This window comes from Kitasatospora mediocidica KCTC 9733 (genome assembly GCF_000744225.1).
In the GTDB taxonomy this organism is placed as follows: Bacteria; Actinomycetota; Actinomycetes; order Streptomycetales; family Streptomycetaceae; genus Kitasatospora; species Kitasatospora mediocidica.
In genome coordinates this window covers 230687-288357 of record NZ_JQLN01000005.1, presented here as the reverse complement: position 1 = coordinate 288357, position 57671 = coordinate 230687, and the positions used below count along the sequence as shown (strand labels likewise).

Sequence of the window (57671 nt, the reverse complement as noted above, 5' to 3'; positions counted from 1 at the left end):
ACACCGGGGGCTCCTAGGGCTTGGCACTCAGGGACAGCACACACGGGCGGGACCTGTGTGCGGACATGCGGGGGCGCGTTCTCCCCATCTGTCGTCAAACCTGAGAGCTTCACCACACACCTGTCCTGGGACCAGGATGACGTGGCTTGCACCGTGGGTGGGCGCACGGCGCGGCCGTGTCCACTTTCCAGATGTGCCTCGCCCACGCGGTAGGGGTGCCTGAGAGATTCCGGGGAGGACTTGCTCCTTCGGCGCCGGTCGTGCCGTGACGGCATTCCGGGCTCTCCCGCGCGGGTTCGAGCGGCCAGTATGAAGTTCGGATGTCCTGCGTGCGGACGCGCTCATCATGGCATGCCCGTCGGCCGTATGGGAGAGGGGGCAGCGGACGAGGGGGCTCCTTGGGCGTTCCTCGGTAGGCTGTGGCCCGCGCGATCGATCGTGAGCCGCGCGGGAGACGGGCGGGCGGAGCGATGGGATTCCCCACAGAGGGTGCACCGGGGGCGCAGGCGTGGGCGCAGCCCGGGCAGGCGCCGGACGGCGGCGGTTGGCCCGCCAACGAGCTGGAGCAGGTGCTCACCGCCGCGATCGGTGACCCGGGCGCGACGCCGCGGGTGGTCGAGGTGCTGGCCCGCAGCCATGTCTGGATCCCGCTGCCCGCCGGCGGCGACCCGCGCGGGCAGGCGCTCGACCTGCCGACCATCGACCTGGCGGGCGCGCCCTACGTACCGGTCTTCTCCTCCCAGGAGCAGTTCCTGCAGCACGGCGGCGGGCTGGCCTGCGCGGTCGCGCCGGCCTGGGAGTTCGCCCGCGGACTGCCGCTGGGCATCGGCATCGCGGTCAACCCCGGGGCGCCGGTCGGCATCCCGGTGCCGCCGGAGGGCGTCGGCGAGGTGCGCCGCGGCCCGCAGCAGGACCGCTGGGCGGGCGCGCAGGGGAGCCACGAGGGGGGCGCGGGTACCGCGGGCGGCGCCCGGGTTGCGCTTCGGCTGCTGGAGCCGCACGAGGAGCCGATGGCCTTCCTCACCGCGGTCTGCGCGGAACTCGCCGCACTGCCGGGGGTACTGACCGCACGGCGCGCGCTCGCCTCGGTGGAGGGCGAGCCGCCGGTGCTGTTCGTGGGCGTCCAGCTCGATCCGCAGCAGCCGGCCGAACCGGCCGACGCCAACGCCGCGCTCGGCCGCGCGCTGGGCGTCGCGCCGCTGCCGTGGGGCGTGCACATCGTGCTGCTGGACCTGGCGGCCGACCCGGTGGTGGACTGGATGCTGAGCCGGGTCCAGCCGTTCTACGCACGGATCTGAGACCTGAAGGCACGCCCGGGGGATGTCGGCATGACGGTTGTCGTAGAAGCCCCGTAGGGTGCTGCCGACATCCTGGCCGCGAGCCGGGCCGGCAGCGGCAGCACTGGCAGGACGACGACGGAGGCACGACGTGAACGCAGGCGGTGCCCCGGGGCCGTGGGGCCCGGCAGCCGGCCAGCGCCCCGGCGCTGATCCGGGCGTGCTGGAGCGTGCCCTGCGTGAGGTCGCTCCCGAACGCTACGACGCGTACGAGGCGCTGCTCGGCGCGCTGGCCGAGGGGCAGGTCTGGATGCTGCTCTGGCATGGCCAGCCCGGCAGCCCGGACGCCCAGTACGGCAACATGGACATCGGCGGGCTCGGCTACGCCCCCGCCGTGACCTCCCCGGAGCAGCTGGCCGCCAGCGGCTGGTCGCGCGCCCACGAGCTGATCACCGGGCGGGAGATCGCCGCCGCGCTCTACCGCACCCGCTGGGGTCTGTGGCTGAACCCGCACGCCCCAGGCGGCGGCGTCGGCATCCCGTGGGCCGACCTGCGCCGGGTCGCGTCCGGGCTGGACCGGCTGCCGGCCGGGCCGCTGCAGCTGAGCGAACCCCAGGTGCAGGCCGCGCAGTTCTACTCCGTACTCGAACAGCAGGCACCCTCGGTACGGCCGGTGAAGTCGCTGCGGCGCGCCTGGGTGCGGCCGGTGGTCGACGAACCGTACCTGGCCATCGGCCTGGAGCTCTACGACACCTCGCCGCCGTCCGTGGAGGCGGTGCGCGCCCTGATGCAGCGGGCGATCGCCCAGGCGCCGCCCGGGCTCGCCGTCTCCACCGTGGCGATGAGTGACGAGTACGACCCGGTGGCGCTCTGGATGCGGGCGCACGCCCGGCCGTTCTACCACCGCGAGGCGACCCCCGCACCGTACCCCGCGGCGACGCCGTACCCGGTCGCCTACCCGCCGCAGCAGCCGTCCTACGGCTACCCGATGCCGACCCAGGGCACTCCGCCGGCGACCGGCCAGGGCTGGCCGCAACAGCCGTGGCCTGGATATTCCGGCCGCTGAGGCTCGACGTTCGGTCAACTCCCTTCCCCTGTCAGGCTCTGGTGTCCAGAAGCCCAGGTGGACGGTGGCATTCAGGTTTACCGATCATGAATACGAATAGATCACAGTTGGGCATCCTTCGACCGGCAGGGCTGGCGCAACGCTGCGCGCTACGTGAAGAGTTCTGCGCACCGCACCAGCCGAGCAACCCGAACGGCGCGCAGCACAGGCCCTGACCAGGACCTGTATCCGTGTGCCCCCGGGACGCCATGGGCCGACGACCGTCGGCGAGGGGATCCGGACTGCCCATGACCACACCCATCGAGACCACCGCTGCCGCAGCGGACGAGCCCGGCGCGCAGGCGCCCGGGGTTCCCGCCCCGCGGATCGAGGGCCGTTCCCTCGGCCGGATCGCCTGGACGCGCTTCAAGCGTGACAAGGCCGCCGTCGCCGGCGGCATCGTGGTGATCCTGCTGATCCTGCTGGCCGTGCTGGCCAAGCCGATCGAGTCCTGGTTCGGACTCAGCCCCGACGCGCTGCACCAGGACCTGCTGGACGCCGACCTCGGCGGCCTGCCGACGGGTTCGTTCGGTGGCATGAGCGGCAGCCACCTGCTGGGCGTCGACCCGCTGCAGGGCCGCGACCTGCTCTCCCGGATCATCGAGGGCTCCTGGGTCTCGCTGCTGGTGGCCTTCGGGGCGACGGTGCTGTCCAACACCATCGGCACCGTGCTCGGCGTCGTCGCCGGCTACTACGGCGGCTGGGTGGACGCGGTGATCAGCCGGGTGATGGACACCTTCCTGGCCTTCCCGCTGCTGCTCTTCGCGATCTCGATCTCGGCCTCGCTGCAGGGCGGCGCCTTCGGTCTGCACGGCCTGCCGCTGCACCTGACCGTGCTGATCTTCGTGATCGGCTTCTTCAACTGGCCCTACATGGGCCGCATCGTGCGCGGCCAGACGCTCTCACTGCGTGAGCGGGAGTTCGTCGACGCGGCCCGCAGCCTCGGTGCCCGCGGCCCGTTCATCCTCTTCAAGGAACTGCTGCCGAACCTGGTCGGACCGATCCTCGTCTACTCGACGCTGCTGATCCCGACCAACATCCTCTTCGAGGCCGGTCTCAGCTTCCTCGGTGTCGGCATCCAGCCGCCGCAGGCCTCCTGGGGCGGGATGCTCAACGACGCGATCAAGTACTACCAGGTGGACCCCGAGTACATGGTGGTCCCCGGTCTGGCGATCTTCGTCACCGTGCTGGCCTTCAACCTGCTCGGCGACGGACTGCGCGACGCGCTCGATCCGCGCAGCAACTGACCCGAGTTCAGAACGGTTCCGGTCAGGACCAGTTCAGCCCTCCACGACCCACCACACCCTCAAGGGGTTGATCCAAGCAATGCGCAGATCTCGTACCCTCGCCCTGGCGGCGGTGGCTGCCACCACCGTTCTGGTGGTGAGCGGCTGCAACAGCAGCACCAAGAGCGCGGGCGGCAACGGCTCCGGCGGCAGCAGTGCCTCGGGCGTCGACGCGGCCACCAAGGGGATCGTCAACGCCTCGGACAAGAAGGGCGGGACGGTCACCTATGAGATGAAGGGCACGCCGGACTCCTTCGACCCGGGCAACACGTACTACGTCTACATGTACAACTTCTCCCGGTTGTACGGACGTCCGCTGATGACCTTCGCGCCCGGCTCCGGCCAGGCCGGCAACAAGCTGGTCCCGGACCTCGCGTCCGCGCCCGGCCAGGTCAGCGCCGACGGCCTCACCTGGACGTACCACCTGCGGGCCGGCCTGAAGTACGAGGACGGCACCCCGGTCACCTCCAAGGACGTCAAGTACGCGGTGGAGCGCAGCAACTTCGCGCCCGACGTGAACTCCAACGGTCCGACGTACTTCAACGAGCTGCTGGTCGACAACGCCACGCCGTACCAGGGCCCGTACAAGGACAAGACCGGTGGCCTGGACTCGATCCAGACCCCGGACGACCTCACGGTCTCGTTCCACCTCAAGCACCCGTTCGCGGACTTCGACTACATGGTCAGCTCCCCGCAGACGGTCCCGGTGCCGCAGGCCAAGGACACCGGCGCCACGTACGTCAACCACGTGATGTCCACCGGGTCCTACATGTTCCAGTCGTACCAGGACGGCAAGGGCGCGACCCTCGTCCCGAACCCGAACTGGGACCCGTCGACCGACCCGATCCGCAAGCAGCTCGCGGACAAGATCGTGGTCAAGCTGAACATCGACCAGGCCACCGTCGACAACGACCTGCTGGCCGGCAATGCCCAGGTCGACCTCGGCGGCGGCGGCGTCGACCCGCAGACCCAGGCCAAGCTGCTGCTGGACCCGAAGCTGAAGGCCCAGACCGACAACCAGTACGGCGGCCGGCTGGTCTACCTCGCGCTGAACACCAAGGTCGCCCCGCTGGACAACGTCGACTGCCGCAAGGCCGTCGAGTACGCGGTCGACAAGGTCTCGGTGCAGACCGCCGAGGGCGGCCCGATCCGCGGTGAGATCGCCAACACCGTGCTGCCCCCGGACATCCCCGGCCAGCAGGCGTTCAACCTCTACCCGTCGACCAACAACGGCGGCGACGTGGCGCAGGCCAAGGCCGAGCTCGCCAAGTGCAACCAGCCGAACGGCTTCAAGACCACCATCCTGGCGCGCAGCGAGCGCGACACCGAGGTGGCCGCGGCGACCTCGATCCAGGCGGCGCTGAAGAAGGTCGGCATCGAGCTCGACATCCAGCAGTACCCGCAGGGCAAGTACTTCTCGGACTACGCGGGTGTGCCGAAGTTCGACAACAGCAACAACGTGGGCCTGATCATGATGCAGTGGGGCGCCGACTGGCCGACCGGCTACGGCTTCCTCCAGCAGATCGTCGACGGCCGGGCCATCAAGGACTCCGGCAACAGCAACCTGGCCCAGCTCAACGACCCGGCCATCAACAGCCTGATCGACGACGCGGCGACCAACACCGACCCCGCCGCCCGTGAGAAGGACTACCAGCAGATCGACAAGCAGACCATGGCGGACGCGGCCTACGTGCCGCTCACCGACTACAAGGTCTTCCTGTACCGCTCCAGCAGCGCCACGAACCTGCAGTCCTCGGCGGCCTGGTCGGGCGAGTACGACTACCTCAACATCGGTACCAACAAGTAAGAGCCTGGCTCCACACCACTGAAGGCAGGTGAAGGCAGCGGCGTCGGCCCGGTCCGGGGTGTCCAGCACGGACACCCCGGACCGGGCGGGGCACCAGAGCCGTACAACTGTGTTGGCCTACATCATCCGCAGGACGCTTGCCGCCCTGGTGCTGCTACTGGTCGTCAGTGCGGTCACCTTCGGCATCTTCTTCCTGTTGCCCCGACTGGCCGGCGAGACGACCGACCAGCTCGCGGCCCAGTACATCGGGAAGAACCCGACTCCCGACGCGATCATCGCGGTCAAGCGCAACCTCGGCTTCGACCAGCCGCTCTACATCCAGTACGGACGGTTCCTGAAGACCCTGGTCGCCGGCGCGAACTACAAGTTCGGGCCCGACCCCGTCACCTGTCACGTGCCGTGCTTCGGCTACTCGTTCAAGAACCACCTGGAGGTCTGGCCCGAGATCCGCTCGCGGATCCCGGTGACCTTCTCGCTGGCGATCGGCGCGGCCGTGCTCTGGCTGCTGTCCGGCGTCGCCACCGGCGTGATCTCCGCCCTGCGCCCCAAGTCGTTCTTCGACCGCGGTGCGATGGGCGTCGCGCTGGCCGGCGTCTCGCTGCCGATCTTCTTCACCGGCGCGCTGCTGCTGGAACTCTTCAGCTACCAGTGGCCGATCCTGAACAACGTGCAGTACGTCAACTTCACCGACGACCCGCTGATGTGGGCCCGCAACCTGATCCTGCCGTGGATCTCGCTGGCCTTCCTCTACTCCGCCCTCTACGCCCGGCTCACCCGCGCCGGGATGATGGAGACGATGAGCGAGGACTACATCCGCACCGCCCGCGCCAAGGGCATGACCGAACGCGCGGTGGTCGTCAAGCACGGACTGCGCTCCGCGCTCACCCCGATCCTCACCATCTTCGGCATGGACCTCGGGCTGCTGCTCGGCGGCGCGGTCATCACCGAGCAGGTCTTCTCCTTCCAGGGCATCGGCTTCTTCGCGGTCTCCGCGATCTCCGACAACGACCTGCCGAAGATCCTCGGGGTGACGCTGGTCGCCGCCTTCTTCATCGTCATCTGCAACCTCCTGGTTGACCTCCTGTACGCCGCCGTCGACCCCCGCGTGAGGCTGTCGTGACCGACCAGAAACTGATCCCGGAGCAGAGCGGGCCGGCCGCCGAGGCCTTCCTGTCGGTGCGCGACCTGCGCATCCACTTCGACACCGACGACGGCCTGGTGCGTTCGGTGGACGGGGTCAGCTTCGACCTGGCGCCGGGCAAGACCCTGGGCATCGTGGGGGAGTCCGGCTCCGGCAAGTCCGTCACCTCGCTGGGCATCATGGGCCTGCACCGCAGTAAGCGGGCCAGGATCAGCGGCGAGATCTGGCTGGAGGGCGAGGAGTTGGTCGGCGCGTCGGCCGACCGGGTGCGCCAGCTGCGCGGCCGCAAGATGGCGATGATCTTCCAGGACCCGCTGACCGCCATGCACCCGTACTACACGGTCGGCCAGCAGATCGTCGAGGCGTACCGGGTGCACCACCCGGCCGCCTCGAAGAAGGAGGCGAAGGTCCGGGCCGTCGAGATGCTCGACCGGGTCGGCATCCCGCAGCCGGACCGCCGGGTGGACGACTACCCGCACCAGTTCAGCGGCGGCATGCGCCAGCGCGCGATGATCGCGATGGCGCTGGTCAACGACCCCTCGCTGCTGATCGCCGACGAGCCGACCACTGCGCTCGACGTCACCGTGCAGGCCCAGATCCTGGACCTGATCCGGGACCTCCAGCAGGAGTTCGGCTCGGCGGTCATCATCATCACCCACGACCTGGGCGTGGTGGCCGAGTTGGCCGACGACATCCTGGTGATGTACGGCGGCAAGTGCATCGAGCGAGGCCCGGCCACCACGCTCTTCGACGCCCCCGAACACCCGTACACCTGGGGCCTGCTGGGCTCGATGCCGCGCCTGGACCGGGATCTCCAGGAGCGCCTGGTCCCGGTCCGCGGGACGCCGCCCAGCCTGATCAACGTGCCCAGCGGCTGCGCCTTCCACCCGCGCTGCCCGTACGCCGAGCTGACCGGTGGTCGGTCCGTCTCCGAGCTGCCGGTGCTGACCGAGGCCGGACCCGGGCACCACGCCGCGTGCCACCTGCCGACGGCCGACCGACACCGGATCTTCGCCGACGAGATCGCGCCCCGGCTGTGAACACCGTGGCCACGAACTTCCCTAAGGGCAAGGCATCATGACGGACACTCAGGCCACGGCCGTTCCCGCACCCGCACCCTCCCAGGACCGCGAGCCGCTGCTGCGGGTCACCGATCTGCAGCGGCACTTCCCGATCACCAAGGGCGTCCTGCGCCGCCAGTCCGGCGCGGTGCGCGCGGTGGACGGGATCTCCTTCTCGGTGATGCCCGGCGAGACCCTGGGTGTGGTCGGCGAGTCCGGCTGCGGCAAGTCCACGATGGGCCGCCTCGTCACCCGGCTGGACGAACCCACGGGCGGGAAGGTCGAGTTCGAGGGAACCGACATCACCCACCTGAGCACCGGCCGGATGCGGCCGCTGCGCAAGGACATCCAGATCATCTTCCAGGACCCGTACTCCTCGCTGAACCCCCGGCACACCGTGGGCACCATCGTCGGAGCGCCGTTCCGGTTGCAGAAGGTGGCCACCGAGGGCGGCGTCAAGAAGGCCGTCCAGGAGCTGCTGGAGCTGTGCGGGCTCAGCCCCGAGCACTACAACCGCTACCCGCACGAGTTCTCCGGCGGCCAGCGCCAGCGCATCGGCATCGCCCGGGCCCTGGCGCTGCGCCCGAAGATGATCGTGGCGGACGAGCCGGTCTCCGCGCTGGACGTCTCGATCCAGGCGCAGGTCGTGAACCTCCTCGACGACCTGCAGAAGGAGCTCGGCCTCACCTACCTGATCATCGCGCACGACCTCTCGGTGGTGCGGCACGTCTCGGACCGGGTCGCCGTGATGTACCTCGGCAAGATCGTCGAGATCGCCGACCGGGACTCGCTCTACGCGGCGCCCACCCACCCGTACACGGTCGCGCTGATGTCCGCCGTCCCGGTGCCCGACCCGCGCCGCAAGGAGCGCCGCGAGCGCATCCTGCTCACCGGCGACGTGCCCTCGCCGATCAACCCGCCGAGCGGCTGCCGGTTCCGCACCCGCTGCTGGAAGGCCCAGGACATCTGCGCCTCCCAGGAGCCGCCGCTCCTGGAGCTGCGCCCGGGCCACCAGTCGGCCTGCCACTTCCCGGAGAACACCGAGGCCTGAACGCCTCCCGCGTGCGGCGGCCGACGGCCGCCGCACGCCGGATTCGGTTCCAGCGGTCCCCGGCGTGGAGACTTGCCCGGTGACATCGCAGATCTTCTCCCCCGACGTTCAGCAGACCCTGGACCTGATCGGCATCTTCGTCTTCGCCCTCTCCGGCGGCCTGCTGGCGGTCCGCAAGAACATGGACATCTTCGGGATCTGCGTGCTGGCCGAGGTCACCGCGCTCGGCGGCGGGGTGCTGCGCGACCTGCTGATCGGGGCGGTCCCGCCGGTCGCCTTCACGAACCTCGGGTACTTCCTGACCCCGCTGGTGGCCGGCCTGGTGGTCTTCTTCCTGCACCCGGAGGTCGAGCGGATCAACCGCGCGGTGCAGACCCTGGACGCGCTGGGCCTGGGCCTGTTCTGCGTCACCGGGACCACCAAGGCGCACGACTACGGGCTCGGCTCGGTCGCCGCCGTCGCGCTCGGGATGCTGACGGCGGTCGGCGGCGGCGTGATCCGCGACGTGCTGGCGGACGAGACGCCGTCGCTGCTGCGCTGGGACCGGGAGATCTACGCCGTCCCGGCGCTGGTCGGCGCCACCATGGTGGCCCTGCTGATCGCCGCCGACCATCTCACCACGCTCACCGCGACCTCGGCCGCGATGGTCGCCTTCGGCTTGCGGATGTGCGCGCTCAGGTATGGCTGGCGCGCACCGCGTGCTTGGCACCGCAACGGTTCTCGCACCAGCGAGGAGTAGGCGACCCGCCGTACGCCAGCGAGACCGCCTCGACCGTGCAGAGCAGCTCGGGCAGCAGCCGGCTCAGCTCGCTCACCGAGGCGAGCCGGACCGGCGCCGAGATCGCGCAGGCCGCGATGGCGGTGCCGTCGATGCCCTGGATCGGGGCGGCCACGCAGTTCACCGCCTCCTCGTACTCGCCCTGGTCCAGCGACCAGCCCTGCCGGCGGACGGCGGTGAGCTCGGCGCGCAGCTCGTCGGCCGAGCGCAGGCTGCGCGGGGTGCGGGCGGGGAACTCCTGGTCCTCCAGCGTGAGCGCCAGCTGATCCTCCGACAGGTCGGCCAGCAGCACCTTGCCGAGCGCGGTGGCCGCCGCCGGGGCCCGCTTGCCGATCCGCGAGGCCGGGCCGAGCCAGCTGTCGGAGCCGGACGGGTAGCGGGCGTCCACCTTGTCCAGGAAGAGCACCTCGGCGCCCTCCAGGACCGCCAGGTGCACGGTGTGGCCGTAGCGCTCGTTCAGCGAGGCCAGGTAGGGCGCGGAGACCTGGCGGACGTCGATGCCCTCCAGCGCCTGCTGGGCGAGCGAGAAGAGCCGGCCGCCCAGCCGGTAGCGGTGGTCGGACTGGCGGTGCACGAAGCCGTGCTCCTCCAGCGTGCGCAACAGCCGCAGGGCGGTCGACTTGTGGACGCCGATCCGGCCGGCGGCCTGTTCCAGGGAGGCCGGGCCCTCGCCCAGCGAGGCGAGGATCGTCAGCGCCCGGTCGACGGTCTGCGACATGCCGTCCCCACCCTTCAGCCCTGTCACTGGTGCAGGAGCAGGAGGCTAACCCTGCGTTGCACGGGCTGCAATGGCCAAATCGTGACCCTGGCGGCACTTACACTGGTTCAGCCATGCCATACCTCGACCATGCGGCCACCACACCGATGCTCCCCGCGGCGATCGCCGCGATGACGGCGCACCTCGGTATCACCGGCAACGCCTCCTCGCTCCACGGATCCGGCCGGCGGGCCCGCCGGGTGATCGAGGAGTCCCGCGAGTCGCTGGCCGACGCGCTGGGCGCCCGGCCGAGCGAGATCGTGCTGACCGCCGGTGGTACGGAATCGGACAACCTCGCGGTGAAGGGCCTCTACTGGGCCCGGCGCGGCGCCGACCCGGCCCGGACCAGGGTGCTGTGCAGTCCGGTCGAGCACCACGCGGTGCTGGACGCCGTGCAGTGGCTGGCCGAGCACGAGGGCGCCCAGGTCGAGTACCTGCCGGTGGACGGCCTCGGGCGGGTGCATCCGCAGGCGCTGCGCGAGGCGATCGCCGGCGACCCGGCGTCGGTCGCGCTGATCACCGTGATGTGGGCCAACAACGAGCTGGGCACCCTCCAGCCGATCACCGAACTCTCGTCCATCGCGCGGGAGTTCGGCATCCCGATGCACGCCGACGCGGTGCAGGCGCTGGGTCAGGTGCCGGTCTCCTTCGCGGAGTCGGGGCTCGACGCGCTGACCGTCACCGGCCACAAGATCGGCGGCCCGTACGGGGTCGGCGCGCTGCTGCTGTCCCGGGCGGCCTCGCCCGTCCCGCTGCTGCACGGCGGCGGCCAGGAGCGCGACGTCCGCTCCGGGACGCTGGACGTGCCGGCCGCGGCCGGCTTCGCGGCGGCCGCCGCGATCGCCGTCGAGCGGCAGTCGGAGCACGCCGTCGCGGTCGCCGCGCTGCGCGACGACCTGATCGCCCGGGTCCGCGCCGCCGTCCCCGACGCGCTGCTCAACGGCGACCCGGACGGCGCCGGCCGGCTGCCCGCCAACGCGCACTTCTCCTTCCCCGGCTGTGAGGGCGACGCGCTGCTGATGCTGCTGGACGCCGCCGGGATCGAGTGCTCGACCGGCTCGGCCTGCTCGGCCGGGGTGCCGCAGCCCAGCCATGTGCTGCTGGCGATCGGCGCCGACCCGCGGCTGGCCCGCTCCTCGCTGCGCTTCTCGCTGGGCCACACGTCCAGCAAGGCGGACGTGGACGCGCTGGCCGAGGCGATCGGGCCGGTGGTGGCCCGGGCCCGCAACGCCGGGCAGCGCTGAGCCGGTTTTCGTCCACCCCGTACCCTGGAGGGCACTATGACTGACTTCCCTGGTGCCCCGACCGGCCCGTCCACCGGCCCCCGTCTGCGTGTGCTCGCCGCGATGTCCGGCGGCGTCGACTCCGCCGTCGCCGCCGCCCGCGCGGCCGAAGCCGGCCACGACGTGACCGGCGTGCACCTGGCGCTGTCCTCCAACCCGCAGTCCTTCCGGACCGGCGCGCGCGGTTGCTGCACGCTGGAGGACGCCCGGGACGCCCGCCGGGCCGCCGACGTGATCGGCATCCCGTTCTACGTCTGGGACCTGGCCGAGCGGTTCCGCGAGGACGTGATCGACGACTTCGTGGCCGAGTACGCCGCCGGCCGCACGCCGAACCCCTGCCTGCGCTGCAACGAGAAGATCAAGTTCGCCGCGCTGCTGGACAAGGCGGTCGCGCTCGGCTTCGACGCGGTCTGCACCGGACACTACGCCCGGATCGTCGATGTCCCCGGCGGCGGCCGGGAGTTGCACCGCGCGGTGGACCCGGCCAAGGACCAGTCGTACGTGCTGGGCGTGCTGGACGCCGAGCAGCTGGCCCACTCGCTCTTCCCGCTCGGGGACACCGAGAAGGAGGAGATCCGGCTGGAGGCCGAGCGCCGGGGCCTGGCGGTCGCCAAGAAGCCGGACAGCCACGACATCTGCTTCATCGCGGACGGCGACACCCAGGGCTTCCTGGCCAAGCACCTGGGCACCGCGACCGGTGACATCGTCGACACCGACGGCAGCAAGATCGGCGAGCACGACGGCGCGTACGGCTTCACCATCGGCCAGCGCAAGGGCCTGCGGATCGGCCACCCGGCCCCCGACGGCAAGCCGCGCTACGTGCTGGACATCTCGCCGGTCAACAACACCGTCACGGTCGGACCGGTCGAGGGCCTGGACGTGTCGGCGCTCACCGCGATCCGCCCCCGCTGGTGCGGCACCGAGACGGTGACCACCGGCTCCTACACCGCCCAGCTGCGCGCCCACGGCGAGGAGGTGGCGGTCACCGCCGAGCTGGTCGACGGCGAGCTGCGGGTCACGCTGGCCCGTCCGCTGCGCGGCATCGCGCCCGGTCAGGCCGTCGTCCTCTACGACGGCACCCGGGTGGTCGGCTCGGCCACCATCGCCACCACCGAGCGCCGGTCGCTGGCCGCGGATATCGGCTGATCGCCTTCAGCCCCACGTGATAGACCTTTCAGCACCATGAATATCTGCGTCTTCTGCTCCGCGTACTCGCTCGACGACCGCTACACCGCCCCTGCCGGCGAGTTCGCCCGGCTGCTGGGGGAGGGCGGCCACACCCTGGTCTGGGGCGGCTCCGACGCGGGCCTGATGGGTCTGCTCGCCGACGGCGTCAAGGCGGCCGGCGGCACGCTGGTCGGGATCCTGGTCGAGCTGCTCGCGCACAAGGCCTATCGCGGCGCGGACGAGCTGGTGACCACCCGGGACCTGGCCGAGCGCAAGGCCCAGCTGCTGATGCGCGCCGACGCGGTCGTGGTGCTGGTCGGCGGCCTCGGCACGCTGGACGAGGTCACCGAGGTCCTGGAGCTCAAGAAGCACGCCCTGCACGACAAGCCCGTGGTGGTGCTGGACCCGGCGGGCTTCTACGACGGCCTGCGCACCCAGCTGGAGCGGATGGACGCCGAAGGCTTCCTGCCGCGTCCGCTGGCCGAACTGATCACTTTCGCCTCCGACCCGGCCGAGGTCTTCACCCTCCTCGCCACTGCCCAGGAGTAGACCCATGGCTACCCATCTGATCACCGGCGCCGGATCCGGCATCGGCGCGGTCCTCGCCGAGCGGCTCACCGAGCGCGGCGACGAGGTCTGGCTGCTGACCCGTAACGCCAAGCGGGCCGCCGAGCTGCGCGAGCGCTTCCCGAGCGTCCAGACCCTGGTCGGCGACCTGGCCGACCCCGCCAAGCTCTCCTGGGCGCTGGGCCACCAGACCCAGCCGGTCGAGCTGGACTCGCTGCTGCATGTGGCCGGCATGGTCGAACTGGGCCCGGTCGGCGACACGCCGGTCAAGGCCTGGAACGAGACCCTGGCGGTCAACCTGGTCGCCCCCGCCGAGCTGACCCGGCTGATGCTGCCCCAGCTGCGGCTCTCCCGGGGCCACGTGGTCTTCGTCAACTCCGGTGCGGGCCTGGCCGCGCACGCCGGCTGGGGGTCGTACGCGGCCAGCAAGTTCGGCCTGCGCGCACTCGCCGACTCGTTGCGCGCCGAGGAGCACGCCGGCGGCGTCCGGGTCACCACCGTCTACCCGGGCCGCACCGCCACCGCGATGCAGGAGAAGGTGCACCGCCAGGAGGGCACCGAGTACGACCCGGCCCGCTGGATCGCCCCGGAGTCGGTCGCGACCGCCGTCCTGACCGCGCTCGACCTCCCGCGCGACGCCGAGATCACCGAGCTCACCGTCCGCCCGGGGCGCTGACCGGGCCGAATCGGGTGGTACCGGTACGAACGGGGTGCGCGGAGCCGATCCGCGTGCCCCGGCGGCGTGTTGAGACCGAGATGGCGGCGATTCTGTGGCCAGGTCGTTACACGGGTGTAGAAATATCGGCACCTTTCCCCAAGGTTGGGATTCTAGGGTCGGAGGTATGGCGTCGAAGATCTCCTCCACCTCCTCCGGGCCGGTGGCCAAATCCCTGTTGGGTGTCCGTTTTCTGACTGTTAGTGCGATTGCCGGTGCCCTGCTGGCCGGTATGGCGCTGCCGTTCGTCGGGGGCTTCGGCCTCGGGGCGAAGGCGGCGGCCGACAGTTTCGACAGCCTCCCGGACGACTTCAAGGCCCCACCGCTGTCCCAGGCCTCGTCGATCTACGACTCGGCAGGCAACCTGATAGCCACCTCGTACGACCGTGACCGCACCGTCGTCCCGGGCGACCAGATCGCACCGGTGATGCGCAAGGCGCTCGTCGACATCGAGGACAACCGCTTCTTCCAGCACGGCGCGATCGACCCCAAGGGCATCATCCGCGCGCTGGGCAAGAACTCCGCGGCCGGTGGTACCGCCCAGGGCGCCTCGACGCTGACCCAGCAGTACGTGAAGAACGTCTTCGTGGACGAGGCCGGCAATGACACCGCCGCCGTCCTGGAGGCGCAGCGCCAGACGATGGGCCGCAAGATCCAGGAGATGCGCTACGCGATCGACGTCGAGCAGACCCTGACCAAGGACCAGATCCTCACCAACTACCTGAACATCACCTTCTTCGGTGAGCAGGCGTACGGCATCGAGGCGGCCTCCGAGCGATACTTCAGCGTCCACGCCAAGGACCTGAGCCTGCCCCAGGCGGCGATGCTGGCCGGCATGGTGCAGTCGCCGACCAGCTTCGACCCGATCGTGCACATGGCGGCGGCCACCGACAAGCGCAACACCGTACTGAAGAAGATGGCCCAATACGGGAGCATCACGCAGGCCGAGGCCGACCAGGCGATCGCCACGCCCGTCACCCTCCAGGTCAGCCGCCCGCAGCAGGGCTGCATCACGGCCAAGCAGGGCGAGGGCTTCTTCTGCGACTACGTGAAGTACGCGGTGCTCCAGGACCCGGTGTTCGGCGCCAACGCCGCCGACCGCAAGGCGCTGTGGAACCGCGGCGGCCTGAAGATCACGACCACCTTGGACCCGAAGGCGCAGGACGCGCTGGACAAGGGCCTGGCGGACAACGCGGACGCCTCCGACAAGCCCGCGGCCGTGATGAGCATGGTGCAGCCCGGGACCGGCAAGATCCTGGCGATGGGCCAGAGCCGCCCGTACGGCCTGGGGACCAACCAGACCCAGATCAACCTGAACGCCCCCAAGTCGATGGGCGGCGGCCTCGGGTTCCCGACCGGCTCGACCTTCAAGCCGATCGTGGCCGCGGCGGCGCTGGAGGGCGGGTTCACCCCCTCGCAGACCTACACCACGAACTCCACCATCAACTGGCCCAAGATGACCGACTGCAACGGCGGCGTCCACAAGTCGGTGCCGTCGGTGCGCAACGACAGCTCGGCCTCGCCCGTCACCTACTCGATGCCCGACGCGCTGGCGCAGTCGATCAACACCTACTTCGCCAGCCTGGAGGGCGACGTCGGCTTGTGCGCCACGGCCCAGATGGCCAACAAGCTGGGCATCCAGACGCAGGCCGACGGCACTCCGCTCCAGGTGGTCCAGTCGATGACCCTGGGCATCAACGACCTCACCCCGCTGACGATGGCCGGTGTCTACGCCACCTTCGCCTCGCACGGCACCTACTGCGCACCGCGCGCCATCACCTCGATGACCGGCCCGGACGGGAAGAACCTGCCCGTCCCGGCACAGAGCTGCTCGAAGGTGCTCACCGACACCACCGCGGACACCATCACCGCGATGCTCAAGGGCGTGGTCCAGGACGGCGGTACCGCCTCCAACGTCTCGCTGGGCGGCCGGCCGATCGCGGGCAAGACCGGTACCACCGACAAGGGCACGCAGGTCTGGTTCGTCGGCTACACCCCGGACGTGGCCGGTGCCACTGTGGTCAGCGACACCGCGGACCAGAAGCCACTGCAGGGTCAGATGTTCGGCGGCAGTCGGATCGACCAGGCCTTCGGCGCCCAGGTCGCCGGTCCGGTCTGGCAGGCCGCGATGAAGGGCGAGGTCACCGGCACGCCGGTCACCGACTTCCCCGACGTCTCGCTGCCCGCTCCGCCGGCCCAGCCCGCGCCGTCCGGCTCCCCGAGCGCCCCGCCGACCCCGTAGCCTGCACGGTGTGACCTCTGAGCAGCCCTTCCCCGACCTGTACGGCGCCGCGACCGGTGTCGGCTCCATGCCCGGCACCGACGCGCGGGAGGCCGCGAGGACCTCCACCGGCGCGCTGGAGCAGCTCCCGTTCCTTCCGGAGCTGCCCGCGCGCGGGCCGGGGGCCGACATGATCGGGCGCGGGGCGGGGCTGCTGGTGGAGCTGTTCGCGCAGGTGGAGCCGAGCGGCTGGCGGTTCGCCGACCGGCCGGGCCGGGACAGCAAGCGGGCGCACTCCTGGCTGGGCGAGGACCTGGACGCGCTGGAGGAGTTCACCCAGGGCTACCAGGGCGCGCTGAAGGTGCAGGCGGTCGGCCCGTGGACGCTGGCCGCCTCGATCGAACTGAAGTACGGCGAAAAGGCGTTGCGCGACCGCGGCGCCTGCCTGGACATCGCCGGCTCGCTCACCGAGGGCCTGCGCCGCCACCTCGCCGACGTCCGCAGCCGGGTGCCCGGCGCCCAGCTCGTCCTCCAGCTGGACGAACCCTCGCTGCCCGCCGTGCTGAGCGGCGGGGTGAAGACCGCCAGCGGCTTCCAGCGGCTGCGCTCGGTGGACCGGCAGGTCGCCGAGGAGGTGCTGCGCTCGGTGATCGGCGCGCTGGACACTCCCGTGATCGTCCACTGCTGCGCGCCCGAGGTGCCAATCCCCTTGCTGCGCCGGGCCGGTGTGGCGGGTGTCTCGCTCGACTTCGCCCTGCTGACGGAGCGTGAGGACGAGGTGATCGGCGAGGCGGTCGAGGCCGGCACGGTGATCCTCGCCGGAGTGGTGCCCTCCACGGACCAAGGATTGTCCGACCCGGCCGGTAATGTCGCGGGTGTCAGGACGTTGTGGCGCAGGCTCGGGCTCGATCCGGAACTGCTGGGCCGCCGCGTGCTGGTGACGCCGACCTGCGGTCTGGCGGGCGCGAGCCCGGCCTACGCCCGCGAGGCGCTGTCACTCAGCGTGAGGGGTGCTCGGAGTCTGGTGGACAACCCGGAGTGAGACGGTAGGAGGAGTTCGGTGGCGGCTGTCGAGGGCTGGGACGAGGTCCCGGCGCAGGCGCGCAGGCGGCACGCCGAGGTGGCGGCCGAGATCGAGGACCACCGGCTGCGGTACTACGAGCAGGACGCGCCGATCGTCAGCGACGCCGAGTTCGACGCCCTGATGCGCGAGCTGGAGGCGATCGAGGCCGAGCACCCGGTCCTGGTCACGCCCGACTCGCCCAGCCAGAAGGTCGGCGGCACGGCGGCCGAGGGCTTCGTCAAGGTCGAGCACCGCGAGCGGCTGCTCAGCCTGGACAACGCGATGGACGACGAGGAGCTGTCCGAGTGGGCCGACCGGGTGGCCCGTGAACTGGACGGCATCGACTACCACTACCTCTGCGAGCTCAAGGTGGACGGCCTGGCCGTCAACCTCACCTACGAGCACGGCCGGCTGGTGCTGGCCGCCACCCGGGGCACCGGCCGGATCGGCGAGGACGTCACGGTCAACGTCCGCACCATCAAGGAGATCCCGCACCAGCTCACGGGCGAGAACATCCCGGCCCTGGTGGAGATCCGCGGCGAGGTCTACCTCCCCACCGAGGCCTTCGCCGAGCTGAACGCCTCGTTCGCCGCGGAGAACGAGCGCCGCCGGGCCGAGAACGAGGAGCGCGCCAAGGAGGGCAAGCGCCCGCACGCCCTGGTCAAGCTCTTCGCCAACCCGCGCAACGCCGCCGCCGGTTCGCTGCGGATGAAGGACCCGAAGGTCACCGCCTCCCGCCCGCTGCACATGGTGGTGCACGGCATCGGCGCGCGCGAGGGCTTCACCATCGACTGCCAGTCGCACGCCTACGAGTTGCTGCACGGTTGGGGCCTGCCCACCGCCCGGCACAACCGGGTGGTCGCCACCCTGGACGAGGTGCGCGCCTTCATCAAGCTGTACGGCGAGCAGCGTCACTCGGTCGAGCACGAGATCGACGGCGTGGTCGTCAAGGTGGACGAGATCCCGCTCCAGGGCCGGCTCGGCGCCACCTCCAAGTCGCCGCGCTGGGCGATCGCCTGGAAGTACCCGCCGGAGGAGGTCACCGCCAAGCTGGCCCGGATCCAGGTCGGCATCGGGCGCACCGGCCGGGCCACCCCGTTCGCCGTGCTGGCCGAGCCGGTGAAGGTGGCCGGTTCCATGGTCCAGTACGCGACGCTGCACAACCAGCAGGTGGTCAAGGCCAAGGGCGTGCTGCTCGGCGACACCGTGGTGCTGCGCAAGGCCGGTGACGTGATCCCGGAGATCCTCGGCCCGGTCGAGGACCTGCGGGACGGCACCGAGCAGGAGTTCGTGATGCCGAGCCTCTGCCACGAGTGCGGCTCCGAACTGCGCCCGATGTCCGAGGGCGACATCGACCTGCGCTGTCCCAACGCGCAGTTCTGCCCGGCCCAGGTCCGCGAGCGGATCGCCTACCTGGGCGGCCGCGAGTCGCTGGACATCGAGGGCCTGGGCTACGTCGCGGCCACCGCGCTCACCCAGCCGCTGGAGCCCGCCGACCCGCCGGTCGGGAACGAGGGCGACATCTTCGGCCTGACCATGGAACAGCTGCTGCCGATCAAGGTGCTGGTGCGCGACCAGAAGACCGGCATGCCCAAGCTGGACGACAAGACCGGCAAGGAGAAGAAGGCCACCTTCTTCGCCAACCTCAAGGGCGAGCCGAAGAAGACGGCCGGCCTGCTGCTCGACAACCTCGCCGCCGCCCGGGAACGCCCGCTCTGGCGGTACGTCAACGGCCTGTCGATCCGTCACGTCGGCCCGGTGGCGGCCCAGGCGCTGGCCCGCGAGTTCCGAGACCTGGACCGGATCTTCGAGGCCACCGAGGAGGAGTTGGCGGCCACCGAGGGAGTCGGGCCGATCATCGCCAGGGCGATCCAGGAGTGGTACCAGGAGGACTGGCACCGCGAGATCCTCGAGAAGTGGCGGGCCGCGGGCGTGCGGTTCACCGAGGAGGCCACCGAGGAGCAGGGCCCGCGCCCGCTGGACGGGCTCGTGGTGGTCGTCACCGGCACGCTGGCCGGCCACACCCGGGACGGCGCCAAGGAGGCGCTGGTCTCGCGTGGCGCGAAGGTGACCGGATCGGTGTCGAAGAAGACCGACTTCGTGGTGGTCGGCGACAACCCCGGGTCCAAGTACGACAAGGCCGTCCAGCTGGGCCTGGCCGTGCTGGACGACGACGGCTTCACGGTCCTGCTGGAGGAGGGCCCGGCCGCCGCCCGCGCCCATCTCGGCCTCCCCGAGTCCGAGCCCGCGCCGGACCCCGCGCCGGAGTCCGCCGGGGCGGAGTAACCCCCGCAGGGCCTGACCAGGGCTGACGTGTCCTTCTTGTTATCGTGCTGATGCATCGTCAGCAGGGTGCGTGGGCACCAAACAGGGCATCGTGTGACTGTGCGGCATCGGCCCATGCCGGTGCACTCCCGGATGACCGAAAGTCAGCCTCCACTCAGGAGGCGGACTTACCCTGGAGTGCAACAGCGTGTCAGCAGGAGTGGGGCACCGGGTTCGTCCGGCGCCGACAGGGGCGCTTCCCGGCTGAGACCGACTGGCACACCATCAGGAGTGCCAGGGCCGACCGTTCTTCCGGTCGGTCCCAGCCGCGACGCGGCCTGGCGGGGCGGGCCTGACGGAGGACAGGGCGTATGGATCGTACGACCGGCGGTGCGCTGACGCGCCCGCCGCAGGGGGTGGCGGGCGCGGTCCTGCTGCTCGGTGTGCTGTTGGCCGGGGCAGCGCCGCTCATCCCGCTGGCGGTCCTGGTCAGCCGGTACGAGCCCGAACTGCTGCCGCTCTTCGCGGTCCCGTTGGCCGTCCTGGTGGCGGCCTGGCGGATCGCCCGCGACCGGGCCCGGGACCAGCTCACCGACCCGCTCACCGACCTGCCGAACCGGCACGCCCTGCTGCTCGCGGCACAGGAGGCGATCGCCGAGCACCAGGACGAGGAGGGGTACAGCGTCGGGCTGGTCCTGCTCGACCTCGACCGGTTCCGGTCGCTCAACGACACCCTCGGCCACGCGGCCGGCGACCGGCTGCTCGTGCACATCGCCCGCCGGCTGCACCGGGTGCTCCGCGGCGCGCTGCCGGACACCTCCCGCAACGCGCTGGACGGCCCGTCCGGCGCGGCCGAACGCCGGCGCGAGACCGAGGAGCTGCTGGCCGAGCTGCCGCCCACCGCCGACCGCGGTCGGCGCGCGGTGGTGGCCCGGATGGGCGGCGACGAGTTCGCGGTGCTGTTCCCCGGTGTCGGCTGCCCCGACACCCTGGAGCGGCTCGCCAAGGCGCTGATCGCCGAACTCGCGGCGCCGATCCGGCTGGACGGGCTGCTGCTGGTCCTGGAGGCCTCGGCGGGCGTCTGCGTCTACCCGGAACACGCCGCAGACGCAGAATCGTTGTTGCGCCGGGCCGACGTCGCGATGGGTCACGCCCAGCAGGGCCGTACCGGCGTCGAGCAGTACGACCACTCGCAGGACGCCGACACGCCCTACCGGATCGGGCTGCTCGGTGATCTGCGCCGGGCCCTGGAGACCGGTGAGGTGGAGCTGCACTACCAGCCCAAGGTGGCCTTCGACGGCCGGGTGGTCGGTCTGGAGGCGCTGCTGCGCTGGGAGCGGCCGGGCCGCGGCAGGGTCAGCCCCGACGAGTTTGTCGGCCTCGCCGAGTCCAGCGGCCTGATGCCCCGGCTCACCGAGTACGTCCTGGAGGCGGCCATCGGCCAGCTCGCCAGCTGGCGCGCGCAGGGCCTCCAGGTCCAGGTCGCGGTCAACGTCTCGCCGCGCGACGTGCTCAACCCGGGCTTCGCCCAGCGCGTGGCGGGCCACCTGGCCCGCCACCAGGTGCCCGCCCACGCCCTCCAGCTGGAGATCACCGAGCGGTTGCTGCTGGACGACTCGCGGCGGGCCGCCGACACCCTGGCCGAACTGCGCCGGCACGGCGTGGGGATGTCGCTGGACGACTTCGGCACCGGCCACTCCTCGCTGGTGCGGCTGCGCAGCCTGCCGGTCGGCGAGCTGAAGATCGACCGCTCGTTCGTCTCGCGGATGGTCGCCGACGACCACGACGCCGCCGTGGTCCGCTGCTCGGTGGAGCTGGCGCACTCGCTGGGGCTGACCGTGGTCGCCGAGGGCGTCGAGGACGACGAGACCTGGGAGCGGCTGCACGGCCTCGGCGTGGACGCGGTGCAGGGCTGGCTGGTCTCCGCGGCGCTGCCCGCCGACCAGGCGACCGCCTGGCTGCGGGTGCACCGCACCGGGCCGCCGCCCGCCGAGCGGATGACCACCCTGGACCGGTGGACCGGCAAGGCGGAGCTGTCCTGCCCGGTGCTGCCCAGGCCGGTGATCCCCACCCAGGCCGTCCAGTCGATGAGCGAGTCGCTGGCCTCCTCGGCCGTCCCGCCGCTCCTGCCCCAGTCCGGCGAGAGCGGATTACCCGCTCCCAGCACCCCACAGTGACTGGTCGGGCCGGCCACGCCCCCTAGGATGGGCAGCACAGACCAAGAGGACGCGAGGCCAGGGCGGCACTGCCGCCAGGTCGCCGTCCGGGCCGGTCACCCTCGGTGTCCGGCCTCACCAGAACTCACCTTGAGGATCGCTGCATGCCTGGCATCACGCGCGAGGAGGTCGCCCACCTCGCCCGGCTGTCGCGTCTGGAGTTGCAGGCGGAGGAGCTGGACCACTTCGCCGAGCAGCTCGACGTGATCATCGGCGCGGTCGCCCGCGTTTCCGAGGTCGCCGGACAGGACGTCCCGCCGACCTCCCACCCGCTGCCGCTGACCAACGTCATGCGCGCGGACGAGGTCCGGCCCTCGCTCACCCCGGAGCAGGCGCTGTCCGGTGCTCCGGCCGCCGAGGAGCAGCGTTTCCGCGTGCCGCAGATTCTGGGGGAGGACTAACACCCATGACCGACCTCATCAAGTACACCGCCGCCGACACGGCCGCCGCCATCGCGAGCGGCCAGGTGAGCGCCGTCGAGGTGGCCCAGGCGCACCTGGACCGGATCGACGCCGTCGACAAGAAGGTCAACGCCTTCCTGCACGTCGACACCGAGGGCGCGCTGGCCGCGGCCCGCGCGGTGGACGCCAAGCGCGCCAAGGGCGAGGAGCTCGGCCCGCTGGCCGGCGTCCCGCTCGCGCTCAAGGACGTCTTCACCACCCAGGGCATCCCCACCACCTGCGGCTCGAAGATCCTCGAAGGCTGGGTCCCGCCCTACGACGCGACCCTGACGTCCCGTCTGAAGGACGCGGGCGTGGTGATCCTGGGCAAGACCAACATGGACGAGTTCGCCATGGGGTCCTCCACCGAGAACAGCGCCTACGGCGTCACCGGCAACCCTTGGGACCTCTCCCGGATCCCGGGCGGCTCCGGCGGCGGTTCTGCCGCGGCGCTGGCCGCCTACGAGGCCCCGCTCGCGATCGGCACCGACACCGGCGGTTCGATCCGTCAGCCCGGCGCCGTCACCGGCACGGTCGGCGTCAAGCCCACCTACGGCTCGGTCTCCCGCTACGGCCTGATCGCCTTCTCCTCCTCGCTCGACCAGGGCGGCCCGTGCGCCCGTACGGTCCTGGACGCGGCCCTGCTGCACGAGGCGATCGCCGGCCACGACCCGCTCGACTCCACCTCGATCGACGCGCCGGTCCCGGCCGTCGTCGCGGCCGCCAAGCTGCGCGACGTGCGCGGCATGCGGATCGGCGTGGTCAAGGAGTTCGCGGGCGAGGGCTACCAGGCCGGCGTCATGCAGCGCTTCAACGAGAGCGTGGAGCTGCTGCGCGAGCTGGGTGCCGAGGTCGTCGAGGTCTCCTGCCCGTCCTTCACCCTCGCGCTGCCGGCCTACTACCTGATCGCGCCGAGCGAGGCCTCCTCCAACCTGGCCCGCTTCGACGCCATGCGCTACGGCCTGCGGGTCGGCGACGACGGCACCCGCTCGGCCGAGGACGTCACCGCGCTCACCCGCGAGGCCGGCTTCGGCCCCGAGGTCAAGCGCCGGATCATCCTGGGCACCTACGCGCTGTCCTCGGGCTACTACGACGCCTACTACGGCTCGGCGCAGAAGGTCCGCACGCTCATCTCGCGGGACTTCGACGCGGCCTTCGCGGGCGTCGACGTGCTGATCTCGCCGACCACGCCGACCACCGCCTTCCCGATCGGCGAGCGCGCCGACGACCCCATGGCGATGTACCTGGCCGACCTCTGCACGATTCCGTCGAACCTCGCGGGCAATGCGGCCATGTCGCTGCCCTGCGGGCTCGCCCCGGAGGACAATCTCCCGGTCGGCCTGCAGATCATCGCCCCCGCGATGGCGGACGACCGCCTGTACCGCGTGGGCGGCGCCGTCGAGGCCGCACTCAACGACAAGTGGGGGCATCCCCTGCTCGAGGAGGCACCGGCACTGTGAGCAAGATCGAGAAGGCAAAGGGCTTCAAGCACTCCAAGCCCGGACTGTGGCTCAGCATCGGCACCACGACGTGGGGCGCGCTGAGCATCGTCAAGGACGTCCGCAAGGCCCGCAGCGAGCAGGACAACCTGCTGCTGGCCAACGCCGTGGTCGGCGCCCTCGCCCTGATCACCGGCACCGCCCTGCTGCTGCGCGAGCTCAAGCAGCTGGGCGACGACGACGTGCTGCTGGGCTGAGCGGCCCCGGCTCTCAGGTCCGGCCCCCGTCCGCGGGGCCGGACCGGTACCTCCAAGACTTTTAGTGAAGGGGACGCTGTGAGCGTCATGAACCTGGTCTCCTACGACGACGCACTCGCCTCCTACGACCCGGTGATGGGCCTGGAGGTCCATGTCGAGCTGGGCACCAAGACGAAGATGTTCTGCGGCTGCTCGACCACCCTCGGGGCCGAGCCGAACAGCCAGACCTGCCCGACCTGCCTCGGCCTGCCCGGTTCGCTGCCGGTGGTCAACGCGATCGGCGTGGAGTCGGCCGTCAAGATCGGCCTGGCGCTGAACTGCGAGATCGCCGAGTGGTGCCGGTTCGCCCGGAAGAACTACTTCTACCCGGACATGCCGAAGAACTTCCAGACCTCGCAGTACGACGAGCCGATCGCCTTCAACGGCTACCTCGACGTGCAGCTGGAGGACGGCGAGATCTTCCGGGTCGAGATCGAGCGCGCCCACATGGAGGAGGACACCGGCAAGTCCTCGCACATCGGCGGCGCGACCGGCCGGATCCACGGCGCCTCGCACTCGCTGCTCGACTACAACCGGGCCGGCATTCCGCTGATCGAGATCGTCACCAAGCCGATCGAGGGCGCCGGCGTCCGGGCGCCCGAGGTCGCCAAGGCGTACGTCGCCGAGCTGCGTGAGCTGATCAAGGCGCTGGGCGTCTCCGAGGCCCGGATGGACAAGGGCCAGATGCGCTGCGACGTCAACCTGTCGCTGCGCCCGCACGGCCGGGAGAAGTTCGGCACCCGCTCGGAGACCAAGAACGTCAACTCGCTGCGCTCGGTCGAGCGGGCCGCCCGCTACGAGATCATGCGGCACGCCACCGTCCTGGACGACGGCGGGACGATCGTCCAGGAGACCCGGCACTTCCACGAGGAGGACGGCTCCACCACGGCCGGCCGGATCAAGGACAACGCCGAGGACTACCGCTACTTCCCCGAGCCGGACCTGGTGCCGATCGCCCCGGCCCGCGCCTGGGTGGAGGAGCTGCGCGCCGCGCTGCCCGAGCTGCCGCGGGTGCGCCGCGCCCGGCTGCAGGGCGAGTGGGGCCTGTCCGACAAGGACATGCAGTCGGTGCTCAACGCCGGTGCGGTGCAGCCGATCCTGGAGACCATCGCGGCCGGCGCCCCCGCCGACCAGGCCCGCAAGTGGTGGATGGGCGAGCTGGCCCGTCGCTCCAACGAGACCGGCACCGACCTGTCCGAGCAGCCGATCACGCCGGCCCAGGTGGCCCGGGTGTGCGCGCTGGTTGCGGAGGGCAAGCTGAACGACAAGCTGGCCCGCCAGGTCATCGAGGGCGTGCTGGCCGGCGAGGGCGAGCCGGACGAGGTGGTCGCCAAGCGCGGCCTCGCGGTCGTCTCGGACGACTCCGCGCTCGGCGCGGCGGTCGACCAGGCCATCGCGGAGAACGCCGCCATCGCGGACAAGATCCGCGACGGCAAGGTCGCGGCAGTCGGTGCGCTGGTCGGCGCGGTCATGAAGACCACCCGCGGCCAGGCCGACGCGGCCCGTGTGAAGGATCTGATCCTGGAGCGGCTTGCCGCGGAAGGACAGTAGGCACAGCCTGGAGAGGCTCGGCGCCGCATAAGGCGCCTTAGACCCGCGCATCCAGATCACCGGTGGCCACCCCTCCTTAGGGGTGGCCACCGGCGCTTTCCGGGCGGTCTAAGGACCTGACGCCCCGGAAGATGCGGCATGCTGCCGATGCCCGGCACCCCCCTGGGGGAGGAGGCTCTTACCAGGACGACGGACCGGCCGCGAGAGGCCGGGAAGCGTCCCGGAACAGGGGATCCAGCATGAACGAGTACGAGCTCTACCGTCAGCGCAACGCCGAGCTTCGCGAGATCGCCGCCCACGAGCGGCTGGTCACCGAGGCCCGCAGCGCCAACCGGGCGGCCCGGCACGCCGACCGCCCGCAGGGCGTCAGCGGCCGCGCCGGAGCGCTGCGCCGCCTGGCCGCCGGCGGGTGGCGCTCCGCCGTCCACAGCGACCGGGCCGCCGCCGGCCTGCGCGAGTGCTGACGCACCGGGAACGTCCCGGCGCCACGAGGGGAGCGTCGGGAGACGAGGGGAGGGACGCCACCGGCGCCCTCCCTTCGGGCCTTTCCGAGCTGGCCGCAGGGCCCGTCGCCGAACCCGCGCCTGAGGCCGTACCTGAGGCCGCCTCAGCGCCCGCCTCAGCGCCCGCCGCGCAGGCCGGCGCAGCGCCGGAGGTAATCGCTCGGCCGCTGTCGGGTCCCTGTGGCATGCTCAGCGCCGTGGATCAGATGTCGGTCAGTCCCGTGTTCGTCGGCCGTGGCAGCGAGACTGCCACCCTGTTGGCCGCGCTGCGCCGTGCGTCGGCGGGCCGGCCGCAGGCACTGCTGATCGGTGGCGAGGCCGGCGTCGGCAAGACCCGTCTGCTGGAGGAGTTCCTCTGCGCGGCCGAGAACGCGGCCGAGAGCGCCACCGAAGCCGCCGCCGAGGGTGCCGCTGGGGGCACAGCCCCGAACGACGCCGTCGTCACCATGCTCGGCGGCTGCCTGGAGGTCGGTGCCGAGGGGCTGCCGTACGCCCCGCTGGTGACCGCGATGCGCCGCCTGTACCGCCGGCTGGGCCCCGAGCTGCGGCAGGCCGCCACCGGCATGGAGGGCCATCTCTCCCGGCTGCTCCCCGAGTTCGGCGACGTGGACACCGAGCCCAATGACGAATACGGCCGGGCCCGGCTCTTCGAGCACATCGCCCGGCTCTTCGAGCGGCTCAGCGCTGAGCGCACGCTCGTGCTGGCGATCGAGGACCTGCACTGGTCCGACCGCTCCACCCGCGAACTGCTGGCCTACCTGATCAGCACCCTGCAACGGTCCCGGGTGCTGATTCTGGCCACCTATCGCACCGACGACCTGCACCGCCGCCACCCGCTGCGGCCCTTCCTCGCCGAGCTGGAACGCCAGCGCACCGTGCGGCGGCTGGAGCTGGACCGGTTCGGCTGTAAGGAGGTGGCCGCCCAGCTGGCCGGTATCCTGCGCGTCGAGACCCCGGACCGCCAACTGGTCAGGCGGATCCACCAGCGCTCGGAGGGCAACCCGTTCTTCGTCGAGGAGCTGGCCTGCTCCCACCAGTGCGGCGGTTCGGTGGGCCTGAGCGAATCGCTGCGCGACATCCTGCTGGTCCGCGTCGAGGCGCTGCCCGAGGAGACCCAACGGGTGCTCAGGATCGCGGCCGAGGGCGGTTCCCGGGTCGAGCACGAGCTGCTGGCGGCCGTCCTGGACGGGCCGGAGGACGCGCTGAACGACGCGCTGCGCACGGCCGTCGGTGCCAACATCCTCCAGCTGGACAAGGACGGCGAGGGCTACCGCTTCCGCCACGCGCTGGTCCGCGAGGCGGTCTCGGACGACCTGCTGCCGGGTGAGCGCAACCGCATCAACCGCCGCTTCGCCGCCGCCCTGGAGGCCGATCCCGGCCTGGTCCAGCGCGACGAGCGCCCGGCCCGGCTGGCCAACTACTGGTACCAGGCGCACGATCCGGCCCGCGCGCTGCCCACCGCGCTGGACGCGGCCCGGGCGGCCCGGCGCCGCAACGCCTTCGCCGAGCAGCTGAGCCTGCTGGAGCGGGCCGTCGAACTCTGGGACGAGGTCGACGAGGAGACCCTGCGCACCACCCTGCGCCCGCACGACTGGGCCGAGACCTACCCGCCCTGCTGCTGTCCCGCGGGCGGCTGCGGCGCCGAGTGCGACCGGCTGCGGCTGGTCGACGTGCTGGCCGAGGCCGTCGTGGCGGCCCGCCGCTCGGGCGACCGCGAGCGCGGGCTCAGCCTCGCCAAGCGCGGGCTCAAGCAGGTGGACGAGAACGAGAACCCGCTGCGCAGCGCCTGGTTCCGGATGCACCGCTCCCGGCTGCTGGGCCACCTCAACCGGGCCGGCAGCCTGGAGGAACTGGCGCACGCCCATCGGCTGGTGGAGAACCGTCCACCGTCCGCCGTGCAGGCGGAGGTGTTCGCGATGGGCGCCTCGATGAGCATGCTGCGGCTGGCCGGCGAGGCGGACGTCGCACTCGCCGAGCGGGCCGTGGAGATAGCCCTGGAGGTCGGCGCGAAGAGCGTCGAGCTGCACGCGCGGATGACGCTGGGCACGCTGTACAACGACTTCGGCGAACCCGAGCGGGGTATCGCCTCGCTGCGTGCGGCCGTCGCGGGCGCCCGTGAGCTCGGCGTCCCCGAGCTGCTCACCCGGGGCCTGAACAACCTGGCCAGCATGCTGGCGCATCTCGGCCAGGCCGAGGAGGCCACCGAGCTGGCCCGCGAGGGCCTGGAGGTGGCCGGCCGGCTCGGCCTGCTCCGCAACACCGGGGCGATCCTGGCCGGGAACCTCGCCGAGTGCCTGCTCCTGATCGGCAGCCCGGCGGACGCCGCCGAGCAGCTGGCCCGCTGGGAGGACGACGGCCGGGCCGAGAGCTATGACGAGTTCCTGTGCCGGGTCCGCGGCGAAGTCAGCTTCCTGGCGGGCGACTTCGCGCTGACCGCCGAAAACCTGGCGAAGGCCCGGCTGCACAGCAGGGACGACCAGCCGCAGCACGTGCTGCCCACCGCCCGGCTGGCGATCGACCTCGCGGGCCGCTCGGGGCGGCCGTTGGAGGCCCGTGCCGAGCTGCTGACGGCGCTCGACCGCCCGCTCTCCCCGCAGGGCGACTGCCGGCTGCTGCCGCTGCTGGCCAGGGCGGCCGCCGTCGAGGCGGACTCGCGCGGCCTGCCGTCGGCCGACCTCGGCCGGGCGCTGGTGCTGGAGCGGATCGCCGAGGTGCTCGGCCGCCAGCGGCCGGTGGTCCCGCTGCACGTCGGCTGGGCGCGGCTGGCCGAGGCCGAACTGGCCCGCGCGGACGGCCGGGACACCCCCGAGCACTGGGCCGCCGCGATCACCCCGCTGCGCACCACCGCACTGCCCTACCCGCTGGTGCTGGCGGTGCTCGGGGCGGGCCGGGCGGCCGCCTCGGCCGGGCGCCGGGAGGAGGCCGGGGAGCTGCTGCGGGAGGCCGCCGCCCTGGCGGCGCGGCGCGGCGACAGCGGTCTCGCCCTGGAGGTCGCCCGGCTGGCCGAGCGGGCCGGGGTGGCCCGCGCGCTGCCCGCGGCGTCCGAGGAGCCGCCGGCGCCGTCCGCCCGGGCGGAGTTCTCGCTGACACCGCGCGAGACGGACGTGCTGCGGCTGTTGGCGCAGGGCCGCACCAACCGGCAGATCGCCGAGGAGCTGTTCATCTCGCCCAAGACGGCGAGTGTGCATGTCTCCAACATCCTGGCGAAGCTGGAGGTTTCCGGCCGTGGTGAGGCGGCCGCCCTCGCGCACCGGCTGCACCTCTTCCCCGACGCAGCCGTCAACCCGGCCACCGACCGGTCTCACGCCCCGGCGCACTGACGCACGGAGCCCGGCGCGTTGGCGCACACGCCCCGGCGCGCGCGCTTCACCGCGTGCGCTACGGCCAACCGGGCCGATCTGGTGGAAGCGGGTGCATATCCCTACTCTCGGACCATTACTCTAAGTTGAGTGTGCGTGTCATTGAGTGACCGAAGTGGTGTACTGTCCCGACTGGGAGAACTGGTGCGGCGCGGCAGATGTCGAGTGTCCGCCCGCCTGGAGGACTCAGGCCGGCGGCCCGTCTGCGGACGGCGCAGTCGCAGTCCGGGCGGCGCCGAGGCGCGGGCCGGAGGGGGAGGTGCCGGGTGAACCCCGCCGAAGCCGTGCCGTCCAGCGTCGCCGCACCGCCGATCGGCCTGCTGCCGACAGCCGTGGTGCTGCCGCCCCCCGGCGCCGCCGTGGCCGGTGGTCCGCACGTCGCCGACCCCGCCGGTGAGCCGCCGAGCCGTTTCGCCCGCCCGCGCAGACTCGCGCGTGACCGGCGCCTGCCCGGCGTACTGGTCGCGTTGACCTGCCTCGCGTACGCGCTGGGCGCGGCCACCGGCTGGGGCTCCCAGGACGCCGCCGAGTTCATGGGCGACTTCGGCCTCGCCGGTGCCGCCCTGGCGGCGGCCCTCTCCTGCCTGGTGCACGGGTGCACGGTGTCCGGCCCGGCCCGCCCGGCCTGGCTGCTCTTCGGGCTCTCCTCCTGCACGGTCGCGCTGGGCAACGGCACCTGCGGCTGGTACGAGGTGGTGCTCCGGGTCGAGGTGCCGAGCAGGTCGCTGGCCGACTACGCCTTCCTGCTCTTCGCCCCCTTCGCGGTCGCCGGCCTGCTGGTGCTGGCCCAGCGCCCGCGCGGCGCGGCCGGCTGGTTCTGCCTGCTGCTGGACGGCTGGATGGTCGGCGGATCGCTCTTCACGCTGAGCTGGAGCCTGGCCCTGGGTCGCACCGCCGAGGGCGACGCCAGCCACCCGCTGGGCCTGGCGCTCAAGTTGGCCTACCCGGTGCTGGACATCCTGATGGTCTCGCTGGTGGTCGGCCTGCGGTTCCGCAGCCGGGACGGCAACCGGGTCGCGGTGCACACCGCGATGCTGAGCCTGGCCGTCACCGTGGTCTGCGACGCGTTCTTCACCTCGCCGACCGTGCAGAGCAGTTACCGCTCCGGCGGGATCCTGGACGCCGGCTGGTTCGCGGGCAGTCTGCTGCTCGCCTTCGCGCCCTGGTCGGCCTGCTGGCAGCGCCGGCACTCCAGCCGCCAGCACCCGTCGGCGGGCGGCACACCGCGCCGCCGGGTCGCCTCCACCTTCAGCGCGCTGACCCCGTACGCCGCCGCCTCGGTCTGTACGGCGGGCATCCTCTACAACGCCCTCGGGGGTCGCCCGATGGACCGGGTGGTAATCGTGGTGGCCTGCACCGTGGGGCTCGCGCTGATCGTGCGGCAGGGCATCATGCTGCTGGACAACCTCTCGCTGGCGCAGGAACTCGCCCAGAAGGAGGCGCACTTCCGCTCGCTGGTGCAGGGCTCCAGCGACGTGATCATGATCTCCGGGGCCAACGGCGTGCTCAGCTACGTCAGTCCGGCCGCGCTGGGGGTCTACAGCCGCGATCCGGAGGAGCTGGTCGGCGGCCGCCTGCTCGACCTGGTGCACCCGGAGGACGCCGACCGGGTGGTCGGCGAGGTCCGCCGGTTCCTGGCGCGCAGCAACCGCCCGGCCCGCCACCTGATCCACCCGCCGGCCCGCAGTGGCGAGCCGACCACCCGGGTCGAGTGCCGGATCCGCTCCGGCGACGGCGAGTGGCTGCACGTCGAGTCCACCGTCAACCGGTACCGCGACGGGCTGATCCTGAACAGCCGGGACGTCACCGAACGGGTGCGCCTGCAGGCCCAGTTGCAGCACAACGCGTTCCACGACCCGCTCACCGACCTGCCCAACCGGGCGCTCTTCGCCGAACGGCTGCGCGCCGCGCTGGCCGTCCGGGGCGCCGACGGAGCGCGCGAGCACTCCCGCGAGCACGCCCCCGAGTACCCGGGCGGCCACCGGCCCGAGGAGGTCGGCCCGGTGGCCGTGCTCTTCCTCGACCTGGACGGCTTCAAGGCGGTCAACGACACTGCCGGCCACCAGGTCGGCGACGAGCTGCTGGTCCAGGCGGCCCGCCGGCTGCAGAGCGTGGTCCGCTCCGGGGACACCGTGGCCCGCTTCGGCGGCGACGAGTTCGCCGCCCTGGTCTGCGGCCCGCGCGGTCGCGCGCAGGTCCAGGAGCTGGCCGACCGGCTGCGTCGGGCGCTCTCCGAGCCGTACTGGATCGGCGGGTCCGAGCTGGGGGTCGCCGCCAGCATCGGCATCGCCTTCGGTCCCGGCCCGGTGGGCGGTTCGGGGCGCTCCGGCCCGGCCCGGTCGGCCGACCAGCTGGCCGACGAGCTGATGCGCAACGCCGACCTGGCGATGTACCGGGCCAAGTCCCAGGGCAAGGGCCGGGTGGTGCTCTACAGCCCGGCGATGCGCGCCGACCTGGACCGTCGCAAGGAGCTGGACGAGCGGCTGCGGGTCGCGGTCCGCGAGGGCAGCTTCGCGCTGCTCCACCAGCCGCTGGTGGACCTGCGCACCGGCGCCGTCACCGGGGTCGAGGCACTGGCCCGCTGGCGTTCGGCGCAGGGGCTGCTGCTGACCCCGGTCGAGTTCCTGCGCAGCGCCGACCACGGCGACGCCGCCACCCGGTTCGCCCGCTGGCTGCTCCAGCAGACGGTGGCCGAGGCGGCCGTCCGGGCCGACGCGGGCCGGACCTTCGGCGGCCGTCCGGGATCGGGTGCCGTCCCGGTCTCGGTGCGGCTCTCGGCCGAGCGGCTCTGCTCGCCGGGTGTCTACGAGACCATCGCGGGCGCGCTGCGGGACACCGGCCTGCCCGCCGGGCAGCTGGTGGTCGAGCTGGCCCGGACCGGCCCGGACACCATGGCCGACGAGCTGGGCCGCCGGCTGGCCGCGCTGCGCCGGCTCGGCGTGGGCACGGCGGTGGCCGGCTTCGGCGCGGGCGGCGGTTCCCTCGGCGCGCTGGCCCGGCTGCCCTTCGACGCGCTGAAACTGGACCGCACGCTGGTCCAGGAGCTGTCCGACTCCCCGCGCAGCCGCGCGCTGGCCGGTCACGCGTTGCGCCTGGGTCGTGACCTGGGCCTGGTCACCGCGGCCGAGGGGGTGGACCAGCCCCGCCAGGTGACCGTCCTGCAGGAGCTCGGCTGCCGGCAGGGACAGGGGCTGGCCTTCGCCCAGCCGCTGGACGAGTACCGGTTGCGCCGGGCGCTCGCCCGGCGGCTGTACCCGCTGCCCCGGCCGGTCGGCGCGATGTCGGCTCGCCGGGCCTACCTGTCCGCCGCAGACACCCGTTCGGGTGGCCGTGCGGAGCCCGGACACGGCCGCCTCCCGAAGCACCACGGGTCGCTGGAGACCCCGGAGCACCGGGCGGTGGCCGGGCCGGGCGGGGGTCCGGGGGCCGGTCCCACCCCGGGTCCGCATGGCGAGACGGTGATCCCGCCCGCTTGACACTGACGGTGGCTCGGGAGGAAGGTCGGTGCCATGCGCACCCGAATTCTCGTACTTGGCGGGCGCGTCGGCTGAATCGGCCAGTAGGTCCGATTGAAGAGAAGCCGACGCGCCACCCCTCGCATGCCCTGGGCACGAGGGGTTTTTTGTTGCACTCGTACCGTTGGAACACCGTTGTACCGCCAGCTCGTTTCCCCTCAAAATGGGAGAAAGCGGACAGGCACCCGGCGACCTGAGAAGAGACAGGCAGATGACTGAGCACACGGCATCCCCCCGCCGCGGGGACCACCCGGCCGCCCCGTCCCAAGGCACCCCCGCGGTGGTCGAGACGATGACCGGGGCGCAGTCGCTCATCCGCTCGCTCGAGGCCGTCGGTGCGGAGACGATCTTCGGCATCCCGGGTGGAGCGATCCTGCCGGCCTACGACCCGCTGATGGACTCCGTCAAGGTCCGGCACATCCTGGTCCGGCACGAGCAGGGCGCCGGCCACGCGGCCACCGGCTACGCGCAGGCCACCGGCAAGGTCGGCGTCTGCATGGCGACCTCGGGCCCGGGTGCGACCAACCTGGTCACCCCGATCGCCGACGCCTACATGGACTCCGTCCCGATGGTCGCGATCACCGGCCAGGTGGCCTCCAAGGCGATCGGCACGGACGCCTTCCAGGAGGCGGACATCTGCGGCATCACGATGCCGATCACCAAGCACAACTTCCTGGTCACCAACCCGGCGGAGATCCCCCGGGTGATCGCGGAGGCCTTCCACATCGCCGCCACCGGTCGCCCCGGCCCGGTGCTGGTGGACATCGCCAAGGACGCGCTGCAGGCCACCACGGTCTTCCGCTGGCCGGTGGAGACCTCGCTGCCCGGCTACCGACCGGTCACCAAGCCGCACGCCAAGCAGATCCGCGAGGCCGCCAAGCTGCTGGTCACCGCCAAGCGCCCGGTGCTGTACGTCGGCGGCGGCGTGCTGAAGGCGGGGGCCACCGCCGAGCTGCGGATCCTGGCCGAGCTGACCGGCGCGCCGGTGGTCACCACGCTGATGGCGCTGGGCGCGTTCCCCGACAGCCACCCGCAGCACCTGGGCATGCCGGGCATGCACGGCAGCGTCCCGGCGGTCACCGCGCTGCAGAAGTCGGACCTGCTCTTCACTCTGGGCGCCCGCTTCGACGACCGGGTCACCGGCAAGCTGGACAGCTTCGCCCCGCTGGCCAAGGTCGTGCACGCGGACATCGACCCGGCCGAGATCGGCAAGAACCGTCCGGCGGACGTGCCGATCGTCGGTGACGCCCGCGAGGTGCTGGCCGACCTGATCGTCGCGGTGCAGACCGAGCACGAGGCCGGTCACCGTGGCGACTACACCGACTGGTGGGTCAAGCTCAACGACTGGAAGAAGACCTACCCGCTGGGCTACGAGCCCGCCCCCGAAGGCGAGTTGTCGCCGCAGCAGGTGATCGAGCGGATCGGTCAGCTGGTCGGCCCGGACGCCGTCTACGCGGCGGGCGTGGGCCAGCACCAGATGTGGGCCTCCCAGTTCATCAACTACGAGAAGCCGGCCACCTGGCTCAACTCCGGTGGCGCGGGCACCATGGGCTACGCGGTGCCGGCCGCGATGGGCGCCAAGGCGGGCCGTCCGGACCTCGCGGTCTGGGCGATCGACGGTGACGGCTGCTTCCAGATGACCAATCAGGAGCTGGTCACCTGCGCGCTGAACAACATCCCGATCAAGGTCGCCGTCATCAACAACGGCTCGCTGGGCATGGTCCGCCAGTGGCAGACGCTCTTCTACAACCAGCGCTACTCCAACACCGTGCTGCACTCCGGTCCGGAGCACGACGGCATCGCCAAGCCCGCACAGGGCACCCGGATCCCGGACTTCGTGCTGCTCTCCGAGGCGATGGGCTGCGTGGGTCTGCGCTGCGAGCGCCCGGAGGACCTGGACGCGGTGATCAAGCAGGCGATGGAGATCAACGACCGCCCGGTCGTGATCGACTTCATCGTCCACCAGGACGCCATGGTCTGGCCGATGGTCGCGGCCGGCACCAGCAACGACGAGATCCTCTTCGCCCGGGGCATCCGCCCCGACTTCGGCGACGACCTCGACTGACGGCCCCGACCACAAGAGAGATACGACATGTCCAAGCACACCCTCTCCGTCCTGGTCGAGAACAAGCCCGGCGTGCTCGCCCGCATCGCCGCGTTGTTCTCCCGTCGGGGCTTCAACATCGACTCGCTCGCCGTCGGCCCGACCGAGCACCCGGACATCTCCCGGATGACCATCGTGGTCAACGTCGAGGACCTCCCGCTGGAACAGGTCACCAAGCAGCTCAACAAGCTGATCAACGTGATAAAGATCGTCGAGCTCGACCAGTCCGCTGCGATCCAGCGGGAACTGGTCCTGGTCAAGGTCCGGGCGGACAACGAGACCCGGTCCCAGGTCGTCGAGATCGTGCAGCTCTTCCGCGCCAAGACCGTGGACGTGTCGCCGGACGCCGTGACCATCGAGGCGACCGGCAGCTCCGACAAGCTCGAAGCGATGCTGCGCATGCTGGAGCCCTACGGAATCAAGGAGCTCGTGCAGTCCGGTCTGGTGGCGATCGGGCGTGGTGCCCGTTCGATCACCGACCGCTCGCTGCGCGCGCTCGACCGCAGCGCCTGACCGCAGCGCCTGACCTGCGCGTCTCACACCCTGGCGCATCCCGCTCAACCCCCATCACCGCGCGTACGGTAGCCAGTGCACCTACGCGATATCACGCAAGGAGAAGTCCCACCGTGGCCGAGCTGTTCTACGAAGACGACGCCGATCTGTCCATCATCCAGGGCCGCAAGGTCGCGGTCATCGGCTACGGCAGCCAGGGCCACGCCCACGCGCTGTCGCTGCGGGACTCGGGCGTGGACGTCCGGGTCGGCCTCAAGGAGGGCTCCAAGTCCCGTGCGGCGGCCGAGGAGGCCGGGCTGCGCGTGGTCACCGCCGCCGAGGCGGCGGCCGAGGCCGACGTCATCATGATCCTGGTGCCGGACCCCATCCAGGCGGACGTCTACGAGGCCGACATCAAGCCGCACCTGAAGGCGGGCGACGCGCTCTTCTTCGGCCACGGCCTGAACATCCGCTTCGGTTTCATCAAGCCGCCGGCCGACGTCGACGTCTGCATGGTCGCCCCGAAGGGCCCCGGTCACCTGGTGCGCCGCCAGTACGAGGAGGGCCGCGGCGTTCCGTGCATCGTGGCCGTCGAGCAGGACGCCACCGGCAAGGCCTTCGCGCTGGCGCTGTCCTACGCCAAGGGCATCGGCGGCACCAAGGCGGGCGTCATCAAGACGACGTTCACCGAGGAGACCGAGACCGACCTCTTCGGTGAGCAGGCCGTGCTCTGCGGCGGTACCGCGGCGCTGGTGAAGGCCGGGTTCGAGACCCTGGTCGAGGCCGGTTACCAGCCGGAGATCGCCTACTTCGAGTGCATGCACGAGCTGAAGCTGATCGTCGACCTGATGTACGAGGGCGGCCTGGAGAAGATGCGCTGGTCGGTCTCCGAGACCGCCGAGTGGGGCGACTACGTCACCGGCCCGCGCATCATCACCGCCGACACCAAGGCTGAGATGAAGAAGGTCCTCGCCGAGATCCAGGACGGCACCTTCGCCAACACCTGGATCGCCGAGTACAAGGCCGGCCTGCCCAAGTACAACGCCTACAAGACCGCGGACTCCGAGCACCTGCTGGAGACCACCGGCAAGGAGCTGCGCAAGCTCATGAGCTGGGTCAAGGACGCCTGAAGCGTCGCACGAGCCTGAACCGCCAGGCTCGGCAACGGGGCAGGTCCGGGCCCGGACCTGCCCCGTCTGTACATCACGTCTGGTCCCGTGCGGGTGATTTCGCCGCACGGGCACAGGCAACGACCCGGTACGTCGATAGACTCCGAGTGCGCGTCAGGCCCACAGCGTCGTGCGTCTACCTACGCGGCATGCCACCATCCCCCACATTTCCGGCCGGCATCGTCGGCACGCCACCCACGTGCCCGGGGACCGGGGGAGCACCGGACAGTAAGGACACTGTCGTGAGCAACGTGACATCCAAGAACGCTGTTGTACTGATCGCCGAAGAGCTGTCGCCCGCCACCGTCGACGCCCTGGGCCCGGACTTCGAGGTCCGGCACTGTGACGGTGCGAACCGCACGGAACTGCTGACCGCCATCGCGGACGCCGACGCCATCCTGATCCGCTCCGCCACCAAGGTGGACGCCGAGGCGCTCGCCGTCGCGAAGAAGCTCAAGGTCGTGGCCCGCGCGGGCGTCGGGCTCGACAACGTCGACGTCGCCGCCGCCACCAAGGCCGGTGTGATGGTCGTCAACGCGCCGACCTCCAACATCGTCACCGCCGCCGAGCTCGCCTGCGGCCTGCTGATCTCGGTCGCCCGCAACATCGCGCCCGCCAACTCCGCTCTCAAGCAGGGCGAGTGGAAGCGCAACAAGTACACCGGCGTCGAGCTCTCCGAGAAGACCCTCGGTGTGGTGGGCCTGGGCCGGATCGGCGTCCTGGTCGCCCAGCGGATGTCCGCGTTCGGCATGAAGATCGTTGCCTACGACCCCTACATCCAGGCCGCCCGCGCGGCCCAGATGGGCGTCAAGCTGCTCTCCCTGGACGAGCTGCTGGAGGTGTCCGACTTCATCACCGTGCACCTCCCCAAGACCCCCGAGACGATCGGCCTGATCGGCGACGAGGCGCTGCACAAGGTCAAGCCGACCGTGCGCATCGTCAACGCCGCCCGCGGCGGCATCGTGGACGAGGCCGCCCTCGCCAGCGCCCTCAAGGAGGGCCGGGTGGCCGGCGCCGGCCTGGACGTCTACGCCAAGGAGCCGTGCACCGACTCCCCGCTCTTCACCTTCGACAACGTGGTCGCCACCCCGCACCTGGGCGCCTCCACCGACGAGGCGCAGGAGAAGGCCGGTATCGCGGTCGCCAAGTCGGTCCGTCTGGCGCTGGCCGGCGAGCTGGTACCGGACGCGGTCAACGTGCAGGGCGGCGTGATCGCCGAGGACGTCCGTCCGGGCCTGCCGCTGGCCGAGAAGCTCGGCCGGATCTTCACCGCGCTGGCCGGCGAGGTCGCCGTCCGGCTCGACGTCGAGGTCCGTGGCGAGATCACCCAGCATGACGTGAAGGTGCTCGAACTCGCGGCCCTCAAGGGCGTGTTCGAGGACGTCGTGGCCGAGACGGTGTCCTACGTGAACGCCCCGCTGTTCGCCCAGGAGCGCGGCGTCGAGGTCCGGCTGACCACCAGCAGCGAGAGCCCCGAGCACCGCAACGTGATCACCGTGCGCGGCACCCTGGCGGACGGCGGCGAGGTGGCCATCTCCGGCACGCTCTCCGGCCCGAAGCAGCAGCAGAAGATCGTCGGCGTGGACGCCTTCGACGTGGACGTCGCGCTCACCGACCACATGGCGTTCTTCAAGTACGAGGACCGCCCCGGCGTGGTCGGCACGCTCGGCCGGATCCTCGGCGACGCGGGCATCAACATCGCCGGCATGCAGGTCGCGCGGGACGGCGAGAGCAAGGACGCGCTGGCCTCGATCACCGTGGACAGCGAGATCTCCCAGGAGGTGCTGGCCGAGATCGCCGCCGAGATCGGGGCCAAGTTCGCCCGCGGAGTCGACCTCGGCTGACGCTTGCCGACACCCTGTCAGCAGCCCTCTTCGCCTGTTGTGCTGATTGTGCAACAGAGAGCGAAGAGGGCTGTCGGCGTCTCGGGCGGCTTCCCTAGGATCATCCCCGCCACAACGTTCCAAGCTAGGGAAGCATCATGAGTGACGGATTCGGCGGCCTGCTCGGCATCGCCCAGCAGCTCCTCGGTTCAGAGCAGCAGCAGGGCCACGGCGCGGGGCACGACGACTTCCTGCAAGGCCTGTCCCAGCGTCTGCTGGAGGGCCACGAGCCGGTGCAGAACGGCGTGACCTACGAGATCGACGAGAAGTTCTTCTCGCCCACGCACGACTTCTGGATCAAGAACAGCCAGGGCCAGAAGGTCTTCCAGGTCGACGACAAGCTCTTCAGCTTCAGCGGCGCGCTCGCCCTCCAGGACGCCCAGGGCAACGAGCTGTACCGGGTCTCCGAGAAGATCATGACGCTCCGGGACATCCGCTACATCAACCGGGGCGACCAGCGGATCGCCACCGTGCACAAGGCCCTCTTCTCGCCGCTGGTGTACAAGTTCACCGTCACCTTCGAGAACGGCGCCGAGCTGCACGTGGCCGGCAACATCACCGACCACCAGTACGCCATCACCTACGGGCAGCAGGAGGTCGCGCACATCTCCCGCAAGTGGTCGCTGCTGAGCGAGCACTACGGCGTGACCATCGTGCCCGGCCAGGACGACGCGCTGCTGCTGACCATCTCGGCCTGCGTCGAGGACATGGTCATCGACGACTGACCACCCCCGCCGGCACCGCAGGCCCGGACCGTCCGACGGTCCGGGCCTGCGGCGTTTTCGGTCGCCGCCGTCTCAGATAGTAGGAAATCCGAGTAGTTGTGCAGACAGCCGCTGACCACGGGCGTACCGTGAAACTGCCACACGGTCAGCCTGTCGCTCCCGGCCCCACCAGCCGCCCGGAGTGCACGGCCCGTGCGCGCCGTACGCACTGTGGCGGGCGACCCCCGCCAGGCGTATCCCCTCCTCCCTTTCCTCGGCACCGCCGCGTGCCCACGAACCCAGGAGTTCGGTATGCCCCCCACCGCAGACCTGCTCGCCCGCCGCGACCGCACCCCCGCTGCCGCGCAGCCCACCCGTCGTCGCCGCCGCCCCAGCGAGCCCAACCCCTCCGCCGCGGCCGCCCTCCAGCGCGCCCTCGACCGCCGCGACAACGGCGGCAGCACCGGTCACCTCTAGGGCCTGTACGTCTGGGGCCTGTACGCCGTTCGGCCTGACGGCCTGTCACCCGGTCGGGTGCAACAGGCCGCCGGCCGGGTGAAGTTGCTGGCATTCGCCGACGCGATGATCGTAATTTGATGCCCGCCGGAAGGGTGATCGCCGTCCGCAGCGTGCGGACCGGTTGCGAGGCCGCGGGTCAAGACACCTAGGGCGCCCGCGGATCAGTCCGCCCCTCCGGGGGAGACGAGCTGTGCGCACCCGACCGCCTCGCCGACTGACCGTTCCGCTCGGCCTCGCCCTCGCCCTGCTGACCGCCCTGCCTGCGGGCGGCCCGTCCGTCGCCGCCCCACCGGGCACCGCTCCACCGCCCGTCGGATCCGGCGGGCGCGCCAGCGTGCTGCTGGAGCTCGACACCGAGGCCGCCGCCCCCGCCTGGCAGCGCGCCACCGACCGGGCCCGGCGTGAACTGCGCTCCGCGCCGGAGGTGCACCGGGCCGCCGCGCGGGCCGGCCACGACCAGCGCGCGCTGGCCGACCAGGCGCTGGACCGGGTGGAACACGCCCTCGGCGCGGGCACCCGGATCCTCTACCGCACCCGGACCCTGTTCACCGGCCTCGCCGTCGACGCCCCCGCCGACCGGCTCCCCGCCCTGCGCGCGCTGCCGGGCGTGCGCGTCGTCCACCCGATCGCGCGCAAGGACCGCTCGAACGCGCACTCCGTCCCGCTCACTGGCGCCCCCGCGGTCTGGTCCGGCACGGACGGGGTGCCCGGCGACACCGGCCAGGGCATGACCATCGGGATCATCGACAGCGGTATCGACTACACCCACGCCGACTTCGGCGGCCCCGGCACCCCCGAGGCGTTCCGGGCCGTGGACGGCTCCAAGCCCGCGCCCCCGGGCCTCTTCCCGAACGCCAAGGTGACGGGCGGTCAGGACCTGGTCGGCGACGACTACAACCCCGACCCCTCCGCCCCGGACTTCCAGCCCGTCCCGCACCCGGATCCCAACCCGCTGGACTGCGCCACCGAGGGCCACGGCACCCATGTCGCGGGCACCGCCGCCGGCTACGGCGTCGGCTCCGACGGCCGGACCTACGGCGGCCCCTACCGCAGCGGACTCGACCCGGCGGGCTTTCGGATCGGCCCCGGCGCCGCGCCCGGCGCCAAGCTCTACGCCCTGCGGATCTTCGGCTGCCACGGCTCCACCGACCAGCTCGCGCACGCCCTGGACCTGGCCGCCGACCCCGACCAGGACGGCGACCTCTCGGACCGCCTGGACGTGGTCAACCTCTCGCTCGGCAGCCGCTTCGGCGACCCCGAGGACGCCGACGCGCTGGCCGTCGACAAGCTGGCCGAGGCCGGCACCCTGGTGGTCGCCTCGGCCGGCAACGACGGCGACGTCTACGGCGTGGGCGGCAGCCCCGGCGTGGCCGCCCGGGCCCTGACGGTGGCCGCCTCGGTCGGCGGCCACGGCGACGCGGACGGCCTGCGGGTGCTCTCCCCGCCCGCACTGGCCGGCCTGCTGCCCGCGCACTGGAGCGCCGGCTACCGCGGCTGGGCCGACCACGAGGTGGCCGCGCCGCCGGCCCTGCCGGTCGACCAGACGGACGGCTGCGCGCCGTTCAGCACGGCCGACGCCGCCCGGCTGCGCGGCCGGATCGCGCTGCTCTCCTGGCGCACCGCAGACGCCGACCGGGCCTGCGGCTCGCCCGCCCGCGCCGACCACGCAGCCGACGCCGGAGCGGTCGGCGCGATCTTCGCCGCCGACGGCGACCACCTCGGCGAGGTCACCGGCAACGCCCGGATCCCGGCCGCGATCGTCGCTCCGGCGGACGGCGACCGGCTGCGGCAGGTCGCGCTGAGCGGCACCGGCCGGCTCGAACTGGCCACCCCGGGCAATCCGTTGCACGGCTCGGTCGCCCAGGACCAGCCGGCCCGGGTGGACACCCTGGCCGACTTCAGCTCGCGCGGGATCGGCGTGGCCGGCCTGGTCAAGCCCGATCTGGCGGCACCCGGCGAGACCATCTGGTCGGCCAAGGCCGGCAGCGGCAACCAGGGCGCCCGGGACGACGGCACGTCGATGGCGGCCCCGCACATCAGCGGGATCGCCGCGCTGGTCCGCTCCGCGCACCCGCAGTGGACGGTCGAGCAGGTGAAGTCGGCGCTGATGGACACCGCCGGCGACACCTGGGCCAAGGACGGCCGCAGCGGACCGGTGTACGGGCCGGAGCGGGCCGGCGCCGGCCGGGTCAGGGCCGACCTCGCGGCCACCACCCCGGCCGTCGCGTACGCGGTCGGCGAGCGGCCGGGCGCGGTCGGGCTCTCCTTCGGTCCCGTCCCGGTGACCGGGCCGCTCGTGCTCACCCGGGAGGTCGAGGTGCACAACCTCTCGGCCGCGCCGCTCGACTACACCACCGGCTACCAGGCAGCCACCGACCTGCCGGGCGCCCGCTTCGAGCTCTCGCCGAGCCGGCTGACCGTCCCGGCGGGGGAGAGCACCCGGGTGCGGGTCACCCTGAGCGTGCCCGGCCTGCTGGGCCGCGCGCCCGACCCCACCCTCGCGCTCGTCCAGGCCGGCCGGGCCCGCTCCTACCGCGGCGAGCTCTCCGGACGCCTGGTGCTCACCCCGGCCGGGACGGCCGACCCGGCCGCGCCGGTGCTACGGGTGCCGCTCTTCGCCGCCCCGCGCGCCGCTTCCGACCTCACCGCCGCCGTCGGTCAGGCGGTGCCGCGCGCCGGCGCCCCGGCCTCGACCCTGCTGACCCTGAACGGCACCGGCGCCGTCACGGCGGGCGGCGCCGCCTCGCTGGTCAGCGCCTTCCAACTGGGCGGCGAGGGCGCCCGCTGGCCGGACTGCCCGGTCCCCGGCCACGACGCGACCTGTGTGGACCGGCCCGGCGAGCGGGCCGCGAACCTGCGGGCGGTGGGCGCCGCCACCGACGCCCCCACCGCCACCGCCGGGGAGGGCACCCTCTACCTGGCCGCCACCAGCTGGGCCCCGGCCGGCGGCCCGGTCGCGCTCACCTCGGTGCGGGCCTCGCTGGACACCGACGGCGACGGCGTGGCGGACGCGTTGGTCTCGGCGGACCGGCTGCCCGGCAGCGATGTGCTGGTGGCCCGCACGGTGGACGCCCGGACCGGCCGCGAGCTGGACGTCCAGCCGCTGAACGCCCGGTGGGGGGAGACCGACACCGACCTGCTGGACAGCGACACCGTGGTGCTGCCGGTGCGGCTGGCCAAGCTCCCCGGCCTGCGGCCGGACGCCGCGCGGATCCGCTACGCGCTCTGGACGGGCTACCAGGACGGCCCCTCCGACCCCGCCGGCGCGCTCTCCTCGATCGGCTTCGACGGCACCCGGCCGACCCTGGAGATCGACGCCCTGCACCCCGCAGTGGACGTCCGCGCCGGTGCCTCCGGTCCGGCCGCCGTCGTCGCGCCCGAGCTGCCGGGCGCCGTCCTGGAGGTCCGCCGGGCGCAGCCGGGCCCGGTCCGGCTGCTGCTGGTGCACCACCTGAACCCCGACGGCCGGCGCCTGCAGCTGCTCAACCTCGACTGAGCCGGCGCCGCTGGTAGCGGCTCCCGGCCAGGACCGTCAGCAGCACCGCGAGGGCCGCCGCGGTCACCGCCAGCCCGGCCATCAGGCCGGGCTGGCGGTAGTCGCACGCCACCCGCGAGGCCCCCGCGCCCAGCGGCACCGCAAGCAGTCCCTCGGCCGACTGCGGCGCCCGTTCGGGCCCGCCGTCCACCGCACACCGCCAGCCGGGGACCACCGGCAGCGCGAACACCGCCGTTGCGGCGCTCCCGCCGGGCAGCCGCGCGCTGATCGTGTGGCCGCCGGCGCTCACCGCGACCGCGCCGGTAGCCGTCAGCCGCTGCACGGCGGCGGTGAGCGCGGCCTCGTCCAGGCAGGCCACCGGCAGCGCCGGGACCTGGCTCGCGGCGGTGGCGCGCAGCTCCAGCCGGACCAGCCCGTCGGCCGGGACGGTGCCCAGCGGGCGGACCGGCATCGCCGTCGCGTTCTGCCGCCCGGTGGAGGTGAAGCCGCCGCCCGGGCCGGTCACCGTTCCGGCGAACCACGGGCCGTAGAAGTACGCGGTGCTGCCCGGCGCGCAGCTCACGGTGAAGCCCGGCGGGCCGCCGTCCGGCGGGCTCGGCGGCACCGACCAGCCGCTGCTGCCGTGGTCGGCCGGTGCCGGCGACCCGAACGGCTCCGGCACCGGAATCCGGTAGACCGTGGCGCCGAGCAGCGCTTGCCGGCGGGACCAGACCGAGGAGGTGTCCAGCACGGTCGGCGCGTGCACGGTGACCAGCGGTGGGGCCGCGAGGCGACGGACGGTGAGCTGCGGGTCCAGCACGCCGCTGACCGCGAGGAGCGCCTGCCCGACCGGGTCCGCCATGCTCTGGGTCTGCCGCCCCTGCTGCGACCATCCGGCGCCCAGGGCGTGCAGGGTCTGCGCGGTGACCGCCGGCAGATAGCCGCTGTCGTACGCGCCGCCCTCCCCGCCGATCAGCAGCGGGTCGTTGGTGGTGAAGCGCTGCGGCCCCGGATCGGTACGGCCGGCCGGCCAGCGGTCCGCGCCCCGGACCGCGGCGCGGGCGGCCCGGACGCCCGCGCCGTCGGACACCTGCCCGCGCGGCACCGTGACCGCCGCCGTCGTCCAGCTCGACCCGGCGAGTACCAGGAAGGCCAGCGCCGCCGTCGCCTCCCGCCGCCGGCGCGGCAGTTCCAGGAGCAGGGCGGCCACGGCCAGCGGCACCCCGACCCCCAGCAGCACCCAGCTGACCGGCCGCACCGGGCCACGCCCCTGAGCCGCCAGCACCGCCACCACGGCCACTCCCGCCACCCCGCCGGCCAGCGCGAACAGGTCGGGCCGACGGGCCAGGCAGCTCCAGGCCGCCATCGTCAGCAACCCGCTGAGCACGAAGGTCGCGCGGTACGGGTTGCCCTCGGGCGCGGTCGCCACGTGCCAGGTCAGGAACGTCGGCCGCCAGACGAAGGCGGACGCGGCGAGCACCAGCAGCACCCACCAGCCGGCCCGCTCGCGCCACGGCACCGCGCGGTGGAACGGCAGCGCCGCCACCAGCAGCAGGCCCAGCACGCCGATGAAGACGTTCGGCAGCCCCCGCTCGGACAGCTGGCCCGGCAGCGTCCCGGCCAGGTAGTCGGCGAGCCCCGGCGTGCCCGGCCGATAGACCGTCACCGGCTGCGCGTCCGCGCCGGACCGGAAGCCGACCGTGAGCACCGGCGCGGTCAGCCCCACCCCCACCACCGTCATGGCCGCCGCCCGGCCCAGCGCGCGCAACCGCTCGCCGAACGGGCGGCCTGCCGCCAGGGCGAGTCGGAGCAGCAGCACCAGCGCGGCGCCCAGGGTCGCCGTCGCGGCCGTGGAGAAGTCGGCCGCCCAGGCCGCCGCGACGGCGAGTGCGCCCAGCACCCAGCGCTCCCGGCGCAGCGCCAGGTCGAAAGCCAGGCAGAGCAGCGGCAGCGAGACCAGCCCCCACATCCGGGCCGGCGTGCCCGCCGCGTCGGCCGGCACCCAGCCGCACAGCCCGTACCCGACCGCGAGCAGCCCGCGCAGCCACGGCGATCCGTCGTGCAGCCGTCCCAGGAAGACCGTCATCAGCGCGGTGGCCAGGCCGATGCTCAGCAGGGTGGCGAGGAGGACCGCCGGGCCGACCCAGCCGCGCGGGAAGAGCACCACCAGCCAGGAGAACGGGTTCAGCAGCGACCCGAACAGATCCGGCAGGAACGGGACCCCGTACCCGCTGCCCCAGTTGAACAGCAGATCCCCCGACGTCTGCCCGTGCACCAGATCCCACAGGTGCGCGTGCAGCGGCACCACCCGCTCGCCCACCGGCGCCGCCCCCGCACCGCGAGCCCCAGCCCGTAGGCCCCCACCGCCAGCCCACCGGCCCCGACGGCAGCCCGAGATTCCCGCATGCCGCCCATCCTGCCGCCCCTGCCCGTCAGGGCCCGAGCAGCGACTACACCCGTTCAGGTGATGTGAGCCGGAAGCTGCTGGAAGGCAGGCATTCACCACGACGGGGTGAAGGTGAACCACCCGTTCCCGGTGAATCTCCCCCTGAGCCTCAGCTGATCCACCGTCACCCGTCCGCATCATGGACACGAGGTGTCAGTAGCTGGGACGGGGAGTAGGGTTCCGGCCATGTCTCGCAGCCTTCGTCTCGCAGTGATCCCCGGTGACGGTATCGGCCAGGAAGTGGTGGCCGAGGGCCTCAAGGTCCTGACCGCCGCGCTTCCCGCCGATGTCAAGGTCGAGACGACCGAGTACGACCTCGGCGCCCGGCGCTACCACGCGACCGGCGAGACGCTGCCGGACAGCGTGCTGGCCGAGCTGAAGACCCAGGACGCAATCCTGCTCGGGGCGATCGGCGATCCGTCGGTCCCCTCCGGGGTGCTGGAGCGCGGGCTGCTGCTGAAGCTGCGCTTCGCGTTCGACCACCACATCAACCTGCGCCCGGGCAAGCTCTTCCCCGGTGTGGCGTCCCCGCTGGCCGGCGACCCGGCCATCGACTTCGTGGTGGTCCGCGAGGGCACCGAGGGCCCGTACGTCGGCAACGGCGGCTCGCTGCGCACCGGGACCGAGCAGGAGGTGGCCACCGAGGTCAGTCTCAACACGGCCTACGGCATCGAGCGCGTGGTCCGCGACGCCTACCGTCGCGCCGCCGCTCGTCCGCGCAAGAAGCTCACCCTGGTCCACAAGAACAACGTGCTGGTGCACGCCGGTCACCTGTGGACCCGGATCTTCCAGCAGGTCGGCCAGGAGTTCCCCGAGGTCACCACCGACTACCTGCACGTGGACGCGGCGACGATCTTCTTCGTCACGCAGCCCGAGCGGTTCGACGTGATCGTCACCGACAACCTGTTCGGCGACATCCTCACCGACCTGGCGGCCGCCGTGACCGGTGGCATCGGCCTGGCCGCGAGCGGCAACATCAACCCCTCGGGCGCGTTCCCGTCGATGTTCGAGCCGGTGCACGGCTCGGCCCCCGACATCGCGGGCCAGGGCAAGGCCGACCCGACGGCCACCGTGCTGTCGGTCGCCATGCTGCTCGACCACCTCGGTTTCACCGCCGAGGCCGCCGTGGTCGAGGCGGCGGTCACCGCCGACCTCGCCGAGCGCAGCGGCACCCGTACGACCTCGCAGATCGGCGACGCGCTCGTCGCCCGAGTAGCCGGCTGAGAGGGCCGGAGCTCCTACAGCTGTTCGGCACGGCCCTTGAGATGCGACTATCAACAGTGGGCCGTGCCGTCGTGCGTTCAGTCACCGGAAGCCGGATGGCGGTCATGGCCCTGACCAACCCCACGGTGAAGGACTGAAGACATGACCACGCCCAACCAGGCGCCAATCACGTTCGAGCTCAAGCCCTCCGCGAACCCGCTGCCCGCGGTCGAGCGCGCGGCGCGGCTGACGAACCCCGGCTTCGGTCGGATCTTCACCGACCACATGGTCACCATCCGCTGGACCGAGGGCCGCGGTTGGCACGACGCCCAGCTGACCCCGTACGCGCCGCTGGAGATGGACCCGGCGAACATGACGCTGCACTACGGGCAGTCGATCTTCGAGGGCCTCAAGGCGTACCGGCAGCCCGACGGTTCGGTCGCCACCTTCCGCCCCGAGGCCAACGCCGAGCGCTTCCAGAACTCCGCCCGCCGCCTGGCGATGCCCGAGCTGCCGACCGAGACCTTCGTCAAGGCCGTCGAGCTGCTCGTCCAGCAGGAGCGCGACTGGGTGCCCAGCGAGCCCGAGCAGAGCCTCTACCTGCGGCCGTTCATGTTCGCCACCGAGGTCGGTCTGGGTGTGCGTCCGGCCAACGAGTTCCTCTTCATGATCATCGCCTCCCCGGCCGGCGCGTACTTCCCCGGCGGCGTGCAGCCGGTGTCGGTCTGGCTCTCCGAGGACTACGTGCGCGCCGCCCCCGGCGGCACCGGCGCGGCCAAGTGCGCCGGCAACTACGCCGCCTCGCTGGTCGCCCAGGCCCAGGCCGCCGCGAAGGGCTGCGACCAGGTGGTCTGGCTGGACGCGGCCGAGCACAAGTGGGTCGAGGAGATGGGCGGCATGAACCTGTACTTCGTGTACGGGGAGGGCGACGACGCCCGCATCGTCACCCCCGCGCTCTCCGGCGCGCTGCTCCCGGGCATCACCCGTGCCTCGCTGCTCACCATGGCCGCCGACCTCGGCCACACCACCGAGGAGCGCCGGATCTCCACCGACGAGTGGAAGCAGGGCAACGCCGACGGCACCCTCACCGAGGTCTTCGCCTGCGGCACCGCCGCCGTGATCACCCCCGTCGGCTCGGTCAAGTCCGAGGGCGGCGACTGGACGGTCGGCGCCGGCGAGCCCGGCCCGGTCACCCTCAAGTTCCGCAAGGCCCTGCTCGACCTCCAGGGCGGCCACGCGGCCGACCCGCACGGCTGGATGCACCCGATCGTCTGACCCGTACGCCGGCCGGGCGCCCCGCACTCGCGGGGCGCCCGGCCGGGTAACCTCGGAGTGACCCGCTCGTTGAGCTGCGTGGATCGGAAGGAGGGGACCGTGAGCGCGTTGACGCACCATGTCACTGACGCCCCGAGCGACGAAGGCAAGAGCCTGCTGGAAGCCTTCCTGACGCTGGAGACCCCGGAGGGGTTCAAGGCCGAGCTCATCGAAGGGGAGATCGTCGTGACTCCACCGCCGGATGGTGACCACGAGACCGCGATTGGCCGGATCGTCTGGCAGATCGCTCGTCAGTGCCCCAAAGGAATGGATTTCGCAGGAGGCAAGGGTCTGATCGTCCCTACTGGTCGCTTCATTCCAGACGGCACGTTCACCAGTCGTGGTGCCATGGCAGGGCGAGGATCCTGGTCGAAGCCCGAGGGGGTCCTCATGGTTCTCGAAGTCACCTCCAGTCGTCCTGAGAAAGACCGTGGGGCAAAGCGGCTCGGTTACGCGGCTGCCGGCATCCCGCTCTACCTTCTACTGGATCGGCAGGAGAACAAGCTTCTCCTGCACAGTGATCCCCAGGAGGACGACTATCACTCCACCGCCTGGGTACCGGTCGGGGAAGCCCTCGCTCTCCCCGCGCCCTTCGGCTTCGCGCTGGAGACCGACGAACTTCTCTGACTGTCCCGCATCGCGAGATGCGGCGACCGTTCCACGGGACGATGTGCCAGACTCCGAGTGTGTCCTCGCTCGCGCTCATTATTAGCAGCAGGCGCGCCGGTCCGCAGTGACCGCTCCGCAGTAACCCCCCGCGGAGTGACCACCGTGTCTCAGACCCGCGCGCAGACCTCTCGCACCCGCGAGGGGTCTTTTGTTTTCCCCCGGTCGTGCCCATCCCCGCCGACCGGGCAGGATCCGGCCCTGCGGCCCCGCTCACGAGGCGGTGCCGGATGCCGGGTGGCGCGCGGGAATGGTGGACAGTGGAGCCGGGCATCCGGCAAGCGCAGTACTCCCCGAACGGAGAATCCAGGGTCATGACCGACGGCAGCAAGAGTCACCCCGACGACAGCTTCCATGTCTTCGACACCACCCTGCGCGACGGCGCGCAGCGCGAGGGCATCAACCTCACGGTGGCCGACAAGCTGACCATCGCCCGCCACCTGGACGAGTTCGGCGTCGGGTTCATCGAGGGCGGCTGGCCGGGCGCGAACCCCCGGGACACCGAGTTCTTCGCCCGTGCCGCGGCCGAACTCAATTTGGAGAACGCCCGGTTGGTGGCCTTCGGCGCGACCCGCCGGGCGGGCGGCAGCGCGGCGGCGGACCCGCAGCTCGCGGCGCTGGTGGCCTCCGGCGCCCCGGTGATCACGCTGGTCGCCAAGTCGCACGACCGCCATGTCGAACTGGCGCTGCGCACCACGCTGGAGGAGAACCTGGAGATGGTCCGGGACAGCGTCTCGTACCTGTGCGCCCAGGGCCGCCGGGTCTTCGTCGACTGCGAGCACTTCTTCGACGGCTACCGCGCCAACCGTGAGTACGCCCTCGCCGTGGTCGGCGCCGCCCACCGGGCGGGGGCCGACGTGGTGGTGCTCTGCGACACCAACGGCGGCATGCTGCCGTCCGGCGTGCGCGAGATCGTCGCGGACGTCCTCGCCGCCACCGGCGCGCGGATCGGCATCCACGCCCAGGACGACACCGGCTGCGCGGTCGCCAACACGCTGGCCGCGGTCGACGCGGGCGCCACGCACGTGCAGTGCACCGCCAACGGCTACGGCGAGCGGGTCGGCAACGCCAATCTGTTCCCGGTGGTGGGCGCGTTGGAGCTCAAGTACGACCGCCGGGTGCTGCCGGCGGGCCGGTTGGCCGAGATGACCCGGATCTCGCACGCCATCGCCGAGGTGGTCAACCTGACCCCCTCCACCCACCAGCCGTACGTCGGGGTCTCGGCCTTCGCGCACAAGGCCGGCCTGCACGCCTCCGCGATCAAGGTCGACCCGGACCTCTACCAGCACATCGACCCCGAGCGGGTCGGCAACACCATGCGGATGCTGGTCTCCGACATGGCCGGCCGGGCCTCGATCGAGCTCAAGGGCAAGGAGCTCGGCTACGACCTCTCCGCCGACCGCGACCTGGTGGGCCGGGTGGTCGCGCGGGTGAAGGAGCAGGAGAACCTCGGCTACACCTACGAGGCCGCCGACGCCTCGTTCGAACTGCTGCTGCGCGACGAGGCGCAGGGCCGACGCAAGCGGTTCTTCACGCTGGAGTCCTGGCGGACCATCAGCGAGCAGCAGGCGGGCGGACATCCGGGCCTGGAGGCAGGGGGAGGGACGGCGGCCAACGAGGCCACCGTGAAGCTCTGGGCCAAGGGTGAGCGGATCATCGCCACGGGGGAGGGGAACGGTCCGGTGGACGCGCTCGACAGGGCGCTGCGCACCGCGCTGGAGACGATCTACCCGCAACTGGCCAAGTTGGAGCTGGTGGACTACAAGGTCCGCATCCTGGAAGGCCAGCACGGCACCGGGTCCAAGACCCGGGTGCTGATCGAGAGCGCCGGCGGGAACGGCAGCTGGTCCACGGTCGGCGTCGCCGACAACGTGGTCGCCGCCTCCTGGCTGGCCCTGGAGGACGCCTACACCTACGGCCTGATCAAGTCCGGCCTGGAACCGCAGGAGTGAGCTGACTGGTCCGGTGACGGTCCGCGGGGGCTCCGCGCAGTGCGGAGCCCCGGCAGCGGGCCGCGTGGCTCTTAGCGGAGGCGGGCGAGGAGCGGGCCCCTCCTCATCGGAGGGGGGCGAGGAGCGGGCCCCTCCTCATCGGAGGCGGGCGAGGAGGGCGTGCTCGACGAGGGTGATGAGGGCGCTTTTGGCGCTGTCTCGGCGTCGTGCGTCGAGGGTGACGATGGGGGTGTCGGGTCCGAGTTGGAGTGCTTCGCGGACTTCGTCGGAGGTGTGGGGCTGGTGTCCGTCGAAGCCGTTGAGGGCGACGACGAAGGGGAGTCCGCTGTTCTCGAAGTAGTCGAGGGCGGGGAAGCAGTCGGCGAGGCGGCGGGTGTCGACGAGGACGACGGCGCCGATGGCGCCGCGGACGAGGTCGTCCCACATGAACCAGAAGCGGTCCTGGCCGGGGGTGCCGAAGAGGTAGAGGATGAGGTCTTCGTCGAGGGTGATGCGGCCGAAGTCCATGGCGACCGTGGTGGTCGTTTTGCCTGCGGTGTGGGTGAGGTCGTCGATGCCGGCGCTGGCGCTGGTCATGACGGCTTCGGTGCGCAGGGGGTTGATCTCGGAGACGGCGCCGACGAGGGTGGTTTTGCCGACGCCGAAGCCGCCTGCGACGACGATCTTCGCGGAGGTGGTGGCTCGTGTGGCGGCCGCGGGGCTAGAGCTTGCGAAGTCCACTGAGGACCCTTTCGAGCAGCGTGACGTCGGGCTGGTTGCCGGATTCGCCCCCGGCGGCGGGCTGGTGGATGGCGACGAGGCCGGCTTCGGCGAGGTCGGCCACGAGGATCCGGGCCACCCCCAACGGAAGACTCAGCAGGGCCGACACCTCGGCCACCGACTTGACCTCGTCGGCGCAGAGCGTGCAGATGCGCTGGTGTTCGGGCAGCAGGGTGGCCAGCCGCGCCGGCTCGACGCTGGCGGAGACCAGGGCCTCCAGAGCCAGTTCGTAGCGCGGGCGGGTGCGGCCACCGGTCATCGCGAAGGGGCGGATCAGCGGGCCGCTGTCCTGCTCCTCCGGATCGTCGTAGCCCGACGGTTCAGGTCGGTACGGGACGGCGCGGCCCTGCCCGGGCTGCTGGTCCGCCCGGCGGTACTGCGGCGGACCCTGCTGGGGCGTCCCCTGCTGTGCCGGACCCTGCTGAGGCTGGCCGTACTGGTGCTGGCCGTACTGCGGCGGTCCCGGCGGCCCCTGGTCCTGCTGGGGCTGGCCGTAACTCTGACCGTGGCCGGCGCCGGGGGACCCGAAGGCGTCATGGCCGGTGCCAGGGTACGGAACACCGTATTGGCCTGTGTGGTCGTCGGGCGGTGTCACGGTTCCTCTCCTCACAAGGTGCGGCTTTGCGGTGCAAGGGTGCTGGCGCAGCCTCAGGTGGGGCCGAAGCTGGTGGTGCGAGGGGCCGTACAACGCCCGATTCCGAGCCCGCAGGGTGCGAGCTCGGAAAGGGCGGTCGGGTACTGCGGTGACACTGTTTCAGATACGGCGCTGGATACTACAAGTACTACGAGGTGGATGACGCACCGTCACCGGGGTGCCATCCGACGCTCCGTCAGTGCAGCAGGCTGCCTTGGAGCTCGGCGCGCAGGGCGGGGGTGAGGACGGCCCCGGCGCGGTCGACGAGCAGGGCCATCTCGTAGCCGACCAGGCCGATGTCCGAGTCGGGCGAGGCGAGGACGGCCAGCGAGGAGCCGTCCGAGACCGCCATCAGGAAGAGGAAGCCGCGCTCCATCTCGACCACGGTCTGGTTGACGTCGCCGCCCTCGAAGATCCGGCTGGCGCCGGACGTGAGGGAGGTGAGGCCGGAGGCGACGGCGGCGAGCTGGTCGGCGCGGTCGCGGGGAAAGCCTTCGGACATGGCGAGCAGGAGACCGTCGGCGGAGACCACCACCGTGTGCGACACCCCGGGGGTGTTGTCCACGAAATTGGTGATCAGCCAGTTCAGGTTCTGTGCGGCCTGACTCATCTGACTCAACTCATCGCTCCTGGTGGTTCGAGCCGCCGAAGAGATCGGTGCTGCTGTTCTGCTGATCCTGCCCGGATCGGGTGCCCTGGTTGGGGTCGATCCGGAAACTTCCGGTGGCGCCCGAGTCGCCACCCGCGTTGCGGCCCTGTTCGACGCCGCGGCGCAGGTTGGTGAGCCGGCCCCGGACCTCTTCCGGGTTGCGGGAGACCTGGGGGCCTTCCTGCGTGGCCGACTTGGCGTTGCCGGCCACCAGGTTCTGCTTGGGGACCCGGCGCGGCAGCCCGGAGGGCGTCACCCCGCCGGCGGCCGGCTCGCGCAACTGCTCGGCGCGCTGCCAGTCCTCGTCGTTGCTGGACTGCCAGCTGCTCGGACCGGTCGGGCCGGAGCCGCCGAGTCCGGACACCTGGTGGCCGCGGATCACCGGCTCGTCGGCCACCGACCCGTGGTCCTTGGCGCCGGTGAACCAGTTGGGCTGCTCGCCGCCGTCCTGGCTGCCGATCGCCCGGGCCCCGAGGGGTCCGCCGGTGCTCAGCTGCTGGCCGGGCCGCCGGGTCGGCAGCGCGCCGTTCGCGGTGGGCTCGGCGGCCGGCAGCGCGGGGGTCTCCGCCTGGTACGGGTGTCCGGCGGCCACCTCCGGCCGCTGGCTGCGGGTGTCGTGACCGGAGGACTGGAAGCCGTCGAAGCGCTCGGGCTGGTTCCCGGCCGGCGCGAACGGGTTCTTGCCGTACCCGCCGTCCCGGTACTGGCCGTCGTCGCCCTGCTGCTGGCCGAACCGGCCCTCGTCGTAGGCCTGGTAGCCCTGCTCGGCGTACTGCTGGTCGGCGTAGTAGCCGCCCTCGTAGCTCTGCTGCTGGGCGAAGTCCTGGCCGCCGTAGTTCTGCTGGTAGCCCTGCTCGGCGTACTGCTGGTCGGCGTAGTAGCCGCCCTCGTAGCTCTGCTGCTGCCCGAAGTCCTGGCCGCCGAAGTTCTGCTGGTAGCCCTGCTCGCCGTACGGCTCGGACTCCACCTCAGCCTCGACGAACTCCGCTTCCACGAAGTCCGGCTCGGCGCCCGGTGCGGGCAGGACGGTGTCGCCCTGGCCGGGTTCGAGCGCCGTGCGGCGGCGCTGGTCGAGCCGGTGCGAGCGCTGCATCGAGTCCAGCGCGGGGCTGAAGCCGCCCGGGTCGGCGCCGCCGACGGCGAGGTTGTCGTCGAAGCCGAGCTCCGCGGCGCTGCGCGGGGCGGCGAACTCCTCGTGCTGCCAGTTGGCCTGCGGCTGCTCCTGCTCGGAGAAGATCCGGGAGACCGTGAACTCCTCCTCCGGCTCCGGCATCGCCCGGTTCTGGGTGAGCGGGGCCGGGAGCATGACGAGCGAGGTGGTGCCGGCCGACTCGCCCGAGGGGCGGAGCTGAACCCGGATGTCGTGGCGGTCGGAGAGCCGGCCGACCACGAACAGGCCCATTCGGCGGGAGATCGCGGCGTCGACGGTGGGCGGCTCGGCGAGCTTCTCGTTGATCTCGGCGAAGTCCTCGGCGGTGAGGCCGATGCCCTTGTCGTGGATCTCGACCAGCACCCGGCCGTCCGGCAGACCGGTCGCCGTCACGGTGACGCGGGTCTGCGGGCTGGAGAACGAGGTGGCGTTCTCCAGCAGCTCGGCGAGGAGGTGGACGAGGTCGGTCACGGCGGCGCCGATGACCTCGGTCTCCGGGATGCCCGAGAGCTCGATGCGCTCGTACTGCTCCACCTCGGAGGCGGCGGCGCGGAGCACGTCGACCAGCGGCACCGGGGTGTTCCAACGGCGGCCCGGCTCCTCACCGGCGAGGACCAGGAGGTTCTCACCGTTGCGGCGCATACGGGTGGCGAGGTGGTCCAGCTTGAAGAGGTTCTCCAGCTGGTCCGGGTCGGCCTCGTTGTTCTCCAGGTCCGTGATCAGCGCGAGCTGGCGCTGGATCAGGCTCTGGCTGCGGCGCGAGAGGTTGGAGAAGATCGCGTTCAGGTTGCCTCGGAGGAGGGCCTGCTCGGCGGCGAGCGAGACGGCCTGGCTGTGGACCTGGTCGAACGCGCGGGCCACCTCCCCGATCTCGTCCTTGCCCCAGAGCGGGATCTTCTCGACGTTGGTGTCCACCCGGTCCGGGTCGGTCTTGGAGAGCTTCTCGACCAGGTCCGGCAGACGGTGGTTGGCGATCTCCAGCGCGGCGCTGTTCAGCGTCCGCATGCCGAGGATCATCGAGCGGGCGATGAAGCCGGTGAGCAGACCGGCCAGCGCCAGCGAGATGATCACGATCGCCGAGTTCAGGATGGCGTCGCTCTGGGCGTTGTCCTTGTCGGCGGTGGCGTTGCCCACGACGCTGGCGAGCAGCTCGGACTCGGTGGTGCGGAGCGGGGTGATGTGGCTGTCGGTGGCCTGCAGCCAGTTCGCCGGGATCAGACCGTCGTCCTGCGCGCCCTTGGCCGCGGCCTCGGCGGCGGCCTGCCCGTTGCTGAAGCCGAGCGAGGCGGCCTGGGTGTACGCCAGACCGACGTTCATCAGGCCTTCCATGGTCGGCACGGTCGTGCCGTCCGGCATCCGCAGCGGCGAGCGCTGGTCGGCCTCGGCCTGGACGACCTGGGCGTCCGCGTAGGTCTTGGCGTCCTGCGGGTTGGTGCCGTTCTGGAACTCGGTGATCGCCACCTGCTCCAGCTTCGCCGAGACCAGCAGCTCCTGGATCATCTCGGTGTTCTCCCAGCGGGAGACCTGCTGGGTGGAGGCACCGACCAGCAGGGTCAGCATCAGGGAGCGCTGGTTGGAGGCCGAGGCCTTGGCCAGCGAGATGGCGTAGATGCTGCGGCCACGGCTGACGCCCGCGGCGGATCCGTTACCGACCGAGTTGTCGAAGGACAGCAGCGGGTCGATCAGCGCCTCGTAGGCGGCCGAGGTGGCGGTGGCGAACAGTTCGGGCTTGTTCGCGTTGGCACGCAGGTGCGCCAGGCTGCTGACCGAACCCTCGAAGGCGGTGTCGCGGCCGGCCAGGTCGGGGTCCTTGTCCGGGGCGACCCGGGCGTAGGCGGCCCGGTAGGCCACCAGGGCCTTGTCGGTCGCCGCGCGGTACTTGGCCACCAGGCCCTGCGGGTCCTGGCCGCTCATCAGCGGTATGACGGAGAGGTCGCGCTCGGTCTCCAGCGCGTCGGCCAGCTCGGTGGCGGACTGCGCGAGCTCGGCGGCCTTCTCCGAGTGGGAGGCCTTGGTGAAGCTGTCGAACGAGGTGTTGACGCGCAGACCGCCGAAGACCAGGCCGATGATGACCGGGATCAGCAGAATGGCGACCAGCCGCGTCGGCACTCGCCAGTTGCGGAAGGCCAGGAACTCGTACCGGCCGCCGGCCGTTGGCCGGTCGCCGGGGCTGTCCGGGGCAGGGGGGCCCGAGCTCTTGCGTGCGCCGTTGATTCCGGGTGTGGGGCGCTCGGAGCTCGCCGCGAAAGCGGAGAACCCGGCAGTGCCCTGGCCGTTACCGTCGGTCTCGCGGGGCTCGGAGCGCCGCTGCGGGGTGACTGGCTGCTTACGCCTCACTCGACAACAACCTCTCGGCCGACTTGGCGGCCATGGATCAATCCAGCGGCTTCCCCTGGCCGCAGCGCACCGCTGGGTGGAACTGCCTTAGCTGGACTTCGGGGTAGCTGGAATTTCAGCACGTGCAGGGATTCGGGACAAACAGCCCTGGTCGTCCGGTCACCGGCGCTCAATTGGGACATTTCGTCACAGGAGCGTTCAAACTCTCCGGCGTGTGGAGCCGAATGAATCAGGACGACTACGAAGTGTGACGAAAACGTCCGAAATGCCTACCGAACCGTTATGCGATACACAGCGGGGAACTCCGGGCTCCGGAGCCCCCGCTGCGGGTCGTACGGTGCCTACCGGAGGGGGGCGAGGAGCGGGCCCCTCCTCATCGGAGGCGGGCGAGGAGGGCGTGCTCGACGAGGGTGATGAGGGCGCTTTTGGCGCTGTCTCGGCGTCGTGCGTCGAGGGTGACGATGGGGGTGTCGGGTCCGAGTTGGAGTGCTTCGCGGACTTCGTCGGAGGTGTGGGGCTGGTGTCCGTCGAAGCCGTTGAGGGCGACGACGAAGGGGAGTCCGCTGTTCTCGAAGTAGTCGAGGGCGGGGAAGCAGTCGGCGAGGCGGCGGGTGTCGACGAGGACGACGGCGCCGATGGCGCCGCGGACGAGGTCGTCCCACATGAACCAGAAGCGGTCCTGGCCGGGGGTGCCGAAGAGGTAGAGGATGAGGTCTTCGTCGAGGGTGATGCGGCCGAAGTCCATGGCGACCGTGGTGGTCGTTTTGCCTGCGGTGTGGGTGAGGTCGTCGATGCCGGCGCTGGCGCTGGTCATGACGGCTTCGGTGCGCAGGGGGTTGATCTCGGAGACGGCGCCGACGAGGGTGGTTTTGCCGACGCCGAAGCCGCCTGCGACGACGATCTTCGCGGAGGTGGTGGCTCGTGTGGCGGCCGCGGGGCTAGAGCTTGCGAAGTCCACTGAGGACCCTTTCGAGCAGCGTGACGTCCGGCGTTCCGCCCGACTCGCCGGCGGCGGCGGGCTGGTGGATGGCGACGAGGCCGGCTTCGGCGAGGTCGGCCACGAGGATCCGGGCCACCCCCAACGGCACCCCGGCCAGCGCCGAGATCTCGGCGACCGACTTGACCTCGCGGCACAGCTGGACGATCCGCTGGTGCTCGGGCAGCAGGCCGCCGGTGCGGTCCGCGGTGGCCGTGGTCGAGATCAGTGCCTCGATCGCGAGCTGGTAGCGCGGGCGGGTGCGGCCACCGGTCATCGCGTACGGGCGGACCAACGGCTGCTGCTCGTAGCCGCCGTTGTCCTGGTCGCCGTAGCCGGAGCCGTACCCGTTGCCGTAGGAACCGGCCGGTGTCGG

The 57671-nt window shown here is 71.8% G+C and carries 43 protein-coding genes and 2 riboswitches (2 of these 45 running past the window's edge); of the genes, 34 read left to right on the top strand and 9 right to left on the bottom strand.

The genetic code is table 11. The features are described from left to right. On the bottom strand, positions 1 to 4 hold the 5' end (the start) of the coding sequence (gcvT, locus tag BS80_RS15405) for a glycine cleavage system aminomethyltransferase GcvT (protein ID WP_035797859.1). 1118 nt of this gene lie to the left of the window's left edge; 4 of the gene's 1122 nt are visible here — the first part of the coding sequence; it begins with the start codon at positions 2 to 4; the stop codon falls past the left edge of the window. Positions 5 to 78: 74 nt separating this feature from the next. Further along, positions 79 to 197: riboswitch (glycine riboswitch) on the bottom strand. Beyond that, a riboswitch (glycine riboswitch) is annotated at positions 198 to 299 on the bottom strand. A 171-nt stretch (positions 300 to 470) separates the two neighbouring features. Between gcvT and BS80_RS15400 the strand changes: the two genes are divergently transcribed. From BS80_RS15400 to BS80_RS15365, 8 genes are all read left to right on the top strand, one after another. Then, positions 471 to 1298, top strand: a complete 828-nt coding sequence (locus BS80_RS15400; RefSeq protein ID WP_035797858.1) for an enhanced serine sensitivity protein SseB — start codon at positions 471 to 473, stop codon at positions 1296 to 1298. A gap of 130 nt (positions 1299 to 1428) precedes the next feature. Beyond that, positions 1429 to 2343 (top strand): enhanced serine sensitivity protein SseB C-terminal domain-containing protein, encoded by a 915-nt coding sequence (locus tag BS80_RS15395; protein ID WP_083974760.1) that lies wholly within the window; start codon positions 1429 to 1431, stop codon positions 2341 to 2343. A 287-nt stretch (positions 2344 to 2630) separates the two neighbouring features. Next, positions 2631 to 3629 carry an ABC transporter permease gene (locus BS80_RS15390; RefSeq protein ID WP_035797856.1) on the top strand — a complete coding sequence of 333 codons (999 nt, stop codon included), beginning with the start codon at positions 2631 to 2633 and terminating at the stop codon, positions 3627 to 3629. Positions 3630 to 3708: 79 nt separating this feature from the next. Further along, positions 3709 to 5475: an ABC transporter substrate-binding protein gene (locus BS80_RS15385; RefSeq protein ID WP_035797855.1), complete on the top strand. Its 1767-nt coding sequence runs from the start codon at positions 3709 to 3711 to the stop codon at positions 5473 to 5475. Positions 5476 to 5584: 109 nt separating this feature from the next. After that, positions 5585 to 6595 (top strand): ABC transporter permease, encoded by a 1011-nt coding sequence (locus BS80_RS15380; protein WP_035797854.1) that lies wholly within the window; start codon positions 5585 to 5587, stop codon positions 6593 to 6595. Then, complete coding sequence (locus tag BS80_RS15375) at positions 6592 to 7656, top strand: ABC transporter ATP-binding protein (protein WP_035797852.1); 1065 nt, start codon at positions 6592 to 6594, stop codon at positions 7654 to 7656. Before BS80_RS15380 ends, BS80_RS15375 begins: the two co-directional genes overlap by 4 nt. A 37-nt stretch (positions 7657 to 7693) precedes the next feature. Continuing rightward, a complete protein-coding gene (locus tag BS80_RS15370; RefSeq protein ID WP_035797851.1) occupies positions 7694 to 8728 on the top strand; it encodes an ABC transporter ATP-binding protein in 1035 nt (344 codons plus the stop codon). Between the two features lie 79 nt (positions 8729 to 8807). Beyond that, on the top strand, positions 8808 to 9467 hold the full coding sequence (locus BS80_RS15365; RefSeq protein WP_035797849.1) for a trimeric intracellular cation channel family protein: 660 nt from the start codon (positions 8808 to 8810) through the stop codon (positions 9465 to 9467). Here the strand turns inward: BS80_RS15365 and BS80_RS15360 are convergent. After that, positions 9403 to 10224 (bottom strand): IclR family transcriptional regulator, encoded by an 822-nt coding sequence (locus BS80_RS15360; protein ID WP_035797847.1) that lies wholly within the window; start codon positions 10222 to 10224, stop codon positions 9403 to 9405. The genes BS80_RS15365 and BS80_RS15360 overlap by 65 nt on opposite strands. 113 nt (positions 10225 to 10337) lie before the next feature. On the opposite strand from BS80_RS15360, the gene BS80_RS15355 reads away from it, so the two are divergent. The 22 genes from BS80_RS15355 to BS80_RS15255 all read left to right on the top strand — a co-directional run bounded on the left by BS80_RS15355 (position 10338) and on the right by BS80_RS15255 (position 43230). Then, positions 10338 to 11507 carry a cysteine desulfurase family protein gene (locus BS80_RS15355; RefSeq protein WP_035797846.1) on the top strand — a complete coding sequence of 390 codons (1170 nt, stop codon included), beginning with the start codon at positions 10338 to 10340 and terminating at the stop codon, positions 11505 to 11507. Between the two features lie 36 nt (positions 11508 to 11543). Further along, positions 11544 to 12692: a tRNA 2-thiouridine(34) synthase MnmA gene (gene mnmA / locus BS80_RS15350; protein WP_035797844.1), complete on the top strand. Its 1149-nt coding sequence runs from the start codon at positions 11544 to 11546 to the stop codon at positions 12690 to 12692. A 36-nt stretch (positions 12693 to 12728) separates the two neighbouring features. Further along, entirely contained in the window at positions 12729 to 13262 is a 534-nt protein-coding gene (locus BS80_RS15345; protein WP_035797842.1) for an LOG family protein, read from the top strand. Between the two features lie 4 nt (positions 13263 to 13266). After that, positions 13267 to 13956: an SDR family oxidoreductase gene (locus BS80_RS15340; RefSeq protein ID WP_035797840.1), complete on the top strand. Its 690-nt coding sequence runs from the start codon at positions 13267 to 13269 to the stop codon at positions 13954 to 13956. 166 nt (positions 13957 to 14122) lie between these two features. Next, the gene (locus BS80_RS15335) at positions 14123 to 16237 is read left to right on the top strand and encodes a transglycosylase domain-containing protein (protein ID WP_083974756.1); all 2115 of its coding nucleotides are present in this window, start codon (positions 14123 to 14125) and stop codon (positions 16235 to 16237) included. A gap of 67 nt (positions 16238 to 16304) precedes the next feature. After that, positions 16305 to 17258 carry a methionine synthase gene (locus BS80_RS15330; protein WP_051967102.1) on the top strand — a complete coding sequence of 318 codons (954 nt, stop codon included), beginning with the start codon at positions 16305 to 16307 and terminating at the stop codon, positions 17256 to 17258. Positions 17259 to 17276: 18 nt separating this feature from the next. Then, positions 17277 to 19565, top strand: a complete 2289-nt coding sequence (gene ligA, locus BS80_RS15325) for an NAD-dependent DNA ligase LigA (RefSeq protein WP_035797836.1) — start codon at positions 17277 to 17279, stop codon at positions 19563 to 19565. 350 nt (positions 19566 to 19915) lie between these two features. Further along, positions 19916 to 21721: a putative bifunctional diguanylate cyclase/phosphodiesterase gene (locus tag BS80_RS39405; protein WP_051966647.1), complete on the top strand. Its 1806-nt coding sequence runs from the start codon at positions 19916 to 19918 to the stop codon at positions 21719 to 21721. Between the two features lie 143 nt (positions 21722 to 21864). Next, positions 21865 to 22161 carry an Asp-tRNA(Asn)/Glu-tRNA(Gln) amidotransferase subunit GatC gene (gene gatC / locus BS80_RS15315; RefSeq protein ID WP_035797834.1) on the top strand — a complete coding sequence of 99 codons (297 nt, stop codon included), beginning with the start codon at positions 21865 to 21867 and terminating at the stop codon, positions 22159 to 22161. A gap of 5 nt (positions 22162 to 22166) precedes the next feature. After that, positions 22167 to 23660, top strand: coding sequence for an Asp-tRNA(Asn)/Glu-tRNA(Gln) amidotransferase subunit GatA (gene gatA / locus BS80_RS15310; protein WP_035797832.1), 1494 nt, complete (start codon positions 22167 to 22169; stop codon positions 23658 to 23660). Further along, complete coding sequence (locus BS80_RS15305) at positions 23657 to 23896, top strand: hypothetical protein (RefSeq protein ID WP_035797830.1); 240 nt, start codon at positions 23657 to 23659, stop codon at positions 23894 to 23896. The genes gatA and BS80_RS15305 overlap by 4 nt, the downstream gene beginning before the upstream one ends. A gap of 78 nt (positions 23897 to 23974) precedes the next feature. Beyond that, entirely contained in the window at positions 23975 to 25486 is a 1512-nt protein-coding gene (gene gatB / locus BS80_RS15300) for an Asp-tRNA(Asn)/Glu-tRNA(Gln) amidotransferase subunit GatB (protein WP_035797828.1), read from the top strand. 239 nt (positions 25487 to 25725) lie between these two features. After that, positions 25726 to 25950 (top strand): hypothetical protein, encoded by a 225-nt coding sequence (locus BS80_RS15295; RefSeq protein ID WP_035797826.1) that lies wholly within the window; start codon positions 25726 to 25728, stop codon positions 25948 to 25950. A gap of 245 nt (positions 25951 to 26195) precedes the next feature. Further along, positions 26196 to 29309 carry a helix-turn-helix transcriptional regulator gene (locus BS80_RS15290; RefSeq protein WP_232246607.1) on the top strand — a complete coding sequence of 1038 codons (3114 nt, stop codon included), beginning with the start codon at positions 26196 to 26198 and terminating at the stop codon, positions 29307 to 29309. Between the two features lie 485 nt (positions 29310 to 29794). Next, a complete protein-coding gene (locus tag BS80_RS15285) occupies positions 29795 to 32824 on the top strand; it encodes a putative bifunctional diguanylate cyclase/phosphodiesterase (protein WP_051967101.1) in 3030 nt (1009 codons plus the stop codon). 250 nt (positions 32825 to 33074) lie between these two features. Next, the gene (locus BS80_RS15280) at positions 33075 to 34928 is read left to right on the top strand and encodes an acetolactate synthase large subunit (protein ID WP_035797822.1); all 1854 of its coding nucleotides are present in this window, start codon (positions 33075 to 33077) and stop codon (positions 34926 to 34928) included. Between the two features lie 27 nt (positions 34929 to 34955). Then, entirely contained in the window at positions 34956 to 35480 is a 525-nt protein-coding gene (gene ilvN, locus BS80_RS15275) for an acetolactate synthase small subunit (protein ID WP_035797820.1), read from the top strand. Between the two features lie 113 nt (positions 35481 to 35593). Further along, entirely contained in the window at positions 35594 to 36589 is a 996-nt protein-coding gene (gene ilvC / locus BS80_RS15270; RefSeq protein WP_035797819.1) for a ketol-acid reductoisomerase, read from the top strand. 290 nt (positions 36590 to 36879) lie between these two features. Then, the gene (gene serA, locus BS80_RS15265; protein ID WP_035801297.1) at positions 36880 to 38472 is read left to right on the top strand and encodes a phosphoglycerate dehydrogenase; all 1593 of its coding nucleotides are present in this window, start codon (positions 36880 to 36882) and stop codon (positions 38470 to 38472) included. 137 nt (positions 38473 to 38609) lie between these two features. After that, positions 38610 to 39236 (top strand): LURP-one-related/scramblase family protein, encoded by a 627-nt coding sequence (locus BS80_RS15260; RefSeq protein ID WP_051966646.1) that lies wholly within the window; start codon positions 38610 to 38612, stop codon positions 39234 to 39236. A 291-nt stretch (positions 39237 to 39527) separates the two neighbouring features. Beyond that, positions 39528 to 39692 (top strand): hypothetical protein, encoded by a 165-nt coding sequence (locus BS80_RS40790; protein WP_157536290.1) that lies wholly within the window; start codon positions 39528 to 39530, stop codon positions 39690 to 39692. A 232-nt stretch (positions 39693 to 39924) separates the two neighbouring features. Further along, positions 39925 to 43230 carry a S8 family serine peptidase gene (locus BS80_RS15255; RefSeq protein ID WP_051966645.1) on the top strand — a complete coding sequence of 1102 codons (3306 nt, stop codon included), beginning with the start codon at positions 39925 to 39927 and terminating at the stop codon, positions 43228 to 43230. Here BS80_RS15255 and BS80_RS15250 read toward each other — a convergent pair. Next, positions 43217 to 45529, bottom strand: coding sequence for a YfhO family protein (locus tag BS80_RS15250; RefSeq protein WP_051966644.1), 2313 nt, complete (start codon positions 45527 to 45529; stop codon positions 43217 to 43219). The two genes, BS80_RS15255 and BS80_RS15250, sit on opposite strands and share 14 nt — an antisense overlap. 312 nt (positions 45530 to 45841) lie before the next feature. Between BS80_RS15250 and BS80_RS15245 the strand changes: the two genes are divergently transcribed. The 4 genes from BS80_RS15245 to cimA all read left to right on the top strand — a co-directional run bounded on the left by BS80_RS15245 (position 45842) and on the right by cimA (position 50790). Further along, positions 45842 to 46879, top strand: coding sequence for a 3-isopropylmalate dehydrogenase (locus tag BS80_RS15245; protein WP_035797817.1), 1038 nt, complete (start codon positions 45842 to 45844; stop codon positions 46877 to 46879). A gap of 141 nt (positions 46880 to 47020) precedes the next feature. Then, positions 47021 to 48133 carry a branched-chain amino acid aminotransferase gene (locus BS80_RS15240; protein ID WP_035797815.1) on the top strand — a complete coding sequence of 371 codons (1113 nt, stop codon included), beginning with the start codon at positions 47021 to 47023 and terminating at the stop codon, positions 48131 to 48133. Between the two features lie 99 nt (positions 48134 to 48232). Then, the gene (locus tag BS80_RS15235; protein ID WP_051966643.1) at positions 48233 to 48799 is read left to right on the top strand and encodes a Uma2 family endonuclease; all 567 of its coding nucleotides are present in this window, start codon (positions 48233 to 48235) and stop codon (positions 48797 to 48799) included. A 353-nt stretch (positions 48800 to 49152) separates the two neighbouring features. After that, positions 49153 to 50790 (top strand): citramalate synthase, encoded by a 1638-nt coding sequence (gene cimA / locus BS80_RS15230; protein ID WP_035797813.1) that lies wholly within the window; start codon positions 49153 to 49155, stop codon positions 50788 to 50790. 135 nt (positions 50791 to 50925) lie between these two features. Here the strand turns inward: cimA and BS80_RS15225 are convergent, their stop codons facing one another. The 6 genes from BS80_RS15225 to BS80_RS15200 all read right to left on the bottom strand — a co-directional run. Then, a complete protein-coding gene (locus BS80_RS15225) occupies positions 50926 to 51510 on the bottom strand; it encodes a GTP-binding protein (protein WP_035797808.1) in 585 nt (194 codons plus the stop codon). Then, the gene (locus BS80_RS15220) at positions 51491 to 52144 is read right to left on the bottom strand and encodes a DUF742 domain-containing protein (RefSeq protein ID WP_083974748.1); all 654 of its coding nucleotides are present in this window, start codon (positions 52142 to 52144) and stop codon (positions 51491 to 51493) included. Before BS80_RS15220 ends, BS80_RS15225 begins: the two co-directional genes overlap by 20 nt. A gap of 235 nt (positions 52145 to 52379) precedes the next feature. Further along, positions 52380 to 52793, bottom strand: coding sequence for a roadblock/LC7 domain-containing protein (locus BS80_RS15215; protein ID WP_035797811.1), 414 nt, complete (start codon positions 52791 to 52793; stop codon positions 52380 to 52382). A 10-nt stretch (positions 52794 to 52803) separates the two neighbouring features. Then, on the bottom strand, positions 52804 to 56319 hold the full coding sequence (locus BS80_RS15210; protein WP_232246495.1) for a sensor histidine kinase: 3516 nt from the start codon (positions 56317 to 56319) through the stop codon (positions 52804 to 52806). A gap of 373 nt (positions 56320 to 56692) precedes the next feature. Beyond that, complete coding sequence (locus BS80_RS15205; protein ID WP_035797808.1) at positions 56693 to 57277, bottom strand: GTP-binding protein; 585 nt, start codon at positions 57275 to 57277, stop codon at positions 56693 to 56695. Further along, on the bottom strand, positions 57258 to 57671 hold the 3' portion of the coding sequence (locus BS80_RS15200; protein WP_035797806.1) for a DUF742 domain-containing protein. 12 nt of this gene lie beyond the right edge of the window; only the last 414 of its 426 coding nucleotides appear in the window; its start codon lies off the right edge, out of view; it ends in the stop codon at positions 57258 to 57260. Before BS80_RS15200 ends, BS80_RS15205 begins: the two co-directional genes overlap by 20 nt.

Excerpts from the sequence above, each read along its gene's own strand:
- BS80_RS15295 (WP_035797826.1), top strand. The coding sequence starts at position 25,726 with ATGAACGAGTACGAGCTCTACCGTCAGCGCAACGCCGAGCTTCGCGAG.
- BS80_RS15290 (WP_232246607.1), top strand. The coding sequence starts at position 26,196 with ATGTCGGTCAGTCCCGTGTTCGTCGGCCGTGGCAGCGAGACTGCCACC.
- gatC (WP_035797834.1), top strand. The coding sequence starts at position 21,865 with ATGCCTGGCATCACGCGCGAGGAGGTCGCCCACCTCGCCCGGCTGTCG.
- BS80_RS15330 (WP_051967102.1), top strand. The coding sequence starts at position 16,305 with ATGCCCGGCACCGACGCGCGGGAGGCCGCGAGGACCTCCACCGGCGCG.
- BS80_RS15360 (WP_035797847.1), bottom strand. The coding sequence starts at position 10,224 with ATGTCGCAGACCGTCGACCGGGCGCTGACGATCCTCGCCTCGCTGGGC.
- mnmA (WP_035797844.1), top strand. The coding sequence starts at position 11,544 with ATGACTGACTTCCCTGGTGCCCCGACCGGCCCGTCCACCGGCCCCCGT.
- BS80_RS15335 (WP_083974756.1), top strand. The coding sequence starts at position 14,123 with ATGGCGTCGAAGATCTCCTCCACCTCCTCCGGGCCGGTGGCCAAATCC.
- cimA (WP_035797813.1), top strand. The coding sequence starts at position 49,153 with ATGACCGACGGCAGCAAGAGTCACCCCGACGACAGCTTCCATGTCTTC.
- BS80_RS15340 (WP_035797840.1), top strand. The coding sequence starts at position 13,267 with ATGGCTACCCATCTGATCACCGGCGCCGGATCCGGCATCGGCGCGGTC.
- BS80_RS15215 (WP_035797811.1), bottom strand. The coding sequence starts at position 52,793 with ATGAGTCAGGCCGCACAGAACCTGAACTGGCTGATCACCAATTTCGTG.
- BS80_RS15345 (WP_035797842.1), top strand. The coding sequence starts at position 12,729 with ATGAATATCTGCGTCTTCTGCTCCGCGTACTCGCTCGACGACCGCTAC.
- BS80_RS15355 (WP_035797846.1), top strand. The coding sequence starts at position 10,338 with ATGCCATACCTCGACCATGCGGCCACCACACCGATGCTCCCCGCGGCG.
- BS80_RS15280 (WP_035797822.1), top strand. The coding sequence starts at position 33,075 with ATGACTGAGCACACGGCATCCCCCCGCCGCGGGGACCACCCGGCCGCC.
- BS80_RS15245 (WP_035797817.1), top strand. The coding sequence starts at position 45,842 with ATGTCTCGCAGCCTTCGTCTCGCAGTGATCCCCGGTGACGGTATCGGC.
- ilvN (WP_035797820.1), top strand. The coding sequence starts at position 34,956 with ATGTCCAAGCACACCCTCTCCGTCCTGGTCGAGAACAAGCCCGGCGTG.
- BS80_RS40790 (WP_157536290.1), top strand. The coding sequence starts at position 39,528 with ATGCCCCCCACCGCAGACCTGCTCGCCCGCCGCGACCGCACCCCCGCT.
- BS80_RS15370 (WP_035797851.1), top strand. The coding sequence starts at position 7,694 with ATGACGGACACTCAGGCCACGGCCGTTCCCGCACCCGCACCCTCCCAG.
- gatA (WP_035797832.1), top strand. The coding sequence starts at position 22,167 with ATGACCGACCTCATCAAGTACACCGCCGCCGACACGGCCGCCGCCATC.
- BS80_RS39405 (WP_051966647.1), top strand. The coding sequence starts at position 19,916 with ATGGATCGTACGACCGGCGGTGCGCTGACGCGCCCGCCGCAGGGGGTG.
- BS80_RS15385 (WP_035797855.1), top strand. The coding sequence starts at position 3,709 with ATGCGCAGATCTCGTACCCTCGCCCTGGCGGCGGTGGCTGCCACCACC.
- BS80_RS15400 (WP_035797858.1), top strand. The coding sequence starts at position 471 with ATGGGATTCCCCACAGAGGGTGCACCGGGGGCGCAGGCGTGGGCGCAG.
- BS80_RS15260 (WP_051966646.1), top strand. The coding sequence starts at position 38,610 with ATGAGTGACGGATTCGGCGGCCTGCTCGGCATCGCCCAGCAGCTCCTC.
- BS80_RS15390 (WP_035797856.1), top strand. The coding sequence starts at position 2,631 with ATGACCACACCCATCGAGACCACCGCTGCCGCAGCGGACGAGCCCGGC.
- BS80_RS15240 (WP_035797815.1), top strand. The coding sequence starts at position 47,021 with ATGACCACGCCCAACCAGGCGCCAATCACGTTCGAGCTCAAGCCCTCC.